41 protein-coding genes and 1 pseudogene are annotated in these 40,864 nt (G+C 37.8%); 9 read left to right on the top strand and 33 right to left on the bottom strand.

Annotation, left to right across the window (positions count from 1 at the left end):
* From ACO1O5_RS13390 to ACO1O5_RS13400, 3 genes are all read left to right on the top strand, one after another.
* Positions 1-222 (top strand): hypothetical protein (locus tag ACO1O5_RS13390; RefSeq protein ID WP_486270999.1); only part of this gene is annotated, 222 nt, incomplete at its 5' end.
* 12 nt (positions 223-234) lie between these two features.
* Positions 235-465, top strand: coding sequence for a hypothetical protein (locus ACO1O5_RS13395; RefSeq protein WP_486271000.1), 231 nt, complete (start codon positions 235-237; stop codon positions 463-465).
* On the top strand, positions 437-826 hold the full coding sequence (locus tag ACO1O5_RS13400) for a hypothetical protein (RefSeq protein WP_486271002.1): 390 nt from the start codon (positions 437-439) through the stop codon (positions 824-826). The genes ACO1O5_RS13395 and ACO1O5_RS13400 overlap by 29 nt, the downstream gene beginning before the upstream one ends.
* A gap of 16 nt (positions 827-842) precedes the next feature.
* Here ACO1O5_RS13400 and ACO1O5_RS13405 read toward each other — a convergent pair whose 3' ends face one another.
* The 24 genes from ACO1O5_RS13405 to ACO1O5_RS13520 all read right to left on the bottom strand — a co-directional run bounded on the left by ACO1O5_RS13405 (position 843) and on the right by ACO1O5_RS13520 (position 25,762).
* The gene (locus tag ACO1O5_RS13405) at positions 843-1,328 is read right to left on the bottom strand and encodes a lipocalin family protein (protein WP_486271004.1); all 486 of its coding nucleotides are present in this window, start codon (positions 1,326-1,328) and stop codon (positions 843-845) included.
* A 254-nt stretch (positions 1,329-1,582) separates the two neighbouring features.
* The gene (locus ACO1O5_RS13410) at positions 1,583-2,053 is read right to left on the bottom strand and encodes a lipocalin-like domain-containing protein (protein WP_486271005.1); all 471 of its coding nucleotides are present in this window, start codon (positions 2,051-2,053) and stop codon (positions 1,583-1,585) included.
* A gap of 53 nt (positions 2,054-2,106) precedes the next feature.
* Positions 2,107-2,550: a lipocalin family protein gene (locus ACO1O5_RS13415; RefSeq protein ID WP_486271007.1), complete on the bottom strand. Its 444-nt coding sequence runs from the start codon at positions 2,548-2,550 to the stop codon at positions 2,107-2,109.
* 26 nt (positions 2,551-2,576) lie between these two features.
* Positions 2,577-3,074 carry a hypothetical protein gene (locus ACO1O5_RS13420; RefSeq protein WP_486271009.1) on the bottom strand — a complete coding sequence of 166 codons (498 nt, stop codon included), beginning with the start codon at positions 3,072-3,074 and terminating at the stop codon, positions 2,577-2,579.
* Positions 3,075-3,085: 11 nt separating this feature from the next.
* Positions 3,086-3,583 (bottom strand): lipocalin family protein, encoded by a 498-nt coding sequence (locus ACO1O5_RS13425; protein WP_486271011.1) that lies wholly within the window; start codon positions 3,581-3,583, stop codon positions 3,086-3,088.
* Positions 3,584-3,585: 2 nt separating this feature from the next.
* On the bottom strand, positions 3,586-6,138 hold the full coding sequence (locus ACO1O5_RS13430) for a beta strand repeat-containing protein (protein ID WP_486271013.1): 2,553 nt from the start codon (positions 6,136-6,138) through the stop codon (positions 3,586-3,588).
* A gap of 116 nt (positions 6,139-6,254) precedes the next feature.
* Entirely contained in the window at positions 6,255-8,285 is a 2,031-nt protein-coding gene (locus ACO1O5_RS13435; protein ID WP_486271015.1) for a hypothetical protein, read from the bottom strand.
* 52 nt (positions 8,286-8,337) lie between these two features.
* On the bottom strand, positions 8,338-8,889 hold the full coding sequence (locus ACO1O5_RS13440; protein WP_486271017.1) for a hypothetical protein: 552 nt from the start codon (positions 8,887-8,889) through the stop codon (positions 8,338-8,340).
* A gap of 197 nt (positions 8,890-9,086) precedes the next feature.
* Complete coding sequence (locus ACO1O5_RS13445) at positions 9,087-9,722, bottom strand: response regulator transcription factor (protein ID WP_486271019.1); 636 nt, start codon at positions 9,720-9,722, stop codon at positions 9,087-9,089.
* Between the two features lie 61 nt (positions 9,723-9,783).
* Positions 9,784-12,837, bottom strand: a complete 3,054-nt coding sequence (locus tag ACO1O5_RS13450; protein ID WP_486271021.1) for a ligand-binding sensor domain-containing protein — start codon at positions 12,835-12,837, stop codon at positions 9,784-9,786.
* Between the two features lie 551 nt (positions 12,838-13,388).
* The gene (locus ACO1O5_RS13455) at positions 13,389-14,543 is read right to left on the bottom strand and encodes a trans-sulfuration enzyme family protein (RefSeq protein ID WP_486271023.1); all 1,155 of its coding nucleotides are present in this window, start codon (positions 14,541-14,543) and stop codon (positions 13,389-13,391) included.
* Positions 14,544-14,650: 107 nt separating this feature from the next.
* Entirely contained in the window at positions 14,651-15,616 is a 966-nt protein-coding gene (ric, locus tag ACO1O5_RS13460; protein WP_486271025.1) for an iron-sulfur cluster repair di-iron protein, read from the bottom strand.
* 117 nt (positions 15,617-15,733) lie between these two features.
* The gene (gene nirK / locus ACO1O5_RS13465; RefSeq protein ID WP_486271027.1) at positions 15,734-16,831 is read right to left on the bottom strand and encodes a copper-containing nitrite reductase; all 1,098 of its coding nucleotides are present in this window, start codon (positions 16,829-16,831) and stop codon (positions 15,734-15,736) included.
* Between the two features lie 150 nt (positions 16,832-16,981).
* Positions 16,982-17,308 carry a 2Fe-2S iron-sulfur cluster-binding protein gene (locus ACO1O5_RS13470; protein WP_486271029.1) on the bottom strand — a complete coding sequence of 109 codons (327 nt, stop codon included), beginning with the start codon at positions 17,306-17,308 and terminating at the stop codon, positions 16,982-16,984.
* Between the two features lie 64 nt (positions 17,309-17,372).
* Positions 17,373-17,852, bottom strand: coding sequence for a hemerythrin domain-containing protein (locus ACO1O5_RS13475; RefSeq protein ID WP_486271030.1), 480 nt, complete (start codon positions 17,850-17,852; stop codon positions 17,373-17,375).
* Positions 17,853-17,871: 19 nt separating this feature from the next.
* A complete protein-coding gene (locus tag ACO1O5_RS13480; RefSeq protein WP_486271032.1) occupies positions 17,872-18,228 on the bottom strand; it encodes a DUF488 domain-containing protein in 357 nt (118 codons plus the stop codon).
* Positions 18,229-18,255: 27 nt separating this feature from the next.
* Entirely contained in the window at positions 18,256-18,642 is a 387-nt protein-coding gene (locus tag ACO1O5_RS13485; protein WP_486271034.1) for a group III truncated hemoglobin, read from the bottom strand.
* 61 nt (positions 18,643-18,703) lie between these two features.
* Positions 18,704-19,471, bottom strand: a complete 768-nt coding sequence (locus ACO1O5_RS13490) for an ABC transporter permease subunit (protein ID WP_486271036.1) — start codon at positions 19,469-19,471, stop codon at positions 18,704-18,706.
* 1 nt (position 19,472) lies between these two features.
* On the bottom strand, positions 19,473-20,186 hold the full coding sequence (locus ACO1O5_RS13495; protein WP_486271038.1) for an ABC transporter ATP-binding protein: 714 nt from the start codon (positions 20,184-20,186) through the stop codon (positions 19,473-19,475).
* Positions 20,183-21,424, bottom strand: a complete 1,242-nt coding sequence (gene nosD / locus ACO1O5_RS13500) for a nitrous oxide reductase family maturation protein NosD (protein ID WP_486271040.1) — start codon at positions 21,422-21,424, stop codon at positions 20,183-20,185. Before nosD ends, ACO1O5_RS13495 begins: the two co-directional genes overlap by 4 nt.
* On the bottom strand, positions 21,421-22,446 hold the full coding sequence (locus tag ACO1O5_RS13505) for a nitrous oxide reductase accessory protein NosL (protein WP_486271042.1): 1,026 nt from the start codon (positions 22,444-22,446) through the stop codon (positions 21,421-21,423). Before ACO1O5_RS13505 ends, nosD begins: the two co-directional genes overlap by 4 nt.
* A 71-nt stretch (positions 22,447-22,517) precedes the next feature.
* Positions 22,518-23,090, bottom strand: a complete 573-nt coding sequence (locus ACO1O5_RS13510) for a fasciclin domain-containing protein (protein ID WP_486271044.1) — start codon at positions 23,088-23,090, stop codon at positions 22,518-22,520.
* A gap of 159 nt (positions 23,091-23,249) precedes the next feature.
* Positions 23,250-25,256 carry a Sec-dependent nitrous-oxide reductase gene (nosZ, locus tag ACO1O5_RS13515; RefSeq protein WP_486271046.1) on the bottom strand — a complete coding sequence of 669 codons (2,007 nt, stop codon included), beginning with the start codon at positions 25,254-25,256 and terminating at the stop codon, positions 23,250-23,252.
* A 29-nt stretch (positions 25,257-25,285) separates the two neighbouring features.
* The gene (locus ACO1O5_RS13520; protein ID WP_486271048.1) at positions 25,286-25,762 is read right to left on the bottom strand and encodes a c-type cytochrome; all 477 of its coding nucleotides are present in this window, start codon (positions 25,760-25,762) and stop codon (positions 25,286-25,288) included.
* A 566-nt stretch (positions 25,763-26,328) separates the two neighbouring features.
* Here ACO1O5_RS13520 and ACO1O5_RS13525 point away from each other — a divergent pair.
* A complete protein-coding gene (locus tag ACO1O5_RS13525; protein WP_486271049.1) occupies positions 26,329-27,360 on the top strand; it encodes a hypothetical protein in 1,032 nt (343 codons plus the stop codon).
* Between the two features lie 103 nt (positions 27,361-27,463).
* Here the strand turns inward: ACO1O5_RS13525 and ACO1O5_RS13530 are convergent, their stop codons facing one another.
* Positions 27,464-28,069, bottom strand: coding sequence for a Crp/Fnr family transcriptional regulator (locus ACO1O5_RS13530; protein ID WP_486271051.1), 606 nt, complete (start codon positions 28,067-28,069; stop codon positions 27,464-27,466).
* Positions 28,070-28,278: 209 nt separating this feature from the next.
* Here ACO1O5_RS13530 and ACO1O5_RS13535 point away from each other — a divergent pair, with 209 nt between their 5' ends.
* Complete coding sequence (locus ACO1O5_RS13535; protein ID WP_486271053.1) at positions 28,279-30,171, top strand: chloride channel protein; 1,893 nt, start codon at positions 28,279-28,281, stop codon at positions 30,169-30,171.
* 43 nt (positions 30,172-30,214) lie between these two features.
* Here ACO1O5_RS13535 and ACO1O5_RS13540 read toward each other — a convergent pair whose 3' ends face one another.
* Positions 30,215-30,808, bottom strand: coding sequence for a Crp/Fnr family transcriptional regulator (locus tag ACO1O5_RS13540; RefSeq protein ID WP_486271055.1), 594 nt, complete (start codon positions 30,806-30,808; stop codon positions 30,215-30,217).
* Positions 30,809-30,901: 93 nt separating this feature from the next.
* Here ACO1O5_RS13540 and ACO1O5_RS13545 point away from each other — a divergent pair, with 93 nt between their 5' ends.
* Genes ACO1O5_RS13545 through ACO1O5_RS13555 form a run of 3 tightly spaced genes read left to right on the top strand, consistent with a single transcriptional unit; the run spans position 30,902 to position 32,406 of the window.
* A complete protein-coding gene (locus tag ACO1O5_RS13545; protein WP_486271057.1) occupies positions 30,902-31,036 on the top strand; it encodes a hypothetical protein in 135 nt (44 codons plus the stop codon).
* Between the two features lie 38 nt (positions 31,037-31,074).
* Positions 31,075-31,458, top strand: coding sequence for a group III truncated hemoglobin (locus ACO1O5_RS13550; RefSeq protein WP_486271059.1), 384 nt, complete (start codon positions 31,075-31,077; stop codon positions 31,456-31,458).
* Between the two features lie 36 nt (positions 31,459-31,494).
* Positions 31,495-32,406, top strand: a complete 912-nt coding sequence (locus tag ACO1O5_RS13555) for a hypothetical protein (protein ID WP_486271061.1) — start codon at positions 31,495-31,497, stop codon at positions 32,404-32,406.
* 113 nt (positions 32,407-32,519) lie between these two features.
* Here the strand turns inward: ACO1O5_RS13555 and ACO1O5_RS13560 are convergent, their stop codons facing one another.
* The 7 genes and pseudogenes from ACO1O5_RS13560 to ACO1O5_RS13590 form a co-directional block, all read right to left on the bottom strand.
* Entirely contained in the window at positions 32,520-33,299 is a 780-nt protein-coding gene (locus ACO1O5_RS13560; protein WP_486271063.1) for an L-fucose dehydrogenase, read from the bottom strand.
* A gap of 2 nt (positions 33,300-33,301) precedes the next feature.
* Complete coding sequence (locus ACO1O5_RS13565) at positions 33,302-34,132, bottom strand: amidohydrolase family protein (RefSeq protein WP_486271064.1); 831 nt, start codon at positions 34,130-34,132, stop codon at positions 33,302-33,304.
* Positions 34,119-34,976, bottom strand: a complete 858-nt coding sequence (locus ACO1O5_RS13570) for a fumarylacetoacetate hydrolase family protein (protein WP_486271065.1) — start codon at positions 34,974-34,976, stop codon at positions 34,119-34,121. Before ACO1O5_RS13570 ends, ACO1O5_RS13565 begins: the two co-directional genes overlap by 14 nt.
* 59 nt (positions 34,977-35,035) lie before the next feature.
* Positions 35,036-35,800, bottom strand: coding sequence for an SDR family NAD(P)-dependent oxidoreductase (locus ACO1O5_RS13575; protein ID WP_486271067.1), 765 nt, complete (start codon positions 35,798-35,800; stop codon positions 35,036-35,038).
* A 22-nt stretch (positions 35,801-35,822) separates the two neighbouring features.
* A complete protein-coding gene (locus ACO1O5_RS13580) occupies positions 35,823-37,472 on the bottom strand; it encodes a UxaA family hydrolase (protein WP_486271069.1) in 1,650 nt (549 codons plus the stop codon).
* Positions 37,473-37,479: 7 nt separating this feature from the next.
* Positions 37,480-37,814, bottom strand: a pseudogene (locus tag ACO1O5_RS13585) (L-rhamnose mutarotase).
* Positions 37,811-39,016: a sugar MFS transporter gene (locus ACO1O5_RS13590; RefSeq protein WP_486271071.1), complete on the bottom strand. Its 1,206-nt coding sequence runs from the start codon at positions 39,014-39,016 to the stop codon at positions 37,811-37,813. The pseudogene ACO1O5_RS13585 and the gene ACO1O5_RS13590 overlap by 4 nt, the downstream one beginning before the upstream one ends.
* 443 nt (positions 39,017-39,459) lie before the next feature.
* On the opposite strand from ACO1O5_RS13590, the gene ACO1O5_RS13595 reads away from it, so the two are divergent.
* Positions 39,460-40,329 (top strand): AraC family transcriptional regulator, encoded by an 870-nt coding sequence (locus ACO1O5_RS13595; protein WP_486271073.1) that lies wholly within the window; start codon positions 39,460-39,462, stop codon positions 40,327-40,329.
* The last annotated feature ends 535 nt before the right edge of the window (positions 40,330-40,864 follow it).

The raw sequence follows: 40,864 nt of genomic DNA on the forward strand, positions 1-40,864 counted from the left end.
ATTCAACAACAGAAAATAAAAGATATTCTCAACCCAACACCAGAACTCACAAAATCAAAACAATATTTTCAGGATGAGCATCAGCAAACTGAAAAGTATCATGGCCATAATAAAAATTTATTAGACCTGTTAATGAAACCGCAAAAGCAACATCTACAAATGCAAATGCCATTTTTGGAAAAGAAGCGTGTAAAGAAAAAATCAAGAAGATTGCATTTATAAAAATGAAAAGTTATGAGTGAAATATTATTACAAACGATTGTAGAGAAACTGGAATCTTTGGAAATTGCTTTGTTAAAAGAAAGCAATACAAGTAATGATGAGGTTTTGCAAAAACAGGCACTTCAGAACTTCAAATCTTTGCGGGCCGAAATTCAAATGTTCATTTTCTCAATTGAACAACCACAACGAAAAATTAAATGTTTTCTCAAAAGAAATGAATCTCTTAAGATTAAACTTAGGTAATCTTGAGCCAGGTCACGTTAAACACATTCATCATTTTCACAAGCTAGTATGGGTGACCGTTAGTTTGTCTATAATTGCCTTATTGTTAGCTTATGGATGGATCAATTGTCATAACGAGAAAAACGTACTTGAAGCAAATGATATTAAATATAGATATTGGAAAGCAGATAATAATGCAAGTTTATTAAAGCTTACTTATTATACTGATAGTCTATACGATTTGGACGAAGGTGATTTTATAAACCATGTCGTCCAGGCTGAGCATGAAATTGCTGAGCAGAAATTGCTATATCGGCTTGCCGGTGAAAAAGAAAAGCAGCCGGAGAACTTAAAAAAGGCTAAGAAATCTTCGTCTAAATAAATATTACTAATCCTTTTTACATTTTTATGTAAGTATCTTCCTTTTGAATAATTTCTTGATTTTCCCCTGGTGGAATAGCAGTAATAATTATTAACGTATTTCCGGTAACTGTTACAGTAATGTTTTCTGACTGAGCAATTTCTTTTGGATTGTTTTTTGGGTCTCGTTGTTTGGGATCTAATTTAGTTTTTAATTGATCACCCTCAAGAGACCATGTGCCTGTAACGGTTACCGAACTAGCGTTACTTGCGACATCCGCTTTTTCCATAAACCTATTATCAGCCTTGAATTCCATTACGACACTGCCAAAAGAGGCCGTTTGAGTTAGGATGAATGGTTTGCCAAGTGTTTTCACTCCTAAAGCAGTGAGAGACATTTTAGTAGAAACCTGGTTCCATTTTCCGACTATAGATTGCGCATCACAATTATTAAAGTTGTCCACGCTTATTATGCAGCCAAAAATAAGGAGGGCTTTAAATAAAAAGGATTTTGCAGTTGACAATTTCGATTGCATTTCGTTAATTTGTGAGATCGTCTTTCCGAGGCAAATTTAAAATACCTTGATTCACTACCTTTTTGGCGCACCAAAACCATTTTCAAACATCATTGCAATGGTTCACTTTTTCTATTACGATAGAATAATTTGAAATAATAGATTGATCTCTTTTTGAATATTATTACAGCAAAGTTGACTTCGCAAACAATACAAAGAAGGATATTGCAAATGATTTTTTTAATTTTTTCAAACGCCTTCTACTACATCCTTGAACCGGTAGAAATTGTCTTAATTAGTCTGGATCCTGGCGGCACCAATGCAATAGTAATCATCGTATTTCCATCAATTGTAACCGTAGCAGTAGTGGTCACCTTGCCGGGATTGTATTGGGGTTCCAAAGTTAACTTCAACTGATCCCCTGTTAAGCTCCACGTTCCCTTCATAGTAGTAACTTCTGAGCTATTAAGTGGAGAGAAATTCATTATGAATGTGTGGTCGGATTTATACTCAACGTCTGAATTACCAACATCTTTCGGAAATTTTTCTTCCATTGATTTGCCTATTTGTTTAGAATATTCAGCGCTGTAAAAATTTTTTACAGAAACACCTTTCCATTTGCCGACAATAGATTGTGAATCACATTTATTAAAGACGGCAAAGCTGGTTGTAATGCCAATAACAAGAAGTAAAGCTTTTATTGAAAAAGCTGAAAAGATTGATTTGACTTTCATTTTGTATATTTTTAAGCGATTGATGATATTTTATTTTCCCAACAAAAAGTTATTTACGTTCTAATACTTGTTTCTTCGGATTTAGACTGTGTTTTGTTATAGGGAGGTTCGGCTATTACCGTTCTTATCATTTTGTTACCAGCAATTGAAAAGTTCGAGACCCTCCCTTTCAATCCTTTTTTTTGCTCTGCAGGCGCTATCATTGTCAATTGATTTCCTGAAACTGACCATGTGCCTGTCGATGTACTTCCTGGCCCGACCGTTACTATATATGTATGGTCCGTTTTAAACTCAAATTGATATATATCGCTGGGAGGTATAGGATGTTCAACCGGGTTGCCTGCGTTTAAAAATAGCTTTACTGATATCACTTTCCACTTGCCTTCAATAGATTGCTCATCACATTTTGTAAAGCCAGTTAAAACAATTGTAATGAAGAAGAAAACAAGTAAAGTTTCCAGTGTAAAAGCTTTGATCATCGATGATTTAGATTTCATTTTATTAATATAATTGGTTTGAAAGATCAATTTGATAATTCTGCCTTCCCATATTCCAATATTTGTTGCTGCCACTGTAACATTTCTGCACGATGGGCTTCCGCGAAAGCCATCTGTTCTGCTGAAGGCTTTTCAGCATATCCCATATCACACATCTTTTTAAAATTTGCCTGCCTTTTGGGATCATTGGCTACAAAAAGAATATGCAAACAGGTACCCGTGAGCGTTATGTCACGAAAATTACCGCCTATACTTTTTACGAGCTTGACAAAAGAAGGTAATTGACTTAAAAGATTAATTTTTTCATCCAGCGTACGTGGCGGAGTTAATGATGCATATTGGTGTTCAGCGGCTTTGGCGGTTCCAAAGCCTTTTTCAAACAGCATATATTGTTTCACTTTTTCAACCGTAATAGAATAATTGGCAATTACAGACTGATCGGCTTTTGAAAATTGTTGGGCTGACACCCCAGGGGTGAACAACATGAAAAGTGATGCTATTATTATTTGTTTTACATTTTCCATTATCGATCTTGTTAAATTCGTTTATATGTTATCCTTGTCAACTTGTCCATAAATACCACGTCCCAAACCATTGTCGTGGCATCTAATGATTTAATAGTTATCGTGGTTTTTTCATTATGCACAAGTGAAATATTCATATCTAAATTATTTCCTGAAAGTGAATAATTCCCCGTGTGTTCAGTTGCTGGCCTGCCTTTTGCGGACACATTGCTGGTATAGGTATTGTTTGACTTAAATTCAAGCTGCTCTTTATATTCATTTGCGACAGTCGCCTCGTCATATTGTTTTTGCTGCTCCGGTGTAAATACCGCAGTTTCGTTACCGGAAACTTTATCAATTTTAAAACTAATGGCGCCACCCCTGTGCCATTTGCCTATTATAGATTGGGCATCGCATGCAGTGTAGCTTAGTAATGTGAATACCACACAGGTAATAATTAATGATAATTTAAAAGGCGAAGCTCTAATTGCCGATGATTTTGAGCTCATGTGTTTTTTATTTAGTTTCATTGTTATTGTTTTATTGTTTTTAGTTTTTCAATTTCAGATTTGAGTAATTCAACTTCTGTTTTAAGTTCGTCTATCATTACCTGTTGTTCCTGGACAGCTTTTACTAACGGCACAACAAAATCACCATAACGCAAACCGTAAAATGATTGCTGATCATCTTTTGGTTTATCAATTCCGCTAAAATCATAGCCGATTGACTGTGCTGTTTTTTCGACGTCCTGTGCTATAAATCCAGTATAAATAATTTTCGATTTTTCCTGTATTGCCTGGGTCATAGCAGGATTACCGAAAGAACTTGATCTTTGCTTTTCGCTAGATGTCTTATGATTAAGCTGCTTACTCTGTAATTTATTTTCAATATCGCTGACATTTAAAGTATAGGTAATTGGAGTTAACTTGGTAATGAATGCTAAGCCCGGCACATCTTGTTTTACGTTCAGTTTATATCTCCCGTCACTGAAGCTTGTCCAGCCCACATTACCACCAATACTTGTAACGCTGGCATTTCCCACAACTACTTTATTGGAGGCATTTACTGAAGCAAAGAAGCCAAGCGCCATGGCATTGGTTAAATTACCCGCTGTAACATCCGCTCCATACCCGAAAGCGGTATTTCCATCCCCAGTTACGTTATTATAAATGGCTCCTTGCCCTCCCGCCGTATTATAGTTACCGGTTGAATTGTTATTCATAGCAGCATACCCCGTAGCTGTATTGCCCTGGCCTATTGAATTCGAAAAAAGCGCGACAATTCCTGTAGCCGTATTATAGAACCCCGTCGTGTTCGTGTTAAGGGTAAGGTAACCAAAGGCAGTATTGGAATAGCCGGTTGTGTTGGAATTTAACGCCTGGAAACCAGACGCCGTATTACCACTGCCTGTCGTGTTAGAATAAAGTGCCTGATATCCGACTGCTGTGTTATCAATAGCAACAGTATTGTAGTAAAGCGCCTGAAACCCAGTTGCAGTATTATTGTTTCCAGTATTGTACGAAAGCGCAGAAGTTCCGGTCGCGGTGTTAGCGTCGCCGGTATTGGAAAAAAGAGCATTTACCCCCAATGCAGTATTATTAACTCCGCCGGTATTGGAATATAAGGATTGATACCCAACGGCGGTATTTTGAGATCCGCCCTTATTGGAAGAAAGCGAGCGATATCCATAGCCTGAGTTATAATTTCCCGTAGTGTTACTTGTCAACGAGTAAGTACCTGTCGCCGTATTAGCGCCCCCGGAAGTATTAGAGTAAAGTGAGAGATATCCATTTGCTGCATTATCGTTCCCGGTAACATTGGAATAAAGGGATTGAAATCCATTTGCCGTATTATAATTACCAGTTGTGTTAGTATACATTGCCTCAAATCCATTTGCGGTATTTGAATTTCCTGTTGTATTGTAATAAAGTGCTGCCGCGCCATTAGCAATATTAGAGTTGCCGGTTGTATTAGAAAAAAGAGCCAACGCTCCATATGCAGCGTTATTGAAACCTGCGGTGTTAGAATAAAGCGACTGATACCCATTGCTGGTATTTTGGATACCGGTATTATTAAAATATAGTGATTGATATCCTGCGGCGGTATTGCTACTACCAATAGTGTTACTAAATAAGGCCTGGTTGCCTAAAGCAGTATTCTGGTTGCCTTCGTTTAAATTTGAGCTACCAGAACTATTATTATAAAGAGCCTGGTATCCCACCGCCGTTATATTATTTCTTCGATTATAATAGGCAGCTTTCGAGCCAATAGCTACATTGTTGTTAGCTGTATCATTAGTTCGGCCTGCCCAAAAACCTATTGAAATATTTTCATTCCCTTTTCTAATGCCATCGTTTGCTCCCGCACCGATCCCTATATTTAAGCTTCCTGCAGTAATGCCACCTAAGGCGCCATTACCCAAGCCTGTATTAGAATTTCCTGTTGTTATTCCATTCATCGATAGATTTCCTAATGAAACATTATCGAACCCGGAAGACAAGCCGCCAACACCGGTTTGAGACAAATTACCAATAGCCACATTTTCATAGCCGTTTTGATTTTGCCTTAAGGAGCCTGATCCTATTGCAGTATTTGAATAACCGGTAACATTTGCAACTCCTGCGTTTATGCCTACCATTACATTTCCGTTAGTAGCAATTGTTCCAGCCCTTATATTATTAACCCGAAAAATTATTGCTTTATCGTCTGTAGTTCCTAAAAAGTTTATCGCCGTATCTGTGCCACTATTGCCTGAAGTAAGCCATGAGCTACCGCTGCCGGATGTAGTAGCTAGTTTTAACCATGTGGGCGCACCGGAAGTTCCGCTGTTATAAAAATATCCCGCCCCTCCTGTTAGCGCAATATTTGTATTATACACTAACAGACTTGTTACCGGATTCACGATAGTTGTTGCATCAGTTAGAGAAGTGAGACTTACTCTCGGGATAAGCAACCCTTTATTTGGTGCGCTTACATCAAGGATTGCACTTGCATTGGGTGTTAGCGTGCCAACACCAACCTGCGCATGTGATGTTGCAAAAAATATTAATGAATAAAGCATGACTAAAAGAAAAATTTTTTTCATAAATATTTTAATGTTTTGTACATCTCTGTTTCAAATTCAAATCCCATCCTCAGTTTATTTATTCGTTTATTCCTGATCGTTATGTATAATTTTTTTAAAACTTAACCGGAAATTCACTATTGTTTTTGGATAGCAAATGTTGTATTTAGAAATATTTCAAAGGCATCTGTTTCTTTTCCGATGTGACGGGTCACTTTTTCAACGCATTTTGGATTGGCAGTCTTACCGCCCGACATAGAAAACTCGTTCTTTTCTTTAAAGGAACCTTTTATCATTTGTTGTGCTTTGAAAATTGGATACTCCATCCACCTTACCAGTGGCAATACCGCCAATACCATGTATAATTCCCTGTTCTCAACTATCGGTGAAAAGTCAACGAGAGCTGGATTTATAAACAACTTAATTTTTTCTCCATCAAGATCATAATCAGCATCAACTGGAATATTGAAATAAGCCGGTGTAACGATTGCCCTTGCTACGCCTCCAAAACCCATCTTATCGTGTTGGCTGGTTGCAATGGGTATGGCAGGGGGCAGAAAATCCTTAAGAACAACTACCTCTACATATTTGTCTCTTCCCTGCATCTCATCCTTTACAGCTTCCTTAGCATCAGCGAAAAAAGTAAACTTTGTAGCATTCCCTTCAATGTTTCCTTTCATTTTTATTATCCTGCCGGTTTTACCTTTAGGATAACGAAGACTAAAAGTGGCTTCCATTTCTACACCATATTTCCACCATATCTTGTGATCAGCATTTCGAAAGATCACGGTGTAATCATGTTTAACGGTTCCTTCATATACGCCACAATATTTTCTTAAAAAGTAGCTGCTTACGGACTGTAGTAAATCCCCTGCAAGACCAGCACCACCCATTTTGCTACTTAATGATTTTGCATCGACAAGGGCTGTCGCATATAATTTTCCGCCTTCTTTTGAAACAGCTTCCTTATCAGGATCTACAGCACTTCCAATGTTATTGCCCTGCGTTTCACCAGCAGCGCCCATTGCAGCAGGCACTCCTTTGTCAGTAACGATATTTGTTACAACGCCAACCATCGTTGTTCCATATAAATTACTAAAGGTTGAAAAAGCTGCACATGCTTCATTTACCATTACGAGGTATTCGCAAATGGTATTATCCGATGGCTCATGGTTAGTAAATTCATCCATTCTTGCCATATCACCCGCCTGTAAGGATAAAGTTTTATTTAATTCTGAAAGATTTGCGCTCAGGTTCGGAGGTAACACATTTCCCTTTGCAACCAACAACCCTAACTTTTTTGTCGCATCATTCAGTGAAGTAAATAGTGTGATTGCAGCATCTTTTTTATCTTTCACGTCAGCCATTTCCTTGTCGAGATTGGCAGCGTCAGCAGCACTTACATTTGGTTTTACTTCATCAACTCTTTTGACCAATTTATCGTATGCCTTATTTGTTTGTGCAATATTACTGTCAGCTATATCGCTCATATCCGGCCAGCTATTTACAATAACCGATTTTCTCATCGTTGCTTTACCATCGCTGCTGGTGGCAGTTAAAATAAATTGACCGTCATTGCCTCCGACATTCCAACTAATGGCAAATTTTCCATCCTTATCTAAAGAAATTTGTTTTGATTGTTTTGTGTAACCACCAACAGCCACTGGTTTTGCGTCTTCTGTATAAGGTCCTTGAATTGTAAGCCCGACCGATTTAAAGTTTTCGTACATGACACTTTCACCACTTATAATAATTGATGCGCCCGGAAATGTGGCGTTTGCGGATGTCTTTAGAGAAATATAGCCGTCTTGCATGGTTGGTGTACCAGAATTTGAATTTTCGGAACCATTGGTATCGGTAGAAATATTGTAAGTATTGGTAGAATCAGTATCGGCAGTGTTACCAGCCACAACCTCATCATTGGCTATAGGATTACTATTATTGCTGGGAGTAGTATCAACGTTATCAGCATTGTTATTTCCACTTTTTTTCTTATTTGGAAGAGGCGTGAGCAGGCTGTCAATTCCCTGGTTAATTTTTTCATTGACTTTATCTGTTGCTTTATTTTCTGCGTTAGATTTTAATCCATCTTTTATTCTCTTTAAAATTTGTGCATCGGCTGAATTATGTTGGAGCCCAAGAATAAGAAATAATATGAAGACTTTCATGTGCATACATCCTTTAGATTTCTTGTTCTTTAAAAAATTTTAGCCTTACGATCTATTTATATTTTAGATTCAAAAACACTCCGCTTATCGTCATTTTATTACTATCATAATCAATTCCGCGGCCCTCGAATTTTCCGCAAATAACAGAGTCATTATATTTCATTATTGTAACACTACCTTCTGCAGGTGTAAAAGAATTATCTTTTACAGGAGTCATAAGCATTGCAGCTTTTCCCTGTTCATTGCCAATAATTAAAGGAAATTTGCCAGTTGTAATTGATTTTGTATAAATATCAATATTGAGCATATCCGACACATCCAGTATGTGCTTAGACGCACACAACTGAACAGTAAAATCGCTGTCTAGTCTTGATCCCACCGGATAATTACCCTCATAATTTATATAGGGCATTTTATTCCTTGTACAACTTACTTTAAAATAAACCTGCCCGGTATCCAATATATCAGGCTCAATAAGGGCGATTACATTTGCTGAATCAATTTTTACAACATTCTCTTTTGGTTTATCATTTTTTATAACGTAGTTACAACTTGCAATCACAGCCACGTACAATATGATACTTAAATTTTTTAATGTAACCACCTGAACTTTTATTTTAATTTTCAGTTTAGATAAAAATAGTTTTGTAAAATGGCGGGTAATCAACTATGAAACATCCGACCACTGCTTACCACAAACCTCTATTAAGATTGATTAGTTTAAACTACCCTAATATGTAGTTTTGCCAAACAAAGAAAGCAAGGAGAAAACCGGCTTTTGCAAAATTTGATGGAATGATTTTACCTGCGGTGTTTATTTATTAGTTCAAAGCGGGAATGCACCTGCAGGATTTCGTAAATATTTTTTATATGATATCTAACGGTTTCAACAGATATGAAAAGCTTTTCGGCAATTAACTTATAGCTCATTCCATTCATAACAGATTCGAGAATCTCAGTTTGTCTTTCGGTAAGCTGTACATGCTTTTTATCAGGGGATTGTTTTATGCCAGATCGAAACAACTGCAATGTCTTTGCTGCAATAATTGGTGTCATGGGTGCCCCGCCATTATATATCTCGCTAATCGCTTCAAGAATTTTAGACGGCGGAATTTTTTTTAAAATGTAACCACCGGCTCCCGCCTGTATGGCTTGAAAGATTTTATCGTCATCTTCAAAGACTGTTTGCATTATGATGTGAATGCCGGGAAAGTTTTCTTTAATAATTCGTACTGCCTCAATTCCATTTATACCCGGCATATCAATATCCATCAACACAACTTCGGGTGTGCTGCGCCGTATTTTAAAAAGCACATCCTCGGCGTTGTCGTAAGTTCCAACGCATGCAAAACCTGGCATGCCATTAATTAACTGATAATAACCATCGCGCAGTAAATAATTATCTTCAAAAATTGCAACGTTAATATCTTTTCCCATTGAAATGTAAATCTTAAATGAATTTATAATAAAGTAACTACATACACGGGTAGTTCGTCATTTATCTGAAGGGGACTCTTAATTCTATCCTTGTGCCTTTCTTTATCCAACTGGTTATGCTCAATTGCGCATGAATTTCTTTAGCTCGTGTCTGCATATTTTTCAAACCATTACCTCCTGAGATATTATTTGCTGTGTCGAATCCTTTACCATCATCAGTAATTATCATAACAACTTTCTGCGCCTGCTGCGTTATTATTACATTAACCGTTTTTCCATTCGCGTATTTGTAAATATTATTAATTGCTTCTTTAAAAATGAGATAGAAATTTTTTCTTTTTCCCATCGGCAACTTTATACTTTTTACTTTTTCATCTACGTCAAATTGCAGGAGAATATTTTTCCCCGATAACAGTTCGCCAGCAAAAAATTGCATGCGTTGTAAAATATTTTCAAAATCATCATTTTTAGGATTTACCATCCACACTATATCATTCATTGTATCAATCATGTTGCGTGATGCGCTGCCCATTTTTTCAAGTAATGATTTTGCATTTCCTGAATCGGTTTCTAATTCGCGCCTTGCTATTTCGCTATAAACCGAAATGCTATTGAGCGTCGAACCAATATCATCATGTAGGTCGTTTGCAATTCTTTGCCTCATATTAGCAAGCACAAGCCGGCCCCGCTTTCTATAATTATAAACGGTATATACAATGGTAGAAACAATAATAAACCAAAGCAAATAAGCCCACCACGTTTTCCACCAAGGAGGATATATTGTAAATTTAAGAAGGGTGGTTTTGGCAGTTTCAATACCATCTGTATTTCTCGCCTTTACCTTAAAAACATATTTGCCAGGAGGAAGATTAGCATAAGTAACCGAACGGCGCGTACCCGCAGAAACCCAATCGCGATCTGTACCATATAGTTGATAAAAGTATTGGTCCGTATTTCTTCCAATAAAAGAAACTGATGCGAACTCAATTGCAACTACATTTTGAGTATATGATAAATAGATATCGTTATTTCTCAATAACGAATCAACGGACAAATGTTGCTGATCTGCACTAAAATCAGTGATCACAACATTGGGTGGCGGCGGTTTTATTGTAACGCGATCCGGGTTAAAATAAATAATGCCGGAATTGGCTGATACCATTAAGAGGCCATTTTTCAATTTGCAAAACGCTTTGGAAAAAACATGATCTTTAATTCCATCATTTAAATTATAATGAAGAATGGTATTGTCTAATAAATTGATCCTTTCAATTTCATTGCTGGCAACCACCCATATATTATTGGAATTATCAGGAATACCACCGTATGAAATATTTGAAGACAGGCCGTTAGTAGTATTATAAAATTTTGTTTCTTTTGAAAATTTATTATAAAGAAAAAAGCCTTTACCTGAAGTGCCGCCTGTAATAATTGAATCGTTTAATGCAAACGGTGAAAAAATATGCTGGGAGGAAATTGCTCTTTTATCAACCATAAATTTACCCCAATTAAACCCATTAAGGCCGTATGAGCTTGTCCCAATCCAGACATTGATACTATCTACCATCAATCCATCAATAATGGTTGGTTCTTTAAAACTCTTCCCGTATAAATTTTTAAACACCGACATTTTTCCTAAAGCCATATCCCATTTACCAAGCATCCCATTATAAAGACCAAACCACAAATTATTTTTTTTATCTCCAGCCATTTTCATAATAGTGAAATGTTCAAATTCAGGAATAATTTTGTTCTCAAATTTACCAGTTGCGGGATCAAGGATTGAAAGCATCCCGTATTGCGATCCTACCCATATTTTTCCTTTATCGTCCTCGCTAAATGACCAGGCACGATTGAAGGGTTCACCAAAGGAGTTTGAATTATTCTTATCGTAGACATAATTATTGTGAAGAATGAAATTGCTGTCGTATTTAAAAATTCCACTTCCCCAGGTGCTTATGTAAATATCCTTCGCCTTACTTTCAAAAATGGAAGTAATATTTGTATTAAAATGTGAAGATGGCACTCCCGGATTTTGATTAAGGTATTTGAACTGCTGGAGGCGGGGATTAAAAATATTGATTCCCAAATCTGTATCTATCCAGATGTTTCCTTCACGGTCCCTAAAAAAGCTAAATATATCCTGGTCATAATGCAACCCATATTCAGATCCATTTTGGAATTGAATATTGGCAAAGCTTTCACTCTTTTTATCATATTTTAGTAAGCCAGTGCTTTGACCTCCAAACCAGACCGTTCCGTTACCGTCATCAATAAGATCATTGATGGAAGCATAATTCGGCAGCGTTTTCTTACTACTTTTTTCAATCAAAATTGAATAATGGGTAAGTGCCTTTGTGTCGATATTATATTTATCCAGGGAACCCCAATAATCCGAAAACCAAATATTACCACTTCCGTCGAGTTTAAAGAAAGCGACTTCTTTATAATTGCTTAATAATTTTTTGACGGCAGGATTGTCCAGATAACGGATATTGTTTTCGGCATAATCAAAGCAACCAATATCATAAAGTCCATTTTTCGAAATTAGTAACCAAATCTTTTTTTTACTATAATCTGCCGTCGCGGTTACAATACCTGAAAGAGAATCTTTTAAAATGTTATTAATTAAAACCAATTTTTGCAGTGAGTAATTATACTGAAATATATTTTTGTTTGTGATAACCCGTATATCATTTTGTGGACCTTTTAAAATGGCCATGACATTGTTATTGTTACTGTCCTGAGCGTCGCTTATATATAACCGGTTAAATATTTTGTGTATTCTATTATAAATATTTATTCCATCAGCATTTAAAATCCAGATATTTTTCTCTGCATCTTCTATAGGTTTACCCGCCCAATCGGCTGTCCTGTTTTTCGTTGCATCGTTACTGAAGAAATAGGTAATAAAGTTTTTACCATCAAAACGCTGAATGCCACTAAGCGTGGTAAACCAATAAAATCCTTCCGAATCCTGGAATACATTAAGGTGTGGGTTTGACAATAATCCGTCTTCGGCACTAAGGTGTTGAAATACATAATCGGTTTGCGAAAATGAAAAAGAGGGAAGAAAGAAAAGTATTATTAATGATCTTTTGAAAAGCATAACCATACTTATCGTTATTAGATTTAAACAAGTTAATCTTTATACTTGGTAGCAGGTTATCTTTTACTGAAGAAAATGCAAAAGATCTTCTATCCTATTGAAAATGCATTTGCTTTCCGTCAAAACGAAGAGGAGTTAAATCATCTAAAAATCTCAAAGAATTGAATCAAATTGGAATTTAGAAGCTGCTTAAAATTAGCATTATTATATTTTTCGAATATACGTTAACGTTATAAATTAATTTTTATTAATTTGCAGTTTATATCAAAAAATAAAATTCAATTTACCTATCTTTACTTTAGAATGTTATTACTTAAATTGAGAAGACTTTTATAGAGTAATTCATGGAGTTATATTATTAGTAGTTTATAAATAATTGATTTCTAAATATTAATGAGGTTGGTTCAAATCCCTCTCCCTCCGCTGATATCAGTTATCTCGAATAAGATAAGTATAAAACTCCCGAAAACGATGCGTTGACGGGAGTTATTATTTTCGCACTTGCTAATTCTAACTCCATTTTATGTGGAATTATCCTTGCAAAGCAAAAGCTGAGATTATAAAATCTTAAAATTACTTTCCTTAATTGCCTGTTCAATGTCTTCAATTAAATCAGCAGCATTTTCGATTCCAACAGACAGCCTTAATAAGTTATCGTTTATCCCAATGGCAAGTCTTTCCTCACTGGATAAATAACGGTGGGAAGTGAAGACAGGCGAGCAGACCAGGCTCTCTACTCCACCCAGGCTTAGCGCAGGACTTATGAGCTTTAAAGATTGCTGAAATTTTTTGATTCCATCTAGATCACTATTCAGCTCAAAGGAAACCATTCCGCCAAATCCTTTCATCTGCCGCGTTGCTATTGCATGTTGCGGATGTGAAGGCAACCCTGGATAATATACTTTGTTAATTGATGGATGACCTTCAAGGTATTCAGCAATGTGCATTGCATTTTCATTTTGCTTGTGTATCCTTAGTGCCAGTGTCTTCAAGCTTCGTTCAGCTAAATAACATTCGTTGGGAGTTAAGGAACCGCCATACATTTTGGCTGTGTTATAAATCGCATCTTTATAAATAACATTGTTGCCAACCAAAGCGCCGTAGGGAAGATCATTGTGACCGCCCAGGTATTTGGTACCGCTGTGTACACTTATGTCAATGCCTTCTTCAATGGGCAGTTGATTTATCGGAGAAGCAAAAGTGTTATCGATGATGGTAATAATATTTTTTTCTCTTGCGATAGCACAAACATCTTTAATTGAAACAATATTAAGCAAAGGATTTGAAGGTGTTTCAATGTAAATAATTTTTGTATTGTGTTGCAGCATTCCTTTAAAACTGTCTGCATTACCATCAGCAAAACTGCATGCAACGCCCCGTTTGGGAAGTTCTTCATTTGCAAATTTTAAGGTGCCCCCATAAAGATCTTTGGAAAAAACGATATGGTCGCCATTGGTTAGAAAGCTTAAAATAGCCGTAGTTATCGCAGCCATGCCGGAACTGAAAACCATGCCCCATTCTCCATGCTCGAGAGAACAGATTATTTTACCAAGCCTTTCCTGGTTATAGGTGGAATAAAAGCCGGGATAACGCAACGTTTCGGCGTCAATGTAATCGTAGGCAACAGCGGGATATACCGCGGCCGTTACAGCACCATTTTCATTCGTTTCCCCCGGCAGAGGGTGCACGCAATTCGTTTCATTGTTATTCATCCTCAAAAATAAGCCAAGTTTATTTTTGCATCATGATAAACTATTCCACCGCATAAAGCAGAACAGAGTATATGGAGACTCTAAAAAACTTTATAAGGAATTACCATTTAGATTTTATTTCGCTCCATCGCAAGTGCCTTCGGAAATAATATATTGTTTTCGAGATGAACATGAATATGCAAATCGTTCTCAAACTCTTCAAGTATTTTATAGAGCAACCCATAAGAAGCGCAGGCGTCTGCAGGTAAAAAATAATCATGCGACAAAACCCTGATTTCTTCTAAATTTTTTCCAACTAATTCATGTTCCATCTCCATCATGTTTATTGGATTTTGAACCGTGCCGAAATGCGCTGCAGGGTGGGCATGCAAATTTTTTTCGGCTAATACCAATTCTTTAATGTACGGGAATAACACTTTTTCTTCTTTCACCATGTGCATGCTTAATTCAGTATTTATTTCATTAACAAGATCCCGGATGTTGCATAATTCTGGATGCTGATCACCATGTACCCCTGCGACTTTATGAGCATAGGCTACTAAATCAGGCAGCGTTTTCCTTACATAACTGTGATGCATATTCGTAATATAATCTATAAGAAAATCCAAACTCCATTCATTATAGGGAAGCGGACGAGCGCTTGTAACATTTTTGTCGGCTTGTTGCAGTTCATGTTCTATCTTAGTTACGTCAATTCCTTTTTCCATACATGCTTCTTTTACAGTCTTTTTTCCTCCGCAACAAAAATCCAGGCCATATTTTTTGAATACTTCAGCTTTGCGTAAATCTTTTGTTGCAATTTCGCCAAGGGTTTCATCATTTTCCCCTGTAGTTTTTTTTGAAATTTTTACTCTCCACAGCTCTGGTCCCTCTTCCAGGTATTCCCAGTTAAAAATATTTCCTCTTTCTCCCAATAACTGGTAGTAGAGTGGCTTAGGATCATGATCATTATGGATGGTTAAAGTTTCACCCTGATCCAGCTCATCAAAACGCTCAAAAATCGTTGGATGTTTTAGCCTTGGTTCCAGCAGTGTTACATTAAGGATGTTCTCTTGTTCAAATAAAGTTTCCATTTTGTATAAAATTTAAAAGTGATTTAATTGTAATAGCAAGGAGATTTTTAAAAATATAAAGGCATTTTTGTTCCTGAATAAATATTTCAGAATAATTCCGACAAACCCATTTCCTATTTATTTTATGGGCATAGGCTGTTGAATCACCTTCAGCAGGCTACTATTCCACTTTCCTGCAACTCTTATTTGAGCTATTGCCCCAAAATCAAAGGCTTCTATCAGGTTGTGGTTTAGAAGTAAATAGGTGCCGGGTTCTCTGAATTTATACACTACTGCTGCCGCCGAACCAGCAGGAACGGGCCACGTTTCATAATCTGTGTATGGCTTATTATTAAATTTTCCACCAGGCCAATAAAGATCTGCATGGCCGCCAATAAGATGGATACGCGTATCGCGGTTGGCCTGCGAAGTAATCAGTAAAACATTGTCGCCAACATTTGCGGTCAAAGCATTTTTGCCTAACAAAGCACCCTCTCTTCCATTGAAAACAATGTTTGTCGGCATAAGGGTTTTAACTGATTCTGCAATTTCCTGTATACTTTGCTGTGGGGTCGCAATATTTTTAATTTTACCCTCCTTATCTTTTGGAAGATAATAATCCTGTTCTGCTATATAGTATGCCTTGTCGAATTTTACCCGGTTACCATTTTCATCTTTTAACCCTTCGCGGGGTAAAACCATTATAGCACCATTCATGCCTGATGTAACGTGAATGGGAACCATTGTACCTCCGGGTGCGCAGTGATAAACAAAAATACCTGGCTTTGTACATCTAAACCTGAATGTTACCTGCTGACCCGGATTTACCAGAGAGACTTCACCACCGCCCAAAGCGCCTGTCGCGGCATGGAAATCAATATTATGGGTTTGTGTATTTGTAGCAGGATTTTTCAGAGTCATTTCCACAAAATCATCTTGATGTACTACTATCATTGGGCCAGGCACCGTGCCGTTGTAGGTGAACGCCCAGATAGAATCGCCTGGAGCTACCTCTATTTTCTTTTCTCGTACGGTAAAAGTAACTTGTACTATTTTAGGGCCATCTTTATCTACCTGATCAAATTTAGGTAACATGGGTGGCGAAACCATCTCCTGTGTTACCCGTGGAAGATTATCTCCATCTCCTTCAAATTGTTTATCAATTACAGATTTTGAGCTTCCATTTTTGCATGCTGCTAAAAGTAATACTACTGTGAATAAAGCGAAAGATTTCATCCTTTGGATTAGTAGGTTATATGAAAATTGGGATCGTAAATTTTTCATTTTATTATTATTTTAATTGTACAAATATCTAATCCGGAGATACTTTGCAGGTAAATCAATATAGTCTTACTTAAAGCTTTTAAAAGCCATTGACAAATCAGTTCAATAAACTCTAATTGTAGCATTTTGCAAAGCTTGGTTAACCAGTATCTGGCAAGCCAATCTTAGGTTTACATTCGTTACACCTGTTTTTTTTAAGGTAGTCTCTTCATTTCTTTCCAGGTATGGAAATTCATTTTTAGTTTCAACTATTTCCACCATACAGGTGCCACACCTCCCCATGCCTTTGCATTCGCCAAAGTTTTCCAAATAAATTTTATCATATAGCAACATCATTAAATTCCTGTATTCATTTGCATAAGTTTCTAAATGATATTCCTCTTCGCCATACATTACTTTTAGATGAATATTCTTAATTTGGAATTTCATTCCGAGTAATGCGTATTACTAAATATTTCGTTCATTTCCGGTACATGCTCTTTTATAATGCGGGTTATTTTATCCAAAATTGATCTTCAAAATCATCCGTCAACGGAGATGGTTGGGAGTCAAGTTTTCTGCCTATTTCTTCAAGTTGCTTTTCACTAAGTACTTTTTCAAGATGTGGAAAGAGTTTTCTTTCTTCGTAGCGTATATGATCATCTATAAGATTAGCAAGATGCATCAATCCGTTTTTGGCTTCACCTGCTGAGCCATCCAACAATTCATCAAGCTGATGTTTTATTTGTTTATGATCATCAATTGCCCTTTGTACTAATTCATCGTTCAATGGTGAAAACAATATGACTTCTTCTTCTTCAAAATGCGGCGCCAAATGATTACTCCAGAAATAACCTGCGTACTTCTTTATTCGCTCTGCCGCCACTTCATGTTTTATCCCTTGCCTTATTTTCCAACAAAACAGCAAACCGGAATGATGATCTTTTGAAAGTTTTTTAATATGTTCGTTTCGCCTGATAGGTTTGTTTTTCATGAGAAATTGAAATGTTTAATTATGCAAGTTTTTTTTGCAGAAAATCTTTAAGCACCATTGCATTATTATGTTGTGTATCACGTGCCGCATAGAGTAGTGTTACCTTTTTATGTTTCTTTATCAATTTAATAATTTCGTCTACTGCTTCTGATTCTTCCAATTCTTCATGATACTTTTCAACAAATTCGTTCCACTTTCCAGGTTCATGATTAAACCATTTTCTTAATGCTGCAGACGGCGCTATTTCTTTAAGCCAGAGGTCTATGTGTCCTTTCTCTTTGCTTATTCCACGCGGCCATAAACGATCTATGAGAATGCGAAAACCATCAACTTTTTCGATTGATTCGTAAACGCGTTTTAACTTTAATTCATGCATTGCAACAGATTTAAATTTATCGCGAATCTATAACGGGTAATTTTTATAGAACTCGATTTTCGATTCAAATATCTCAGCCATTTTTTCGGCACGCCATTTCGCTTCTGTCGCTTTTTCCCCCGTAAACAATTCATCAACTGTTAGGGTAAACAGTTCCATCCATTTTTTGAAATGCTCACCGGATACAGGCAGGCTTGCATGTGCCGGGAAAGGACTACCGAAGTAAGTCCGCTCGTTCAGCAAAAGTGTTTGCCAGAAAGTGTACATTTTTACAAGGTGTTGCGGCCATCGATCCTTTATTCTTTCGTTAAATATAGGGCCCAGCAATTCGTCTTGTCTTATTTTTTCATAAAAAGTGTCAACAAGCATTTGTATATCTTCTAACGATATTATCTCTTTAACTTCATCCATCATCTTAATTATTTTTTGAGATAATTCTGTAATAACAAAAATTATTCAAATATTTACAGACCATTTATAAATCTTTTCTTTTGAATTTGCGCAATGATAAACTAACCGGTATTATCATCCAAAGTAACATAACAAGGATTGTAATGATGAAGCCGTAAGTTGTTCCGAAAAAACTTTGAAAAACTGCACCCGTGTAACCCATCAAAGCAGAAACATCCATTTTCAACAATATCAAAATCCTGCCCATATCAATAGGATTTAAGCCACTCAATAACAGCATCGGTTTTTCTAAAGGGTAATCCGCAAATTGAAAAAGGATGAACAATACAAGTCCATCGAAGATCAATGAAAAATACAGCCACAGTAATACGGCAATGCCAATGCCCTTGGCTTTGTCTCTTGTGTAAACTGCTGCCAGTAGGGCAATTGCCACAAATATGAGTGTTAATATTAAACCTACTGCTACTAAAATGATTCCGGTAGCCGTAAACGAATATATGAGCACGGCGATACCAACGCCAATAAAAAAAGACAAAGTTAATGCGATGGCCATGCCAGCAAAAAGGCTAATCCATATATGCTTTCGTTGAAGCGGCTGGCTAACCAATAACTCTATAAATTCGGCGCTGTTGTAAACATAGATCGTTGAAAAAATGATACATATTAATGGGACTATTATTAAAACAATGTTCATTAAACTTAAAAGTCCTTTAGAAGTATTGTCTTCCAAATTGAAAACGCTGAACGAAATTATCAGCAACAGCAAAGTATAGGCGATAACAATTTTATTCCTGAGAATATCTGTAATTACATATTTAATAATTTTTTGCATGCTATTTATTTTTTTGCATAACGGAAGCAATGGCCCTGGATAGCTTTTCTTCACCGGTATCTTCACGCAACAATTCTATACTTTTATGAAATACCAAATTTCCATCTTGCATATAAATTACCTGGGTCACCAGGTCATCTAATTCACTCAAGATATGCGATGTAATAAGAACCAATTTTCCTTTTTGTTTTTCAGCAATAATTTTCTCTTTTAATATTTGTGATGCCAACGGATCCAAGCCTGCAGTGGGTTCATCCAGTATAAAAACATCGGGGTTAAAAAGAAATGCCAGTGAAGCGCTCACCTTCTGCGTGGTACCGCCGGACAAGGTGCGCATTCTTTTTTTTAGCAAATCCTGCAGCTTAAAAGTTTTAATCAAATCTTCGTCTAAAGGTCTTCCGTTATCTTTAAGCCTGATATCCTTCATCATTCCCAGCACCTGGCCTATCGTCATGTTTTCAGGATAACGGCCAATCTGCGGCATATAGCCGATGTGATCGCGATACAACCAGTCGTGCCTGATATTTTTATCATTAAAAGTGATGAATCCACTATCGGGCACCACCATGCCAAGAATACTTTTTACCAGCGTGGTTTTCCCGCTCCCATTTGGTCCTATCAATGCAATGCACTCGCCTTTATTACAGTTAGCTGAAACATTGTTCAAAGCAACGAGCCTGCCGAATTTCTTGGTAACATTGGTAGCTATAATCATAACGGTAAGGGTTTCATGAATGGAAATTTATCGACTAAATTTTCCGGTGTAAGGCTAGGAATAATTTTTTCAATTTTGTCAAATAAGCTGGCCATCACACTTCTGAATAAAATCATTGCGGTAGGATTTTCTGCAACAATCATAGAGAACATACTAACGGGATGATAGGGCACGTCCCCTAAATTATCTTTATTCAAATCATATCCTTCGTATTTATCCCAATAGTTGTAATTAAAGTTGTTCAATACCAACGTTCCATTAGTAGCAATATCAAAAGAATTACCTATGAAATTGTTATGCGTAAGCGTATCATCCATGCAGCTTGCCTGTATTTTGAATGCCCAGCCATTATTAATATATTCATTCTTTTCAACCAACACCCTGTTAGCTCCCTCCATTGAAATTGCGGTAGTATTGCGCAAAAATTTATTTCCCAAAATGTAACTGTCTGTAATCTCTTTCAGAAAAATACCATAGCATCCATCTCCCCAATTGTCTTCAAAAATATTATTAAACATTTTTACTCCGTGAGTGAACATGACGGATACGCCTGCACTGTTATTTTGAAAAATATTGGAAATATAGGCATCGTTGTGAGAGAACATAAAGTGTAGCCCATACCGTGAGTTGGCCCTTGAAATATTACGCCATATGATTGAGTTGGTAACAAATTCGAAATAAATACCGTCGCGGTGGCCGGTAATGGTATTACCTATAAGCCGGAGGCTGTCGCATTGCCAGCAATGTATGCCATTTCCACTTGCCTGGTCGGTAGTCGCATAAGCGGTAAGTTTGTTATTCTCAACTAAACAATCGGTAGCTTTTTGCAAATAGATTCCGAAAAAAGTATCTTCCAAAATATTACCGGAAATAATAACATTTTTATTTTCATAAATTTTTATTCCGGCAATATCTATAATGCTTGAAACACCAGTGTGTATCAGTTTAAATCCTTTAATAGTAACATCGTTTGCTTTTACTGAAATGATTTCATATTTATGTTCACCATCCAATACCGGGTAGCCATTACCAATTAAGACGATGGATTTATTTACGGTAATATTCTTCTCTTTGTAGATGCCCGGCTCTACCAAAACCGTATCGCCATTTTTTGAAGCATTTATTGCCTGTTGAATGGAATGCCAGGATTGATTGGCTCCAACCTTCCGAACATTGGCTAAGGCAGCAATGCTGGTAAAAAATAAAAACAACCATATGAAACCTAAATATTTTATCACGGTGTATTTACTTGATTCCAGGTGAGTATGGTACCTGGGTAAGTTTTCATTACATATTGTAAACTATCCGAATTATTGAATGCGGCGATGTTTCCATTCATCGGGCTTTTTAAGGCGTCGCTTTTTAGGTAAAATGCAGTAGCTGCGGGGATTAATGAATGGTTGCCTGAGAAATCAACAAAATAGACATCGCATTCTTTTTCGTTCTTAAAGCCAGGCGACTCCATAAAAGATTTTATGCAATGTGCATCATCAAATTTATACACCTTACCCTTTTTTGTTACGATTTCTGCACCTAACCGATTATCGCTAACAGGCATTTTACAATAATCGCACATATCCTTCCCCGTTATAATGGGTTGCGGACCGGCATTGCAAGAGCTAAGTGAGAATAAAATTGTAATAATTACAACGCTGCCTGCAGGTTTAAATTTTTTTATCCATTTGCGATGATCTTTCCATCCCAATACTACCAGGGCTAATAATATAGCACCCACTCCAATAAATAACCATCCGCCAATATGAGGTATGGAATAAGCGCCGAAATTGAGTAATTGTTTATAACCAATCAATGGCGGCTGGTAAGCCATGCCCGGAACAATAATGGCTGCATCGGGGTTAAGATTGTGTCCATAATTGTAATCCCATCTCCAGAAATCAATCATGGCAATTATACCAAAACAAACAAAGAGGGCGAATACCACATTGAGCAACCACCTTTTGCCAACAGCCGCTGCAATTAACAATGCAACAGCAAAGGCTCCTACAATGTAAGGAAGAATAGTAAATTCGAAAAAGTCCGCCGTGTGCAGCGTCTTCATTCCGATATAATGGTTTAACCCATTTATAATATCTACGTTACCTCCGAGTTTATTAGCATAAATTAATAACACAAGTCCTTCCGGATACTGAGGTGCAGCCAATTGTATTTGCCAAATCGGGAAGAATAAGACAGCAAAAAGAACTGCACTGCACAACAATATCAGCCACCTTGCATATCCCGTTAATTTATTATTTTTCATAACCATACTTTTTATTTGAAGCAGTTGCAGGATAAATAATCCGATACGTTATAATTTTCTGCCTTCCTTTATCACTTTGCGGCCGGAGGCAGCAACACCCCGTCAATTGCGTAAATTATTCCATTAGCTGCCTGGATGGCACCGGTAATTTGAGCTGAATTATTTAAAGTAATTTTTCCATCTTTTACATGAATAGTTACCTTGTCTCCATTGGCCATTCCTAATACCTGGCCATCCTTAAATTCTTCAGATTTCAATCCACCGAGGGCAACATGGTATTGTAAAATATTAGCTAGGTCATCTTTCTTATCATCCTTCATTAATCCATCAACAGTGCCTGCCGGAAGCTTGTCAAAAGCTGCATTAGTCGGTGCGAAAACTGTGAACGGCCCTGCATTGGAAAGAGAAGTGACAAGCTCTGCCTGCTTTAACGCGGCCACAAGAGTTGTAAAATCTTTTGAGCCGACCGCAGTCTTTACAATATCTTTTTGCGATTCGTTGTCGCTTACATTTTCCTGTCCTCCTCCCGCAACGGTTGTTGAATCGTTGGCAGATGCGTTTTCAATTTTATTTCCTGTTCCCTGGTTACATGAAAAAATGGTTATCAAAACTGTAACTAAAAACAAACTGATAATTCTTTTCATAACGAGAAATTTTTATTGTTTTAAAATTTTACAAGCATTCATTCTTCAATCATCATAAGGAGTTTATGCAACAACCATATTCCTGATGATGCACCCATGATCTTTTGTGTACATAACTGTTTCGGGGCACTTTGTAAGAGCCCCGAAACAGAAGAATTTTTATTTATCCAGCAGCGGAGGATTACTGGTACTATCCGGCATATTCTTTCCTGTATTGTAGGTAAGAGCCACATCACTGTTGGTTGGCGAAATCCTCACGTAACCCTGCATTTCCTGGTGAAGAGCGCTACAGAAATCTGTACAGTAAAATGGATAGATGCCTGGTTTTTCCGGAGTCCAGTAAAGTGTTTGCGTTTCGCCCGGCATTACCAGTAACTCTGCAGTGTTCGGTGCACCTTTTATTGCAAAGCCATGCGGCACATCCCAATCCTGCTCCTGGTTAGTGAGATGCCAATAAACCTGGTCGCCCATCTTTATACCTTCTATATTATCCGGGACAAAGTGAGAGCGTATCATGGTCATATAAACATCAACCCTTTTCCCGGTGCGAACTACTTTTGCTTCGGATTCTCCTTTAGTTACATAAGGACTTTTATTTTCGTCTATCTTAAAAAACTTTACAGAATTATCCTTTATCAGCGAAGCTGCAACGGCCTGCGCATAATGCGGTTCGCCTACGGTTGGAAAGTCCAATAACAATTTCATTTTATCGCCACTGATATCAAACAACTGAGCTGCCTGCGCTAATTCAGGGCCTGTTGGCAAGTACCTGTCTTTGGTAATCTTATTATAAACAATTACATATTTACCATTAGGTTTCCTGGAATCACCACCGGGAATACATAAGTGGCCAGGAGAATAATATGTAGGCTGCCTGTCAATTACCTTTAAATCTTTTATGTTCCATTTTACAATCTCGGATGAAACAAACATAGTAGTGATTGCATTTCCGCGGCCATCAAATTCAGTATGTAACGGGCCTAAGCCGGGCTTTTTAACTTCACCATATAAAGCAGCTTCGTATTCAATTACGGGTATACCTTCATAATCACCAATGAACTTTTTATCAGCAATAGCTTTTTGAATTTTTTCGAAACTGAATACAGGAATTAAAGCTGCTAATTTTCCACTGCCTACAATGTATTCTCCTGTTGGGTCTACGTCACATCCGTGAGGTGATTTGGGGCAGGGAATAAAATAACATATACCAGGCAAATCTTTTGCATCTAAAACAAGTACTTGCTTTTCAATAGTAGAAGTGGCGCTATGCGTACTTTCATTATAGACATTGTGCGCATATTCAACTGCCTCAGTTTTCCCCTTCCCTTCTTTTGCGAGCTCTTCTAATTTTTTCCAGTTTACAGCGAGGATAAAATCTTTATCACGCTGCGATGCATTTACTTCCAGCAAAGTATTGGCTTGTTCAGTATTATAACAGGAAAAGAAAAACCAGTCATGTGATGGGCCTTTACCAGAATGGCTTAAATCAAAATCAACCGGAGGCACTCTTAACTGAAAGGCAATTTTCATGTTACCGGAATCCTTATTTACGCTGATAAAACTTATTGAAGCTTTAAAGTTTTTGCGGTAAGTATTAATGGGTACATCACCGTTAGCATTATCTGCGGGTACAGCAAAGCGTGTACCCGCTATTACGTACTCAGTATTTTCTGTAATAAATGGAGAAGAGTGATTTCCTGCGCTGTTCGGCAATTCCATTATCTCTGCTGTTTTAAAAGTAGTAAGGTCAACTCTTGCTACGCGGGGTGTATTATTGGCATTGGCAAATATCCAGCGGCCATCTATCTCTCCATTAGTTTGAGAGAGCTCCAGGTGATGTTGATCGTCCCAGGGAACAAAACCGTGAGAGGTGTTCAGCATTGGCTTGGTTTCTTCACTGTAGCCATAACCGTTTTCCGGAAACACTGAAAATATGGGAATAATTTTCAGCAGTCTGCCTGACGGTAACCCGTACACGGACATTTGACCATTGAATCCACCGGAAACAAAATTGTAAAACTCATCATATTTCCCGGGAGCTACATATACTCTTTGTGCAGCGTCACCGCTTATCGCATCTGAAGTATTTTTAGGTTTGCAGGAATAAAAACCAGTTACCATGAAAGCGGCTACCACGGCATAAAGCAGGTATGATTTCTTTTTCATTTTATTTTGAATTGTTTTTTATAATATTATTATTTCACCCCGTCGTTCTTACGCATAAATTCGTATACATTCCGGGCATCATCGCCCACTAAGTTTTGATTGGGCATACGAACGAGGCATATTTCCAGCATTGCCTGTGCCTTTGGATCTTTTGTTAGCATGTCGTCAGGGTTAGATGCAAAATTCATAATCCACTCGGCAGTATGTCTGCTGGTAACACCTTTCCATCCCGGCCCTACTAATTTTTCGTCGGTCAATTTGTGGCAGGCACTACATTTTACAGTATATACTTTTTGTCCCGCATCAGCCTTTGCCACATCAAGATTAGCACTTACGTCAACTTTAGTAAATGGGCCTTCTCCGCGTTTTGGATCATAAGAAGGATTGCCGCCTGACGTCTCTGTCGGAGTAACTGCCGGCTCCTCACTTTTGCTGCTATCACTATTTGAATTATTACAAGCAACAGCCATTAGCGCTATCACGCCTAAATAGATGAGTTTTTTCATATTATTTACTTTTTTATATTTTGTATTGATTGATGACACAATATTACCATGGCACGCATCAGCATTTTATGCGTACAATCATAAATGAAAATTCTATTTGATAGGCGGGCGACGGACAATGAATGTAAATTTCTTAAAGGTCCTGCCTGGACAGGGTTTCCTAAGACCAATGTTTTTTTTCTATATGTAGAATATGATAAAGATCATCCCTGTATCTAATAAGAATCATAAAAAAATAATTGTTACGAAAAACCATTTGATTTTCGATCCTCCGGTGCCTGGTGGAACATTTTGTCTTTATAAGAAGGTCGCTCTTTTTGAAGCAATTATGATTGCAATCATATAACAAAAACTTATTCCGGTTTTACTTTGCCCCTTATATGGATCGTTCATTACAAAAATGGCTGTCAGTCTCTTTTTTCAATTTAATGTTGGTGGGAGCCCTGGGATGTATACTGCGTTACAAAATCGTATACTCGTTACCGTTTGTTGATCAAAAATTTTTATTACACGCCCATTCTCATTTTGCGTTCTCGGGCTGGGTCACCCAGGCCTTAATGGCCTTAATGGTAAAATATCTATCCGATAATACGGCGACCAACCAGTTTCCAAAATACCGTTGGATACTGTGGGCTAATCTGCTTACGGCTTACGGAATGTTATTTACTTTTCCTTTTGAAGGTTACGACACCGGATCCATCATTTTTTCAACAGCCTCTATTTTTGCAGGATATGCCTTTACTGTTCAATTTTGGAAAGACTTAAATAGGATCGCTAAACCATCGGTTGAAAAGTTATTCTTTAAGGCAGCGATTTTTTTCAATGTTTTGTCTTCAATTGGTCCTTTTACCCTGGCCTACCTGATGGCCTCAAAAAGCGGTTTTCAAAACCTCTACGTGGCCGCCATATATTTTTTCCTTCATTTTCAATATAACGGATGGTTTTTATTTGCATGCATGGGATTTCTTTCCTATCGGTTAAGACTATACGACGTTCCGGATAAGAAACTGAAAACTGCCTATTACCTTTTCATGTTTGCATGTGTGCCGGCCTATTTTTTATCGGCTTTGTGGATACCTATGCCATTTTGGATATATATCCTGGTTGCATTGGCAGGACTTGCACAGCTCGCCGGATGGATCGTTATTCTAACGGCAACAAAGCGATATCAAAACCGCATAAAATCTCATTTAAATTCTTTCACGAGGATTTTATTTATTCTCTGCGCAATAGCCTATAGTATAAAATTACTACTACAAGCGGCATCTGCCATTCCATCTCTAAGCTACCTCACGTATGGCTTCAGGCCAATAGTGATTGGATATTTGCATTTGGTATTACTTGGAGTTGTATCGCTTTTTATTGCAACTTATGGTATCGCGTATAACTATTTCCCTCTCACTAAAATTAGAAAGACAGGGATGATTATTTTCGTTGCGGGGATTATTATCAATGAAATATTCCTCTTAGTACAGGGCATTGCCGATTTAAACTATACTTCGGTACCGTACATGAATGAAGCACTTTTAGCTGCGGCTTTTATTTTATTTTTTGGTCTGCTCCTGATGAATATTCATAAAAAATCTGCGTCAATTTAAGAATTACTATTCGATATTGGCTTAATGATAATCGCAGATACTTGTTTAATAAGCAACTTCAAGAACATTCAATTATGGTCGCATTGTTTTGGTTGAAGATGTACTATCCAATTAATTTTTCCAGCTTTTTCTCTTTTACTATAGCAATAGCCTTTCCGGATAAACGAACAATTTTTTCTTTTTCCAATTCAGTAATCATCCGGAAAAATGTTTCGTAAGTAGTGCCAGCATAAGAAGCCAGGTCTTGTTTTGTCAAGGTGATATTTATGTGTCCGTTTTCGTTTTCACCAAAATCCCGCTTCAACATCAACAGTGTTTCTGCAACACGGGATTTTACATCCAGATGAACAAGGTTTCCGATTCTTCTCTCCGCATGTTGCAATTCGTTGGCATAAAATTGCATAAGCGTGTAAGTAAGCCGGGGATTGGCCTGTAAGGTTGTTTCAAAAAATGGAATATCTATAAAACAGACTGTAACATCCCCCAAAGCCGTTGCCGACACAGGATATACTTTTTGATTTCCCAGCCCGCGATACCCGACTATGTCGCCTTCTTTTGCAAAGTGCAAAATAAGTTGCTTTTCCTTTCCCCATCTCCTATGCACTTTCACTTTCCCGTTGAACAAAAAATAGATCCCCATTACTGCGTTCCCTTCTTCAAAAATTTTTTGCCCTTTCTTAAAATCCAAATTTTGCTTATTCGCTTCCACAGCGGGCAACCAGTGTTTTAAACAATTCCTGCACAAAAAACAAGTTTTCAGATTACAACTATTACCAGCTTTTTTCATATTGTAAGAAAATCTTTTTCTCTGTAAGTTTTGAATCCAGATGGTATTATCCATCAATTTAATATTTAAATATAGATACAAAATATGATTTATATCATATTTTTGTTCTTTGACAACACTAGAATTACTTCATGAAAAAATATGAAAGACCTGAAAATGGAATCCCTATTTCAATTTCATTACAGCCAACTCTCGAGGCAGAAAATATTACTCCGCCGGCATCCGTACATAAGCAGAGATTGCTTATTATATCCCTGTTATCTGTATTTGTAGCGGTTTGCATCAGCTTTATTGCAAAATTCCTCATTTATTTAATTAACCTGGTTACCAATATATCTTTTTATGGAAACTGGTCTATCGCTCATTCAACTCCTGTAAACAACTTACTCGGTATCGGCGTAATTATTGTCCCGGTAGTTGGAGGAATAATTGTTGGACTGATGGCTTTATACGGCTCCAAAGCGATACGCGGCCATGGCATACCTGAAGCGATGGAACAAATATTAACCAACCAAAGTAAAATCAAACCAACGATTACTTATTTAAAACCAATTTCATCGGCTATTGCTATAGGCACAGGTGGGCCATTTGGGGCAGAAGGTCCTATTATTGCAACGGGAGGCGCATTAGGCAGCACATTGGGGCAATTATTAAAAATAACCCATAACGAAAGAAAAATATTATTAGCTGCAGGTTCAACGGCTGGCATGGCTGCAATTTTTGGAAGCCCTGTTGCAGCCATCTTTTTAGCCATTGAACTTTTATTGTTTGAATTTTCTCCCCGCTCAATAATTCCCGTTGCCCTGGCCTGTATTACAGGTGCAGCCGGCCATCACTTATTGTTTGGTACGGCCCCGGTTTTCGCCATGAATAAATTTATTGAAGCGCCATCTAATACTTCCCTCGTTGCCTATAGCGTAATGGGCATTTTGATCGGACTTCTCTCTGTTGGTGTTACTAAAATCGTGTATTTGATCGAAGACGGTTTTGAAAAGCTACCGATACATTGGATGTGGTGGCCCGCCATTGGCGGTTTGGCAGTTGGTGTCATCGGATATTTTGCTCCTCGTACCCTTGGCGTAGGATATACTAACATTACAGACGTACTTTCCGTTAATCTTTCAATGCATATAATACTGAATCTATGCATCCTTAAATTTATTTCCTGGGCCATTGCTTTAGCTAGCGGTACATCGGGCGGAACGCTGGCCCCTTTGCTGACAATCGGCGGTGCTGCAGGGGTCTTATTGGGTAGTCTTGTACTTTATATGTTTCCTTCATCCGGCGTCACTTTACCACTTGCCGCATTAGTTGGAATGTCAGCTTTATTTGCCGGCGCATCCAGGGCATTCTTAACCTCTATCATCTTTGCCATTGAATCAACAGGTCAATCAAATGCATTATTGCCCTTATTGGCAACTTGCGGAGCGTCTTATATCGTATCCTACTTTCTTATGGAAAGCACCATCATGACAGAGAAAATTTCCCGGAGGGGCGTAAAAACTCCCGATTCTTATGAGCCTGATATTTTAGAAAAGGTTACTGTTGAACAGGTAATGGAAAAGAATGGATTAATCATTAGCGAGGATAGCAGTATTAGTGAAGTATTGGATTGGCTTGGTGACGAACCTGAATATGGCCGCAATTACTTTATAGTTTCCAATGTAAACGGTGAATACAAAGGCATTGTAAGTTCATCTAATTTATTCAATAAAATTCACAAAGCTGATACTCTTGTTGGAACACTTATTAAACGGAGAAACATTTCTGTAGCTGTTGACAACAGCTTGCGAACTGCGGTGGAGCTAATGGCGCACGAAAATTTAGATGTTCTGCCGGTTTTAACAAGGGAAAATAATAATGTTATTGGCATATTATCCTACCAAAATATCATTGCCAGCTATCGGAAAAGCATAGACGAACATACAAAAAGGCACCCGGATATTTCCTTAAAAAGAAGGGGTTTAAAAATATTAATCAAAGGGCAAAAGTTAATGGGCAATTGGAAATTAAAAGATTTATGATAGACTGCCGCTAAGGCCAAAAAAGGACAGTAACAAATGTTGGCTAACAATAGACCTTGCCTCCTTTAATTTTTAGTCTTCCCTGTTCATGCATACTGCGCATTGTTCTAATTACCGTTTCCACCCGCATTCCCGTCATGCTTGCGAGTTGTTGCCTCGTTAATTTTAATTGGCTGCAGTCTGGGCAAAGGTGGAGATTTGATTTTTTAAAATGATTAAGTAATGAACTTAAAGTTTGTTCAGGTTTATGTGCAGCAACCTGTTTCGAAATAAAAAACTTATAACGTAATCTTTCTGCCATCAATTTTGTAAATGAAAAAAGTATGTCAGGGTTTTCATGCAGCAATTGCCTGAAAGTCGATTTGTGCAAACGTAAAATCACACTGTCTACATCAGCAACTGCAGAGGCTGCGTAAGGCTGGTCGTCAAATAGGGGCAGCTCCCCAAAACTTTCGCCGGCTGTAATTATATTATGTATAAATTCTGTTCCGGCTTCATCAATATTTACCCATTTTATAATCCCGCTTTCCAGCTGGTGATAAAATTGAGCTTCACTTCCCTCACTGAATATTATTTCGCCCGCCTGAACCTTTTTAAAAGCGGCCCCCCACGCGATGAGTAAATCGGTATTTATCATTTTTGATGTTTTTTCAATGGGTTCAAAGCTATCATCCCGCATTTATCTCCAAAATGATTCTCGGCAGCTTATCGAATGATTAAAATCATATTTATGAAATCGATTAAGAAAGTAAACAGGAAGAAAGTAATGATTATCAGCTGGATCTATAAAGTTAATGCAAGGATGCAAAACTCTTTATTTTCAGATATGATTAAGCGCATAAAAGAGATTGCGAGACAGTCGTAAAATTGCACTATCAATGCATTGAATAAGTGATATATTATATGAAGACAGATATTGAAAATAAGGCCGACGTAGAAACTCTGGTAAATACATTTTATGAGAAAGTGAGAATTGATGAGATTTTGGGGCCCGTTTTTAATGTATTGATTCCTGTTAATTGGACTACTCACTTGCCGGCAATGCGCCAATTTTGGGAAAACGCTATTTTCCAAACCGGTGGTTACACAGGTAACCCGATGACATTACATACCCATATCCATAAAAAAATAAACCTTGCTACAGAGCAATTTGATCGTTGGATAAGACTTTTTAATGAAACAACCGATGAATTATTTGAAGGGAAAAATGCCGACCTCGCAAAACAGCGGGCCGCAGGCATAGCTGCAGTAATGAAACATAAAATTTTTACAGAACATAAAGATTAATACTTTTATCATCACACAAATTGAAGGCAAATTCTTATGAAGAGGATTGTTTTATTTTTTACAATAATATTTTTTACATCAGGTAGTTTCGCCTGCCCAATTTGCGGATGCGGTGGCACCAATACTTATATGGGCTTATTCCCTGATTTCCAGACTGCGTTTATGGGAGTACGTTATAATTACGCGAAATATCACACCATTTTGTTCAGCGACCCCTCACAATTCAGCACTAACTATTATAACACCATGGAAATATGGGGCGGAGCCAACATCGGACGAAATTTCCAGGTTCTCGGGTTTATTCCTTATTACATGAACAAACAAATTGATGATGACGGAATATCCACACCTAACGGTTTGGGAGACATTACCATTATCGGCCAATACAATGTATTTCGCAAAACATCACTGACGGCAAAAAGAAAAGTCGTGCAGCAGCAATTGTGGCTGGGAGGAGGCATTAAACTTGCCACAGGTTCCTTTAACCTCGATTTGAATAATCCCGATTTTTCTGTTGCAGATGTAAACGCAGAATTAGGCACAGGCAGCACGGATTTTCTGGTTAATGCGGTGTATAACCTTAGGGTAAAAAACTTTGGAATAAATACATCTCTCAACTATAAAATAAATACCGCTAACCGACAGGGATATAGATATGGTAACAAGTTTTCATCAAATGCAATTGCTTATTATCGCATTGCGGTTAAAAAAATGAGTATTTCTCCCAATGCCGGAGTAGGTTACGAAAATGTGATGGGAAATGTATTTAACAGTAAGATCGTTAAATACACGGGTAGTAATGCCACCAACGCTATAATGGGCGTCGAGTTTAATTTCCGAAATATAAGCCTGGGGTTAAACGGCCAGTTACCCATAGCGCAAAATTTTGCGGAAGGCCAGACCCAATTAAAATTCAAGGGAATGGCGCATGTGACTTTCACGCTTTAAAAAAAAATTGCAGCGACATTAATTCAGGTATTACTCATTACCAAGATTACTGCTACATATTATATGACTCCGTGCTTTTTGAAGCGATTCGCTTTTAGTTCAGCCCCAGATATTTATAAAGCCCTATCCAAATGCACATATCCGCCATCGACATGAATTAATTGCCCGGTGGTGTGGCTTGATTTTTCTGATAAAAGAAATGCAACCATGTTGGCGATTTCCTCTTTGGTTGTCATACGGTTTTCAAAAGGAATTCTTGAAGTGATCTCCTTCAGTTTTTCTTCGGGATTGGGCAAGGTTTGTATCCACTTTTCATAAAGGGGTGTCCAGCATTCGGCTACTACAATAGCGTTGACTCTAATTCCATAAGGTAATAATTCTACGGCCCACTCTCTTGTTAAGGCATTACGGCCACCATTAGACGCAGCGTAGGCAGATGTGTTACCCTGCCCGGTTTCTGCGGTCTTGGAGCTAATGTTTACAATGGAACCTTTTTGCTTTTTTAATTCCGGCAAAGCAAAGTGTGCCATCAAATAGTAATGAATTAAATTCTTATGAAGGCTCAGCATAAATTTTTCATAGTTACCATTCTCCAATCCCACCCCATCATTTTGCCCAGCGTTGTTTACCAGGCCATCGATTCGCCCGTACTTTTTTATTACTTCATTTACCGCTTTTTCACATTCTGCCGGGTTACTTAATTCCGCCACTACCTGGAATATATCAGTTGCAGCAGAGGCTAATTCGTTGCACAGTTTTAAATTGTCATCTTCATTGCGTCCAACGATAACCGTTATAGCACCTTCAGCAGCCAATACTCTCACAATGCCTTCGCCAATTCCTTTGGCACCGCCGGTAACGATGATCACTTTATCTTCTAATTGCAGATCCATATTTATAAATTGTAAAATTTAATTGCATTATCGCCGAAAATTTTATCCTGTTCGTCTTTTGAAAAAGCAGAAAAGTACGTTGTCGCAATATTCAAAATGTCACTATAATTGCCACCCAGCAAACATACCGGCCAGTCAGATCCAAACATAATACGATCAATACCAAAGGCATTTGCGATAACGTCAAAATAAGGCCGGAAGTCCTCCTGTTTCCAATTGTGCCAATCAGCTTCTGTTACATAACCCGATATTTTGCAAAACACATTTTCAGACTCAGCAACCTCTTTAATTTCCTTTTTCCATTGATCAATCTTTCCGTCTTTTATATAAGGTTTAGCCAGATGATCAACAACAAATCTTTGTTCAGGAAACCGGGAGACGAATTCCTTTATAAATCTAAGCTGGTCTGGATAGATAAGGATATCATAGGTATAATTAAATTCCTGTAACACACTGATTCCATTTAAGAAATCCGGTTGCAGCATCAGGTCTCTTTGTGCCTCACCCTGTAAAACATGGCGAAAGCCTTTCAACTTTTTAAACTGGCTATAATAAGAAAGCCTCTCGCCGATATTCTTGGCCCGGAGGTCAACCCAGCCCACAATTCCTTTTATAAAATCGAATTTGTCGGCGTTAGCCAATTGAAAAGCGTTTTCATTTTCAGATTGATCGGATTGAACAGTAACGCATCCTTCGAAGTTATTAGCGACTAAGATTGGATGAAGTTCCTCCGGAAAAAAATCTTTCCGTATCGTCGACATATCATCAGTAATCCAGGCATCTCTTATTGGATCAAATTTCCAGAAATGCTGATGTGAATCAATTCGTGGCATATGCCTTTACATTTTGTTTGGAAGTGCCTAAGCCATCAATGCCCAATTCCATTACATCGCCCGGTTTTAAATACAAAGGCGGGTTCATGCCAAGGCCTACTCCGGCGGGAGTGCCTGTTGAAATTACATCACCCGGTAGCAGCGTCATAAACTGGCTGACATAAGAAACCAGGAAGGGTATTCTAAATATAAAATTAGCCGTATTTCCATCCTGCATCATCTTTCCGTTAACGGTAAGCCATAAACGCAGATTGTCAGTATTGGCCACTTCATCTTTCGTCGCCATAAAAGGACCAAGAGGTGCAAACGTATCACAACTCTTTCCTTTTACCCACTGTCCGTTTCGTTCTATCTGAAATGCCCGCTCGCTTAAGTCGTTATGTAAACAATAGCCCGCTACATAATCAAGTGCTTCCCCTTCATCAACGTAAGAGGCTTTCTTGCCAATCACGACCGCCAACTCTACTTCCCAATCTGATTTGGTCGAGTTCTTTGGAATAATTACATCATCAAAAGGCCCGCATAAAGCTGTGGTGGCTTTAAAGAAAATAATCGGTTCTGCGGGGATAGCTGCTTTTGTTTCCTTAGCGTGGTCAGCATAGTTCAATCCTATACAAATTATTTTTGAAGGCCGGGCAACAGGCGAGCCTAAACGCACATCTTTTGAAAGCCGGGGCAAACTATCTTTTCCTGATTCTATAAACTTTTGCAAACGGGTCAACCCTTCCGTTTCAAAAAAATGTTCATTGTAATCTTCACCAAAAGACGAAGCATCATAATATTCATTGTCAATAATAACTCCGGGCTTTTCCTTATTGAACCCGCCAAAACGTATCAGTTTCATAATGTATTTTTTTATAATTGCTTCTTCCCCCTGGAGTACTTTGAACTGTGGGAAAGAGATTAGCTATTCAATTTAACAAACCCACCATCAATCGGGTAATCGCAACCTGTAATAAAAGACGCTTCATCAGAACATAAATATAAAACTAGGCCAGCAATCTCACGAGGTTCAGCCATACGGCCTATAGGCTGGCTCCGGGATAATTTTTCAAACATTTCGTTTTCCTTACCGGGATAATTCTTTTTAATAAAATCATCCACAAAAGGTGTGTGAACCCTTGCAGGAGAAATACAATTACATCTTATCCCTTCATGAAGATAATCTCGTGCAACAGATAACGTCATCGCATAGACGGCGCCTTTAGTCATTGAATAAGCAAAACGATCTGTAAGCCCAACTATATTTGCTATTGACGCAAGGTTTAAAATTACACCTGATTTATTGCTTTTCATTATAGAAACGGCAGACCTCAGGCAGTTATAAACTCCCTTTACATTTACGTTGTAGAGCCTGTCAAAATCAGCTTCCGTAGTTGTTTCGATGCTCCCCACATGCGAAATGCCGGCACTGTTTACTAAAATATTCACCGTCCCAATCTCCTTAAAAACCTGTTCTACATTTGCCTGTTTTGTAACATCACATACATGCATAAACGCTTTTCCACCTGCCTGCTGTATTTCGTTTACAGATGCCTTGCCGGCAGTTTCATTGAGGTCCAACACATGTACTTCCGCTCCTTGTTTCGCAAACAGTAAGGCTACTGCTTTACCTATCCCGCTTCCCCCCCCGGTAACAACTGTTATTTTTTCATTTAACTCAAACATTGTGATTACATATTAATTTACTTTAAAGGGATACGCCTCGTTTCCAGGGAATAAAATCATCCTGTCCCAGGGTTACGGCTTTAGGAACTGCTTCACCGCTTGCGGCTTTAATGGTGTATTCCAATATTTCTTCACCCATTTCTTCTATCGTTTTCTTTCCGCTGATGATATCACCGGTATCGATATCAATGATGTCTTTCATTCTTTTCGCAAGATTAGAATTTGTGGCAATCTTGATAGTGGGCGCAATCGGATTTCCCGTTGGTGTTCCGAGGCCCGTGGTAAAAAGAATTAGTGTGGCTCCCGACGCAGCTTTGCCTGTTGTGGCTTCCACATCATTACCGGGAGTACAAACTAAATTTAGACCGGGCTTAACCGCAGGCTCCGTATAATCAAGCACATCCGTAACCGGAGACGTCCCACCTTTTCTTGCTGCACCTGTAGATTTAATGGCATCCGTAATTAAACCATCTTTAATATTACCCGGAGAAGGATTCATGTGAAACCCCGAACCCACTTTTTTTGCCAGGTCATTATAGGATTCCATCAGACTTATAAACTTGTTGGCAATGTCTTCATTTAAGCATCGGTCTATTAATTCCTGTTCTGCTCCACACAGTTCGGGAAATTCTGCCAACAACACCTTGCCTCCTAATGCTACCAAAAGATCAGAAGCGTAACCAACAGCAGGATTGGCAGAGATACCGCTAAAACCATCACTGCCACCACATTTAACTCCTACGGTTAATGCACTCAAAGGAGCAGGTTCTCTTCCAATCTTATTAATTTCCGTTAGTCCCAAAAATGTTTTTCTTATCGCTTCACTTATTAATTGTTCTTCGCTTTGTGATTTCTGTTGTTCAAAAACATACATTGGTTTGTCAAAAGAAGGACTGCGTTTTTTCAGGTCCTTCAAAAAATATTCCACCTGCAGATTTTGGCAACCCAAACTTAAAACGGTTACGCCGCCAACATTGGGATGATCAGCATAGGCAGCCAGTAAAGAACTTAAGGTTGCAGCATCATCTCTTGTTCCTCCACACCCACCGGTGTGATTTAAAAATTTTATCCCATCAACATTTTTAAAAAAATGATTTTCGTTTACGGCGGGTAAACTTAAGTCTATGTTACTAACGTCTTCGCCTTTCGTGTATGCCTCCAACAATTGCTTCGTAAACTTATGGTACTTATCAGACTGCGCATAACCCAATTCTTTTTGCAATGCATCCTTTATAATATCAAGATTACGGTTCTCGCAAAACACCATGGGAATAAACAACCAGTTATTAGAGGTACCCACTCTCCCATCACTTCGTTTATAACCATTGAAAGTCCGGTTGATAAATCTTGAAACATCAGGTTTCCTCCATTGATAATTAAATCCCCGGTAAGCATAGGAACCAGCCGCGTGTTTTGTATTGGCCGTTGTCATTAACCCGCCTTTTGGAATACTTGTTTGCGCTTTGCCAACAAGCGTTCCATACATTATTACATCGTCGCCTTCATTCATATTATTCACAAAGAATTTATGTTTAGCATGCACATCCTGTGTGAGAACCAGTTGTCCATCGTCCAATAAAAAGGTTGTGCCAGAAGGAAGATCCTGCAAGGCAACGAGTACATTATCGTTGGGGTGTATCTTTAAATAAGGCACTGTTTTATCTACTGTCATTTTTATACTAAGAATTCAATTCAAATATTTTGTTCATCAACTTCCATTTTTCACCTGCGGCGCTTCCCGCTAACGGCTGCTGAAATTTCCACATTAGCGTTTCCCACTCCTGCACTTTTGCGTTATTTAAATCCGCAAGTTGTTTCGCCTCAAAATTAAAATCGTCTGTGACTTCCATTATCATAAACAGCCTTGTTTCGAAACGATAAATCTGCATAGCTATAATGCCCGAATCTGTTATCGATTTTTTATCTCCGGCCAAACATCTTTATGATACGCTTCGTACTGCGTGATTAATTCAGGATCATTTTTTAAATCTAGTGTTAAGCAATATCTTTTCATACATGTGTCTTTATTTTATAACCATATACACCAAATATAAAAACTACCACAAAACATACGAGCGGAATAACATAAGAAAATGGTGTTGAATACGATTGTGCCAAAGCACCCATTCCAACGGGCACTAATGCGCCTCCCACAATTGACATTATAATATATGAGGCACCTTTCTTTGTATAAGCCCCAAGGTTTTTTACTCCCAATGCAAAAATGGTTGGAAACATGATAGACTCAAAAAAGAAAATAGTCATCAAAGAATAAACAGATATAATTCCGGGAACGATTATTACAACAAGGCACAATAAAACATTAATAAATGCATACAAGGCCAGTATTTTATTCGGGGCAATAAATTTCATGAGCCCTGTTCCAATAAAACGGCCGATTGTAAATAATATAAGGCTTCCCGAAAGCAAATAGGCGGCATATTCATTGTCAATACCAACTTTTTTTTCCGTACAATAATTAATAAACAAAGCGGCAATACCAACCTGCGCAGCCACATAAAAAAATTGCGCCGCTATAGCCCAAACGAAATGGGTATGTTGGAACAATTTTTTTCCTACATGTTCGCTTCGGTCAACCACCAATTCTTCTTCCTTAACTTCGGGCATAGGCGTTCTGAAAAAAAGAAATGCTACCAGTAACACAATTGCGGCAATAGCTATATATACATATTTTACCGTATCGAGTGCGCCGGAACCTGCTGCAGCTTTATCACCAAAAAATAATGCGCCACCAATAATAGGCCCGAGAAAGGAACCGACACCATTAAAGCTTTGTGCGAGATTTAAACGAAATTCAGAAGTAGCAGGATCTCCAAGTACCGTGATGTAAGGATTAGCTGCAGTTTCCAAAAACGCCAACCCGCTTGCCAAAACAAATAATGCCAGCAGAAAAAAAGTGAAACTCTCTTTCTCCGCTGCTGGATAAAAAAGCATAGCACCCGTTGCGTATAAAAGCAGGCCTGTTATAATTCCTTTTCTATAGCCTACCTTTTGCATGAAATAACCGGCCGGCAATGCAACTAAAAAATAGGCACCAAAATAGGCGGCCTGCAACAATGTGGACCTTACCTTGGTAATATTTAAAGTCTCCTGGAAATGTTTATTCAAAACATCTAATAATCCATAAGCAAGTCCCCATAAAAAAAATAAAGATGTTACCAGGATAATAGGTATTGTATAGCTTCGTTTGTTCATATCATGTAGTCCCTCCCGCAGTCGTTTTTAGGTTATTAATTTCATTAAATTTAAACACTTATTTAATGAGGCAATACTTTTTTTGGAGAGAAAATATTGCTATTGACAAATAAAGAATTAAACCGCAATAAGATATTACCTGATATTGCCTTTCCATTCAACTATTTTAGCATTCTTGTCTTGCCGACATTTTACCGGATACTTAAAAGAGAAGAATCATTTTTTATAGGCAGTATAAATGTATAAATAGCATCCGGCTTTCACCGGCAATTCATTAATGAAAAATCTGTTATTCTTTGCTAAATACTGAGTTTCATTTTGCTGGTTGAGTTAGTTCATATATTTCACCCGGCTACCCGAAATTAATTTCAACATCCATAAATAATAAGCTAATTTGGCATTAAAGAAATAGCAATGCTAACTTTCGATGTAAATTCAGCTTAATGAAACCTCAATTGCTTAAAGTTATGAAAGGGCCGGGCCACTCGTTCAGTGTGCGCCGGGACCTGCATCCCCACATAAATAACCGTTGGCATTATCATACTGAAGTTGAACTTATTCATTTTAAAAAAGGCAACGGAACACAATTTATTGGCGATAGTATAAAGAGGTTCAAATCGGGTGATGTCGTGATTATAGGAAGTAATCTCCCCCATTACTGGAGATTTGATGATGTTTATTTCGAAGAAAATACCAAGGCAATTGCCGATGCAAGGGTCGCTCATTTTACTGAAAATTTCTGGGGAGAAAATTTTCTTTCTTTACCGGAAAATAGTAATCTTAAAATGATTTTGGAAAAGGCAAAAGCAGGTTTACAGGTAAATGGAAAATCCAGGCTATTGGTTGCCGATCTGCTGGAACAACTCATAACTTCAACGGGTTCGAAACGAATTGTATTATTAATAGAAGCCCTTTCCGCTATTGCATCATGCAAGCAATTATCGTCATTGTCTTCTCTTGGTTTTAAGCCTGAATTTGGCGATGCCGAAAATGACCGCATCAATGCTATTTATGAATATTCTTTAAAAAACTTTAAAGGAAAAATTCACCTGGAAGAGATTGCAGAAGTTGCCAATATTAGCCCCAATTCTTTTTGTCGCTATTTTAAGTCACGCACAAGAAAAACATTTTCGCAATTTATAATTGAATTAAGAGTCGGGCACGCCTGCAAATTACTTATTGAAAACAACCAGGGCATAAAACGATTGTGTTACGAAAGTGGATTCAATAATTTTACCAGTTTTCATAAATACTTTAAACAAATTACGGGCAAGAGCCCGCTCGTTTATCAGAGGGAATTTATAGACAAGTGATTTTTTCCCTTCAGGATTGATCATGAATTGAATTTCCGGCTCATCAAACAGTTTGTTTGTAGCATCACAATTTTTTAAAAATTGAGACATAGTTAAAATAGAATAATAAATTGCCAAATTAGAGTAAGTTGTAGTTGGCTGCACCTATTAATTTTACCAAAGATATTTTTTGAAAAGCCATTCTTTATTTTAACATAACAAGTTTATAGAAGCCTGTGGCACTAATCTTATTGAAAAGCCGCCGCAGAACGGAAATTAGTTAACAAGTTTCGGACCTTGTTAAATGCCCCGGAATAAAATAACACTATTATAAAATAAGTCCAGTAACTCAATTCTCATAAGCAAGCTTTAGGTAAGCTGTTTAACGGGTTCTTTTTCTAAAGAGCCCTCTTTTATTTTTACAATGGTCATTGATAACGCAAATAATTTTTCAGCGTCCGGTTATTTTTCTCGTTTTATTATTTAACTGTTACCACCTGGATTCAAATCACTACTGCCCACGACAATCAACTTCAAGAAACACTGTAATGCATTA

The sequence above is a fragment of the Ginsengibacter sp. genome (assembly GCF_057362405.1).

What these genes read in the sequence shown, in the direction of transcription:
- ACO1O5_RS13560 (WP_486271063.1), bottom strand. Translation starts at nt 33,299, where the DNA reads ATGGATCTGCAATTAGAAGATAAAGTGATCATCGTTACCGGCGGTGCC.
- ACO1O5_RS13555 (WP_486271061.1), top strand. Translation starts at nt 31,495, where the DNA reads ATGAAGAGGATTGTTTTATTTTTTACAATAATATTTTTTACATCAGGT.
- ACO1O5_RS13525 (WP_486271049.1), top strand. Translation starts at nt 26,329, where the DNA reads ATGGTAAAATATCTATCCGATAATACGGCGACCAACCAGTTTCCAAAA.
- ACO1O5_RS13570 (WP_486271065.1), bottom strand. Translation starts at nt 34,976, where the DNA reads ATGAAACTGATACGTTTTGGCGGGTTCAATAAGGAAAAGCCCGGAGTT.
- ACO1O5_RS13425 (WP_486271011.1), bottom strand. Translation starts at nt 3,583, where the DNA reads ATGAAACTAAATAAAAAACACATGAGCTCAAAATCATCGGCAATTAGA.
- ACO1O5_RS13400 (WP_486271002.1), top strand. Translation starts at nt 437, where the DNA reads ATGAATCTCTTAAGATTAAACTTAGGTAATCTTGAGCCAGGTCACGTT.
- ACO1O5_RS13475 (WP_486271030.1), bottom strand. Translation starts at nt 17,852, where the DNA reads ATGAAAAACAAACCTATCAGGCGAAACGAACATATTAAAAAACTTTCA.
- ACO1O5_RS13445 (WP_486271019.1), bottom strand. Translation starts at nt 9,722, where the DNA reads ATGGGAAAAGATATTAACGTTGCAATTTTTGAAGATAATTATTTACTG.
- ACO1O5_RS13505 (WP_486271042.1), bottom strand. Translation starts at nt 22,446, where the DNA reads ATGAAAAATAATAAATTAACGGGATATGCAAGGTGGCTGATATTGTTG.
- nosZ (WP_486271046.1), bottom strand. Translation starts at nt 25,256, where the DNA reads ATGAAAAAGAAATCATACCTGCTTTATGCCGTGGTAGCCGCTTTCATG.
- ACO1O5_RS13545 (WP_486271057.1), top strand. Translation starts at nt 30,902, where the DNA reads ATGAAATCGATTAAGAAAGTAAACAGGAAGAAAGTAATGATTATCAGC.
- ACO1O5_RS13550 (WP_486271059.1), top strand. Translation starts at nt 31,075, where the DNA reads ATGAAGACAGATATTGAAAATAAGGCCGACGTAGAAACTCTGGTAAAT.
- ACO1O5_RS13480 (WP_486271032.1), bottom strand. Translation starts at nt 18,228, where the DNA reads ATGCATGAATTAAAGTTAAAACGCGTTTACGAATCAATCGAAAAAGTT.
- ACO1O5_RS13535 (WP_486271053.1), top strand. Translation starts at nt 28,279, where the DNA reads ATGAAAAAATATGAAAGACCTGAAAATGGAATCCCTATTTCAATTTCA.
- ACO1O5_RS13495 (WP_486271038.1), bottom strand. Translation starts at nt 20,186, where the DNA reads ATGATTATAGCTACCAATGTTACCAAGAAATTCGGCAGGCTCGTTGCT.
- ACO1O5_RS13420 (WP_486271009.1), bottom strand. Translation starts at nt 3,074, where the DNA reads ATGGAAAATGTAAAACAAATAATAATAGCATCACTTTTCATGTTGTTC.
- ACO1O5_RS13395 (WP_486271000.1), top strand. Translation starts at nt 235, where the DNA reads ATGAGTGAAATATTATTACAAACGATTGTAGAGAAACTGGAATCTTTG.
- ric (WP_486271025.1), bottom strand. Translation starts at nt 15,616, where the DNA reads ATGGAAACTTTATTTGAACAAGAGAACATCCTTAATGTAACACTGCTG.
- ACO1O5_RS13455 (WP_486271023.1), bottom strand. Translation starts at nt 14,543, where the DNA reads ATGAATAACAATGAAACGAATTGCGTGCACCCTCTGCCGGGGGAAACG.
- ACO1O5_RS13485 (WP_486271034.1), bottom strand. Translation starts at nt 18,642, where the DNA reads ATGATGGATGAAGTTAAAGAGATAATATCGTTAGAAGATATACAAATG.
- nirK (WP_486271027.1), bottom strand. Translation starts at nt 16,831, where the DNA reads ATGAAATCTTTCGCTTTATTCACAGTAGTATTACTTTTAGCAGCATGC.
- ACO1O5_RS13580 (WP_486271069.1), bottom strand. Translation starts at nt 37,472, where the DNA reads ATGACAGTAGATAAAACAGTGCCTTATTTAAAGATACACCCCAACGAT.
- ACO1O5_RS13590 (WP_486271071.1), bottom strand. Translation starts at nt 39,016, where the DNA reads ATGAACAAACGAAGCTATACAATACCTATTATCCTGGTAACATCTTTA.
- ACO1O5_RS13450 (WP_486271021.1), bottom strand. Translation starts at nt 12,837, where the DNA reads ATGGTTATGCTTTTCAAAAGATCATTAATAATACTTTTCTTTCTTCCC.
- ACO1O5_RS13595 (WP_486271073.1), top strand. Translation starts at nt 39,460, where the DNA reads ATGAAACCTCAATTGCTTAAAGTTATGAAAGGGCCGGGCCACTCGTTC.
- ACO1O5_RS13520 (WP_486271048.1), bottom strand. Translation starts at nt 25,762, where the DNA reads ATGAAAAAACTCATCTATTTAGGCGTGATAGCGCTAATGGCTGTTGCT.
- ACO1O5_RS13410 (WP_486271005.1), bottom strand. Translation starts at nt 2,053, where the DNA reads ATGAAAGTCAAATCAATCTTTTCAGCTTTTTCAATAAAAGCTTTACTT.
- ACO1O5_RS13540 (WP_486271055.1), bottom strand. Translation starts at nt 30,808, where the DNA reads ATGATAAATACCGATTTACTCATCGCGTGGGGGGCCGCTTTTAAAAAG.
- ACO1O5_RS13510 (WP_486271044.1), bottom strand. Translation starts at nt 23,090, where the DNA reads ATGAAAAGAATTATCAGTTTGTTTTTAGTTACAGTTTTGATAACCATT.
- ACO1O5_RS13565 (WP_486271064.1), bottom strand. Translation starts at nt 34,132, where the DNA reads ATGCCACGAATTGATTCACATCAGCATTTCTGGAAATTTGATCCAATA.
- ACO1O5_RS13490 (WP_486271036.1), bottom strand. Translation starts at nt 19,471, where the DNA reads ATGCAAAAAATTATTAAATATGTAATTACAGATATTCTCAGGAATAAA.
- ACO1O5_RS13435 (WP_486271015.1), bottom strand. Translation starts at nt 8,285, where the DNA reads ATGAAAGTCTTCATATTATTTCTTATTCTTGGGCTCCAACATAATTCA.
- ACO1O5_RS13430 (WP_486271013.1), bottom strand. Translation starts at nt 6,138, where the DNA reads ATGAAAAAAATTTTTCTTTTAGTCATGCTTTATTCATTAATATTTTTT.
- ACO1O5_RS13415 (WP_486271007.1), bottom strand. Translation starts at nt 2,550, where the DNA reads ATGAAATCTAAATCATCGATGATCAAAGCTTTTACACTGGAAACTTTA.
- ACO1O5_RS13470 (WP_486271029.1), bottom strand. Translation starts at nt 17,308, where the DNA reads ATGAAATTCCAAATTAAGAATATTCATCTAAAAGTAATGTATGGCGAA.
- ACO1O5_RS13575 (WP_486271067.1), bottom strand. Translation starts at nt 35,800, where the DNA reads ATGTTTGAGTTAAATGAAAAAATAACAGTTGTTACCGGGGGGGGAAGC.